This is a genomic window from Mangrovimonas sp. sgz306409 (assembly GCF_059735265.1).
This window is the reverse complement of sequence record NZ_JCAPEU010000005.1, coordinates 288,356-329,688: the sequence shown is the minus strand read 5'-3', so window position 1 is coordinate 329,688 and position 41,333 is coordinate 288,356. Positions and strand designations below refer to the sequence as shown.

The window sequence follows — 41,333 nt, the reverse complement described above, 5'->3', positions numbered from 1 at the left end:
AGGAATTTAGAGGACTGGAATTGAAGTGTTTGGATGTGGGAATATTTTATTCCCCGTGATGTGTTACTACCCCTACCCTTTTCTATATATTCTTAATATATAATATGTATCGTTTTCCATTACTATAAATAATACGGCATTCAACCAAACGCTACACTCCTCAATGAGGTCATTCCAAATAATACATATATATGTATTGTATGAAATTATTTATCCTCTTATCTTTGTCCTCTTAAATAGAAAACAATAAATGATTGATATTACATTACCAGATGGAACGGTAAAAAGCTTTGAACAAGGCGTTACACCGATGGATGTTGCTAAAAGCATCAGTGAGGGGTTTGCTAGAAACGTGATTTCGGCAAATTTTAATAACGAAACCATTGAAGTTTCTACCCCAATAACTACCAACGGTTCCTTAATATTATATACATGGAATGATAAAGATGGGAAAAAGGCCTTTTGGCACTCTAGTTCTCACGTATTGGCTCAAGCTTTGGAAGAATTGTATCCTGGTGTAAAACTGTCTATAGGTCCTGCCATTGAAAATGGATTTTATTATGATGTTGATTTTGGTGCCCAATCCATTTCTGATAAGGACTTCAAGGCTATTGAAACCAAAATGCTAGAGATTGCCAGAGGAAAGCACGATTTTAAAATGCGTTCTGTTTCTAAGGCAGATGCTTTGGCTATGTATCAATCTCAAGGTAATGAATATAAAGTAGAATTGATCGAAAATCTAGAAGATGGTACCATTACGTTTTGCGACCATTCTAGCTTCACCGATTTATGTCGCGGTGGGCACATTCCTAACACAGGAATCATTAAAGCGGTAAAATTGCTTTCGGTAGCCGGCGCTTATTGGAGAGGAAATGAGAATAACAAACAGCTGACTAGAGTTTACGGTATATCCTTCCCTAAACAAAAGGACCTGACTGAATACCTTCATTTATTGGAAGAGGCCAAAAAACGTGACCATAGAAAACTAGGGAAAGAATTGGAACTTTTTACCTTCTCCCAAAAAGTTGGTCAAGGGTTACCATTATGGCTCCCAAAAGGAGCTGCTTTAAGAGAGCGTTTGGAAAACTTCCTTAAAAAAGCTCAAAAGAAAGCAGGTTACGAAATGGTAGTGACACCTCATATTGGTCAAAAGGAATTATATGTAACTTCTGGTCACTATGCAAAATATGGAGAAGACAGTTTTCAACCAATCCACACACCTAACGAAGGAGAGGAGTTTTTGTTGAAACCAATGAACTGCCCTCACCACTGTGAAATTTACAATACCCGTCCTTTCTCATATAAAGAGTTACCAAAGCGCTATGCCGAATTTGGTACCGTATATAGGTATGAGCAAAGTGGAGAATTACACGGATTGACACGTGTTAGAGGATTTACTCAAGATGACGCCCACATTTTCTGTACACCGGACCAATTGGATACTGAATTTAAGGAAGTAATCGATTTGGTACTTTATGTATTTGGATCTTTAGGTTTCGAAAACTTCACTGCTCAAGTGTCTGTTCGTGATCCAGAGAATCCAGAGAAATATATAGGTAAAGTTGAAAATTGGGAGAAAGCCGAGCAAGCTATTATCAATGCAGCCAAGGACAAAGGTTTAAATTATGTGATTGAAGAAGGTGAAGCCGCCTTTTACGGTCCAAAATTAGACTTTATGGTTAAAGATGCCTTAGGAAGACAATGGCAATTGGGTACCATTCAGGTGGACTACAACTTACCTGAGCGTTTTGACCTTACATATAAAGGTAGTGACAACGAGCTTCACAGACCTGTTATGATTCACCGTGCCCCGTTTGGAAGTATGGAACGTTTCGTAGCAATTTTGTTGGAACACACTGGAGGAAACTTCCCTCTTTGGCTGGTTCCTGAGCAGGCTATTGTACTATGTATAAGTGAGAAATATGAAAAATACGCCGAAAAAGTTTTAAATTTGTTAGAAAATCACGAAATTCGCGCCCTCATAGATAATCGTAACGAAACCATAGGAAAGAAAATCCGTGAAGCGGAAATGAAAAAGATTCCATATATGGTGATTATCGGTGAAAATGAAGAAGCTGAGGGTAAAATTTCAGTTCGTCAACACGGTGGAGAAGATTTAGGTTCCATAACCATTGAAGAGTTTTCAAACATTGTTGACCAAGAGATCAAAAAGACCTTAAAAACCTTTAAATAAAAAATTAAGTTTAACTAAAATTTATAAGTCATAGCAATACGTAGACAAAGAAATAACTTTAAGAGAGAACAAAAGGAAGACCAGCACAGAATTAACTCTAAAATTAGAGCCGAAAAGGTACGCCTTGTTGGTGATAATGTAGAGGTAGGCATTTACGACATTAGGCCAGCATTGGCCCTTGCCGAAGAACAAGGTTTAGATCTTGTAGAAATATCACCAAAAGCTGATCCGCCTGTTTGTAAGGTTATGGATTATAAAAAGTTTCTTTACGAACAAAAGAAACGTGATAAAGCGTTAAAAGCAAAAGCGTCTAAAGTTGTTGTAAAAGAAATTCGTTTTGGTCCTCAGACTGATGACCACGATTACGAATTCAAAAAGAAACACGCTGAGAAATTCCTTAAGGAAGGTGCTAAACTAAAAGCATTTGTATTCTTTAAAGGGCGTTCGATTGTGTTTAAAGAGCAGGGACAAATTCTATTATTGAAATTGGCTCAGGATCTTGAAGAATTTGGTAAGGTAGAACAAATGCCAAAATTGGAAGGAAAACGTATGACCATGTTCATTGCTCCTAAAAAAACAAAATAAAACCTATTAAGGTAAACAATAATAAGCGAAACGTAAATTAAAAACTAGGAGAAAGATGCCTAAAATGAAAACTAAATCAAGTGCCAAGAAACGTTTTAAACTTACTGGCACTGGTAAGATTAAGAGAAAGCACGCTTTTAAAAGTCACATTTTGACTAAAAAATCTAAAAAGCGTAAACTTGCCTTGACTCATGATACTTTGGTACATAAGTCAGACGAGAACAATGTTAAAACCATGTTACGTTTAAAGTAATATCGGTCTTTAACCGGTTAACAAATTTATAAACCCTGGAGTTAGGCCAAAATTAACAAGTGTCAATTTTATTGACCGCCTACTACAAAAAAACAAATTAAGAAATGCCAAGATCAGTAAATTCAGTTGCTAAGAGAGCTAGAAGAAAAAAGGTTCTTAAGCAGGCCAAAGGTTACTTTGGAAGACGTAAAAACGTTTGGACAGTAGCCAAAAACGCGGTTGACAAAGCGATGCAATACTCGTACAGAGACCGTAGAAACAAAAAGAGAACTTTCCGTGCTTTATGGATTCAACGTATCAATGCAGGAGCTAGATTACACGGAATGTCATATTCTAAGTTTATGGGAGCCCTTAAAGCTAACAATATCGAATTGAACCGTAAGGTTCTTGCCGATTTAGCGATGAACAACCCAGAAGCTTTTGAAGCAATCGTAAACAAAGTAAAGTAAGGCGTTCGCCTAAATAATAACAACAATTCGCTTATAAAAAACCGATTCAATTTGAATCGGTTTTTTTTTGTTTAAAGCAACATAAACACTAAATTTAATTTTATTTAAGTGTGCTACTGCATGTTGAATGTGTTTAGAAATCGTGTCTTCTGGTTGCTGGATTTTATAAAAAAATGCCCTATTAATAGCCATTTACGAGACATTGAAAGCATCCAGAATGACCCTATTTCAAGGATTGGATTGGAGAAAAGAAATTTTCACCTTTTCAATCTTTTAAATCATGCCACGAAAACCACACCTTATTATCAGTCATATTTCAATTACAGCTCACTGCAAGATTTTCCTGTAATTCAAAAACCAATTATACAAAACAATTTTGACAGCTTTAAATCAAGAGCTTTTAAAGACAAACCTTCATTTAAAGTAGCCACAAGCGGTTCAACAGGAATCCCTTTTTTTCTATTTCAGGATAGAAATAAAAAAAATAGAAATACAGCAGATGTTATTTTCTTTTCGAAATTGAGTAATTATAACATTGGTAATAGACTTTACAATTTGGAAGTTTGGAGAAAACACAATAAAAAATCATCTTTTAAATCTTACTTACAGAATATCATACAAGTTGATATTACAAGGTTGGATGATGAAAAGTGTGATGCCTTTTTAAAGCAATTACAGCAGGACAAACAGACAAAAACCATTCTCGGGTTTGCTTCTGCCCTTGAAATCATTTGCCAGTACCTTATACGTTCAAAAAAAACATTCACCCCTCCTACAAAACTAACATCCATAATTGCCAATGCCGAACACCTGAATAGTTTTACAAAATCACAGCTTTTCACCTATTTTAATGTCCCAATATTATCTAGATATTCCAATGAAGAACTTGGAGTAATAGCTCAACAGACTATTGCATCTCCAAACCAATACATCATCAACCACGCTAGTTACTTTATTGAAATTTTGGAATTGAATACAGATGAAGCAGCAACACCGGGAACTGCTGGGCGCATAGTTATAACAGATCTATTTAATTACTGCATGCCAATGATTAGGTACGACACGGGAGATATAGGTAAATTAGTTTTAGATCATCATGGACTGGAAAAATTGGAATATATTGAAGGAAGAAAAATGGATTTAATACACGACACACGTGGGAAAATTATTTCATCGTTTATAGTTTACACCAAGTTCTATAAGTATTACTCCTATTTTAAACAGTTCCAGTTTATTCAAGAAAGCAAAAACAAATATACTGTAAAGCTGAACCTTCATGAGGACTTTCCTTTTGAACGGGAGCTTATTGCCGACATCAAAAAAGATTTTGGAGATGATGCTGATATTGATATAATTTATGTTGATGAAATCCCAACACTTTCTTCTGGAAAAAGAAAAAAAGTACTTAACAACCAACTAAACTGCTAACTTCTTTTTCAGTCTGTCCTTCCAAATATTTTTTGTTCTTTCTAAAAACTTTAAAAAAAATGGAACAGGGTCTTCAAGAGCATACTTTATAGGAGTATTTTTCAAAATAAATGGAAAATCCCTTAAAGTGTTTCTATTCTCTTTAATTAATTTTACCAGTCCTTTTAAATTAAAAAATTTAATATTTCGATATTCGGGAGTGTTAAAAGTTTTTCCCAAACTAGCCAAACAATAGAGATATGGGAAATTTACCCCTGCCATTTCTGATCCTTCTAAAGAAGACCAAAACCTAGTGTTAATCTCAATAATTTTAAAATCCCCATGATTCATATCATATCTCAGGTCTATGTGTGCAACACCAGACCAATTTAATTCGTTCATTAACATTGAGATTATTTTCAAAACCCTTTTTTCATGGATAAATTCCATACCAGTTAACGGGCCTAATGGATTCAAAGCCTTCTGGATTTCCTTCTGTACAGTATAACTCAAAATTTTGCCATCCTTACATAAAACACTGCACCCTACATCATGCCCCTCGACAACTTCCTGGATTAAAAACTCCTTTCCAAATGAACTTTTTTCTAAATATATTTTGAGTTGAGTCTCATTAATTAAAAGTTGTACTCCTTGTCCTCCCCCAAATCCTTCAACTGGTTTTATGATTATTGGATACTCCAAGTCCTTTGGATACCCATTCCCATTCACATGAAAACTTTTCGGCAAGGGCATGTCATGCTTTTTTAGAAGTTTTGCAAGCAAATTTTTATTGATAGCAGTATTAAAATCTTTCAATTTCGGTAACAACCCCAATGCTTTTGCTCTTAAAAGTCTGTTCCTATTAGTAATCAACGTTCTAATTCCATTTTCAAATATGGGCATAACAACATCTATATTGTGTTCCTGTACTTCCCTATTAATGTTGTTTATCCACTCTTCTCCATACTCCATTTTCGGGTAAAAAGAGTAATGGTAAATGTGCTTTGAAAAACGCATAGGCATCCACTTACGATCAGACATAATGTGTATTTTAACCTCCCTATATTGAGACAAGCAATTCACAACATAAATTAACATATGACTTTCACCATCGGGAATTAAAACTGAAATATTCATTTGAACTTCCTTTACTCAAATTTGTTCAATCTAAGATATAACTTTTTACTTCCATCCAATGTAAAACACATGCTAAACAAAACACAATCAACTAACAAACGGTCATTTAAACATTAATTACGTATATTTGCAGTGAACTAGATTAATAGCATATGGTACAAATATCAATTCTAAACATATGCAATCATGAAAATCAAAACTAACCCTCACCACCTTTACTCCATATTGTTTGGCGTAATTATGACATTAGGCATTTATAGCTGCCAAGTAGAACCTTTAAATTCAGGAGAGAATTCTGTAATTGAAACAGATTCTTCTGCAAAACCACCATCCCCAGCTACTTTTGACCTCTCTTGTATTACCGCTGAAACCCAAGTGGAATTATTAGCAGGACAAAATATACCTGTAGGAACTGTAACTGTAGCAATAGAAGGCAGCAATTACATCATAACCTATTTAATCACCAATTCCAAGTATTGTATTACAGCAACCCATCTGTCTGTGGTTAACAGTCCTCTAGATTTCCCTGTGAATACGCCAGGAAATCCACAGGTAGGACACTTTGAAGAAAATGACAAATGGGACTGTATTGATGAAGTATCCTACACTGTTCCCATTTCAAAAGGGCCTTACATTGCAGCTCATGCTGTAGTACACTGTATCACAGATGTAACCAATGACCTATATCCTAATACCTTACCTGCTCAAGTGTCTTTATGTGTAACTGAAAAAGGGCTTGATGCCATAGATAGCTATTTCAACATTGAAATCGATCCCGAAAATTCCCTAACTGGAGCGTTCGATGCTTGGTGCGCCGATCAAGACACTTCCCTTGAGAGTGGAGATTGCTTTACAGCAGATGTCTATTCATCATACGAAACTCTACCAGAAGGCAAATTTGAGCATCCAGAAAATTTTGGGGCCGTAAACTGGCTTATGAATCAAAGTTTTATTGGAACGGACTCAGGTGGATATGGATTATATACATTTGGAGATCTTCAAATAGCCATTTGGATGCTTATTGATGACAGCATATGCAGCGAATGCCTCTACACAGGGCCTTACTCTCCTACCAGAGTAGATGACCTTGTAAGTATGGCTTTAGAACATACAGATTGTGTTCCTGTGTGCGGAGAAGATGTTGTTATAATTCTCATTCCTGAGGATGAAGGTGTTCAATCTATATTCATTACAATTCCTGTACCTTGTGATTGTGAAGAAACTGCTTGGGGAGATGGTTGTGAATTCCCAGGAAACCAATGGGCGACATATTTCCAATATCCAATTCCAGACTAATTATAATTTTTAAAATAAATTAAAAAAATCCAGTTCTATTTGAGCTGGATTTTTTTAATAACTCCCCTACCAACACCCTTATCTCGAACAAAAGAACCCTAAAATTTCAGCAATTATGAGTATATTTCGGGCCAAAATAATTCAAAATGAAAATGCTACGAACAAGCTCTTTAATTCTACTACTTCTATCATGTCATTTTTTACTCTTTAGTCAGGATAAAGACAAAACCCCAACTTGGGATGTCATCAATCCACAAGGAGATTTTGACTATCAAACCCATCATTTTTCTACTGATGAAGGGACTTGGATGAATCTAGATATAAGCCCCGACGGTCAATTTATTGTTTTTGATATGTTGGGCGATATCTACAAAATAAAAAGTACTGGAGGAAAAGCCTCTTGTTTGAGAGAAGGTATTGCCTTTGAGGTGCAACCTCGTTTTAGTCCTGATGGAAAACATATTTCTTTCACCAGTGACGCCGGCGGTGGTGACAACATTTGGATGATGGATGCCGATGGTAAAAATGCCAAGGCCATCACCAAAGAGGATTTTAGACTTTTAAACAATGCTATTTGGACTCCAGACGGACAATACATTATTGCAAGGAAACATTTTACTTCAGAGCGATCGGCTGGTGCGGGTGAAATGTGGATGTACCACAAAACCGGAGGTAGTGGTATCCAACTTACCAAACGCAAAAACGACCAACAGGATGTCAACGAACCAAGTATCTCTCCTGACGGTAAATACCTTTATTATAGTGAGGATATGTACCCTGGAGGGTATTTTCAATACAACAAAGATCCGAACAGCCAAATTTATGTGATCAACAGATACGATATGGCTACGGGGGAAATCACTAGAATCAGCGGAGGCCCTGGAGGTGCTGCCCGTCCTCAAATTTCCAGAGATGGAAAAAAACTCGCTTTTGTTAAGCGTATAAGAGAAAAATCGGTGCTGTATATCCATGATTTGGAAACTAGTCAAGAGTGGCCACTTTATGACAAGTTGAATAAAGATCAACAGGAAGCTTGGGCCATTTTTGGAGTATACCCAAACTTCAACTGGATGCCAAACAATGAAGAGATTGTGTTTTGGGCTGGTGGTAAGATCAATAAAATCAACATCAACTCTTTAGAGGTTACGAATATTCCATTTCAAGTAGATGCCAACATTAAAATTGCCAAAGCTGTTGAATTTGACAATCCTGTGGCTCCCGACACCTTTGATGCTAAAGTTATTAGACATGCAGTAACGTCTCCTGACGGAAAAACACTTGTGTTTAGTGCCGTTGGTCATTTATGGTCGCAAAAACTTCCAAATGGTACTCCAAAACGTCTTACCTCTAACACCGATTTTGAATTTGAACCAAGCTTTTCTCCTGACGGGAAAAATATTGTTTACGTCACTTGGAACGATGAAAACTTGGGTGCTATCTATAAAATCCCTGCTTCTGGAGGGACTCCAGTAAAATTGACTTCTGAAAAAGGCATCTACAGAAATCCTTCTTATTCTCATAACAGCAACCAAATTGTTTATTTAAAAGAAGCCGGTAACAGTGATCAAGGTCATGCTTATGACAACAACCATGGAATTTATGTAATGAATGCGGATGGTAGTAATTCCAAATTTGTAACCAAAGAAGGTGATTTTCCAATCTTCAATAATGAGGACACAAAAATCATTTACCAAACGGGAGGCAAATTCTTTGGAGAACTTACCAAGGAATTGAAAATTGCCAATCTTAATGGTAATGACGATCAAGTATTAGTAAAATCTAAGCACGGCAACAGATTAGTTCCTAGCCCTGATGGTAATTGGATTGCTTTTATTCATCTGCATAAAGTATATATGGCACCAATGCCTCATGCCGGTCAGACTTTGGATATCACAGATACGACTAAATTCGTGCCTGTAACCCAACTTTCCAAAGATGCCGGACTCAACCTTCACTGGTCTTCTGACAGCAAAAAATTACACTGGACTTTAGGGAACACCTATTACACGGCAAACATTTCAGAAGACACCAAATTGGTTGAAGATGGCATTACCATCAATTTAAAAGTGAAAACTGATAAGCCTGAAGGACGCATTGCTTTAAAAGGAGCAAGAATTATTACCATGGAAGGTGATGAAGTGATTGAAAACGGAACCATCATTATCAATGAAAACAGAATTGAATCTTTGGGCAGCGCTTCCGATGTTAAAATCCCATCCAATGCGAAAGTATATGATGTCACTGGAAAAACCATTATGCCCGGGATTGTAGATGTACATGCTCACGTCGGTGGGTTTAGAGATGGTTTGCCTACTCAAAAACACTGGCAATTCTACGCTAATCTAGCTTTTGGTGTCACTACTGCTCATGATCCATCGGCTAATTCTGAAACGATTTTCACCCTATCCGAGTTACAAAAAAGTGGCGATATGGTTGGACCAAGGTTGTTTTCTACAGGGTTCATTCTTTATGGTGCCGATGGCGACTTTAAAGCTGTTATCAACGGACTTGAAGATGCCCGTTCTTCCATTAGACGTACCAAAGCATTTGGAGCACTTTCTGTAAAAAGTTACAACCAACCTAGACGTGACCAACGTCAACAAGTATTACAAGCCGCTCGCGAAGAAGGTATTTTTGTAGTACCTGAAGGAGGTTCCAATTTCTTCCACAATATGTCTATGATTATGGACGGTCATACAGGAATTGAGCACAACATTCCTGTGGCTCCTGTTTATAAGGATATTGTTGAATTATGGAGCAATAGTAATGTTGGCTACACCCCTACTCTTATTGTGAATTATGGCGGTTTGAATGGCGAATACTTTTGGTACCAAAAAACCAATGTTTGGGAAAATGAAAAACTATTGAAATATACTCCAAGAGGTATTATCGATGCTCGTTCAAGGCACAGAACGATGGTTCCAGATGGCGAATATGAAAATGGTCACATTTTGGTATCGCAAACCTGTAAAAAGCTATCTGATGCTGGTGTAAAAGTGAATTTGGGTGCTCATGGTCAGTTACAAGGCCTGGGAGCACACTGGGAATTGTGGATGTTGCAACAAGGAGGCATGACTAACCACGAAGCCCTAAAAGCAGCTACCATCAATGGTGCGGATTATATTGGGATGGCCAAGGACATTGGTTCTTTAAAGGAAGGTAAACTGGCCGACCTTATTGTAATGGATAAAAACCCATTGGAAGACATTCAAAATTCTGAAAGCATCATTTACACTATGGTGAATGGAAGACTTTATGATACCGAAACCATGAACGAAATTGGCAACAATCCTAAAGAACGCACAAAGTTCTATTGGGAAAACAGCAAATACAACCAAGCGTTCCCGTGGCATGAAGAAACCCAGAGTTTTACAACACCATCCTGTAGTTGCCATATTGGAGTTGCCCACTAAATGATATATTAACATTAATTTCAGAGCCTTTTGACTTGAGAGTCTTAGCTTTGGAAAAAATTTGCCTATGAATTTATCTCAAATCAAATTGGTGGTCACCGATATGGATGGTACACTGCTCAATTCCAAAGGGGAAGTGAGCAGTAATTTTTATAAATTATTCAACGAACTTAAAACCAATAATGTCCATTTTATAGCGGCTAGTGGACGTCAATATTTCAGTATCCTTGACAAACTGGGTTCTATAAAAGACGAGATTACCATTATTGCTGAAAATGGCGGTCTTACCAAACAAGGCGACAAGCAATTGCACGCCAATTATTTCCCAATGGAAGATATCAATCGCCTGATTCCTATTTTGAGAGACATTGAAGATTCCTATATAGTATTATGTGGAGAACGTTCGGCGTACATTGAAAGTACAGATGATGGTTTCATCAATATGTTTAAGGAATATTACACCGAATTTAAACAGGTTGAGGACTTGACCCAAGTTAGCGATGACAATTTCTTAAAGATCGCCGTTTACAGCTTCGGAGGTTCTGAGCAAAATATCTATCCTCACGTAAAGCATTACGAAGACCATATACAAGTGAAAGTCTCTGGATCTAATTGGTTGGATCTTTCGCATATGAATACCAATAAAGGCTATGCTTTACAACAAGTTCAGGATTTATTGGGAGTTTCAAAGGAAGAAACTATGGTTTTTGGTGACTACAACAACGATTTGGAAATGATGGCACAAGCAGCCTATAGTTATGCCATGAGCAATGCCCACCCAAATGTGAAAGAAGTAGCACGCTACCAAACCAAAAGCAATGACGAAGAAGGTGTAGAAGTTATTTTGGAACAACTTATCAAAGACAAGCAATCAATTGCCAAAGGCCGTTAATACCAGACGTCTTCCAGAAGCATGATTGCGATGTTCACATAAATAAATACCTTGCCAAATTCCTAAATTCAATTGTCCTTGAGTAATCGGAATTTGAACAGAGGTCCCCATTAAAGAGGCCTTGATGTGTGCAGGCATATCATCAGGGCCTTCATAAGTGTGGCGGTAATATGGTTGATTTTCGGGCACCATTTTATTGATATGACTTTCAAAATCGTCCCGTACTGTTGGATCAGCATTTTCATTAATGGTCAAACTCGCCGAAGTGTGTTTGATAAACACATGAAACAACCCCACATTTATATTTTGAATTTCTGAAAACTGACTGAGTATCTCTTGGGTCACCAAATGAAAACCTCTTGACTTGGCCGAAAGCCGAATTTCTTTCTGAAAACTTTTCATGGTTATTTTAGGTCTTCTGCTTTTTCTTCTTGGCTGCAGGGAACAACACGTTGTTCAATATTAATCGGTAACCAGGAGAGGTAGGATGCAAATCCAATTCCGTTTTGGGGTCTCCTACCCTATGTGTGTAATCTTCCGGATCGTGCCCTCCATAAAAAGTAAAGAACCCTTTTCCTTTTATTCCGTGAATATACTTCGCCTCACCATTGGTTTTGTTTTCTCCCATGATGAGCACATTCGACTTTATTTCATCGCGAGTAAAGGCTGTAGTTTGCCCCATAAAGCCTTTCACCAAAGCGGTATGATTTTGACAAAGCATGGTTGGCACAGGATCCCATTTAGCTGAAAAATCCATTAGGGTAAAATAATCGGTTGTTTTTGGAATGCGACGCTTTTGGGTCATGTCTATCGATGAGAATTCATAAACATTAGGATTACGCTCCAATAAAAAGTCCTTAAAAGCAAATGTTTTGCTGAAATCAATTTTATTCTGATAAGCAGGATCACTACCATCGCCATCAAACATTGGCTCACAAATATCCACACCTTCGGCACTTAATGCAATATCAAAACTATCGGTAGCACTGCACATGGCAAACATAAAACCACCTCCAACTACATAATCCCGAATCTTAAGCGCCACAGCCAATTTGGCTTCAGATACTTTATCATACCCCAATTTTGCAGCCAATTCTTCCGCTGCTTTTTTCTCTTCAATATACCATGCCGCCGATTTGAATGATCGATAGAATTTACCAAATTGCCCCGTAAAATCTTCATGGTGCAAATGCAACCAATCGTATAACAACAAGGCATCATTGAGCACTTCTTCATCATAAATAGTATCATAGGGAATTTCTGCATAAGTCAACACCATAGTTACGGCATCGTCCCAAGGTTGCTTTCCGTAGGGTGTATATACGGCAATTTTAGGCGCCTTTTCCAAGACCACTGCCTCCATATTTTGAGAAGGACTGCTAATAAATTCTAAGATTTCTTCGGCTTTGGAATTGGATAAAACTTCAAAACTCACCCCTCTAATCTGGCACTCTCGTTGGATTTCCTCTGCATCAGGCAACAAAAAAGAGCCTCCACGGTAGTTCAGCAACCACTTTACCTTAAGCTGCTTTTCCAATGTCCAATAGGTAATGCCATAAGCCTTCAGATGGTTTTGCTGCCCTTCGGCATCCATAGGAACCAAAATGTAAGAGGCAAAACCAGCATTTGCACATAAAACCAAAAATACCACTAAGGCGATTATCTTCTTCATAGTGGAAAGATACTTAAAAATTAGCCTTTCATAAAAAGCTTTAAGGAAATATTAAGCCAACAAACTGTGTCCTGTCGCCTAGGTTGTCCCCGAAAGTAGATTGGCAATACGCTTGGTATTTGGGAACTGTTCCAAGATAATTTTCATGAAAACAGTTATAGGAATGGCCATAATCAAGCCTGGAATTCCCCAGATGTACCCCCAAAGCATTAGCATTACCAATACCGTAATAATATTGATGGAAAAGGATTTCCCCATAAAAATAGGCTCCATAATGGCACCGAACAATACCTGAACTCCAGTTATGGATAATACAAAAAAGAACAAAGTGCTGCTTGGCTCCAATTCAACAAAGGCGAAAATTGCCAATGAAATCACGGCAATAAAGGACCCAACCATTTGCACGAAGTTAATAGCAAAGGCAAATAAACCCCAGAATATAGGGAAACTTACATCAAAAACTACACAGGCCAAGCCAGTTCCAATTCCTGTAAGCAAGCTTACCAAAAACTTCACCTTGATAAATTTTATCAAGTCCTTTTCAATTTTGATAAATGTCTTTACCGATGTGTGGCGCTGTTTTAGAATGGTGGTATTCAACAGTTGGTGCATATTGATGGATTCTGCCAACCACAATACCACAAAAAAAGCGGTCATCAATATAGAAGTAGCTAATTTTCTAATAAAATCGAAGGTAGTTCCCAAATTCTCTTTTTGCAGAAATTGGGCTAGGACGTTTTCATTTTCTTTGAATTCTACACCAAAAGTTGTGGTGAGATAGCTTTTTAGGTTGAGAAGTTTTACTTCAGCCTTATCAAAAAACTCACTTTTGGTGGCCATAATTTGCTGACTGGACAATTTTACCAACTCTACACCTACCCATAATCCTAAAACAATCAACAAAATCACAATGACAATACTTGCCATTTTAGGAATGTTTCGTTTTCCCAACCAACGCATTAATGGCAAAAACAAAAGGGCTATAAACATTGAAAACACCAATGGAATAAAGATAAACGACAAGGTTTTCAATAAATAAAACACTAATGGAATTACTATAATTAGCAATAACATGTTGGTGGTACGGGTTTGATTGATCATGCTGGCAATTTTTCTTTTTAATGAGCGCAAAGTTACATCAAATTGTTTGGATTGCCTTTAAAATAGTAGCTCCAACAAAGGTTAAAATTGTACTACTCACAAGACTTTGATGAAATTAATCTCCTAAATTTTTCCCATAAAAAAACAGGAACCTTAGCTCCTGTTTCTTCACATCTTCAAAATGAGTAAAAACTCTATCAATTAATTAAAAAGGCACATCGTTGTCGTCCGGTAGTTCCGGCGCTCCAAAGGCATCATGTGCCGATGGTGTAAAGTTACTTGGGCTAAAGTTATCATCTCCCCCATCATTCATTTTACTATGGAATTCCCCAAATGGTGTATCAAATTCATCCAGGTTGTCAAATTTACCTAAGTGTCCAAGGAACTTCAGACGGATATTTTCCAAACCACCATTCCTGTGTTTTGCTATGATAAACTCCCCTTGTCCTTCGGTTGGTGAACGCTCTTCATCATCCCACTCTTCAATTTTATAGTATTCCGGTCTATAGATAAATGCTACGATATCCGCATCCTGCTCGATCGCTCCAGATTCACGAAGATCCGATAGTAACGGACGCTTACTTCCTCCACGGGTCTCAACCGCACGCGACAGCTGCGACAGTGCGATTACAGGAACGTTCAATTCCTTTGCCAAGGCCTTAAGGTTACGCGAAATCATCGAGATTTCCTGCTCACGGTTTCCACCTCCCTTTTGGCTTCCTCCAGCTGTCATCAACTGAAGGTAATCGATCATGATCATTTTAATGCCGTATTGGGATGCCAAACGTCTGGCTTTTGCTCGCAAATCGAAAATGGAAAGCGATGGTGTATCATCTATGTATAGTGGCGCTTGTTCCAAAGACTTCACTTTTACGTTCAATTGTTCCCATTCGTGCTTCTCCAATTTACCCGTTCTCAATTTCTCCGAAGACAATCCAGTTTCACTCGAAATCAAACGCGTAATCAACTGCACGGAGGACATCTCCAAAGAGAAGAAGGCAACGGGCATATTCCCATCTACAGCAATGTTTCTTGCCATTGTCAAGGTTAAGGCCGTTTTACCCATACCAGGACGTGCTGCCACAATAATCAAATCGGAAGGCTGCCATCCAGAGGTCAGTTTATCCAACTTTGTAAATCCTGTTGGAATACCACTCAACCCTTCCCTGTTGGAAATCTCTTCAATTTTTTTCTTCGCCTGGATTACCAAACTTTGGGCAGACTCAGTGGACTTTTTAACGTTCCCTTGAGTTACCTCATAAAGTTTTGCTTCGGCATGGTCCAAGAGGTCGAATACATCCTTTGTTTCATCGTAGGCTTCTTCAATAATTTCGTTTGAAATTTTAATCAAACTACGTTGAATGAATTTCTGAAGGATGATACGCGCATGGAATTCGATATGCGCCGAAGACGACACCCTTTGGGTCAAGGAAATTAAATAAAAGTCACCACCTATCAACTCAAGCTTCCCGTCTTTCTTTAACTGTGTTGACACCGTTAAAAGGTCAATTGGCTCACTGTTTTCAAATAGTTTGAAAATAGATTCAAAAATATGCTTGTGAGCTTCCTTGTAAAAAGCATCGGGGCTAAGGATGTCGATAACTTCGTCGACACCTTTCTTATCTATCATCATGGCTCCGAGTACGACCTCTTCCAAATCTGTGGCTTGAGGTGGGATTTTTCCCTTTTCTAGGCTAATTAATGTACTCTTATCGACTCTGTATCCTTGTATTGGGCTTGGTTGTTTCATATATCACGAATGTAAATAAAATGATATGAAAGATTAAAAAAAATGGCGATATCAATCTTAACAATCCATTAACAATCTAACTGTTAATAAGTTAAAAAAATTGTTAATAGTGCCAAAAAAAACTGAAGTTATCCACTTCAGTTTTTAATTAAAGCTTTAAAAATGAGTTATTTACCCTTTAAACACACCCATATTGATGTATTTGTCCATACGCTCATTTACCAAATCTTTTGGTGATAAGTTTTTGAGCTCGTCGTAATTTTTCTCAATGGCATTTTTAACCGCCAAAAAGGCTCCTTCACGATCGGTATGGGCACCTCCAAGAGGCTCTTTTATAATATCGTCTACCAATTTTTGTTTCTTCATATCTGGAGCGGTAAGCTTTAATGCTTCAGCCGCCTGCTCCTTGTATTCCCAGCTTCTCCATAAGATAGAAGAACAAGATTCTGGAGAGATTACCGAATACCATGTGTTTTCCAACATCAATACACGGTCTCCTACACCAATACCCAACGCTCCTCCCGAAGCACCTTCACCAATAATAACGGTGATGATTGGCACTTGAAGTCTGGTCATTTCAAAAATATTTCTTGCAATGGCTTCACCTTGTCCACGCTCTTCGGCTTCCAATCCTGGATAAGCACCTGGCGTATCTACAAAGGTGACTACAGGAATACCAAATTTCTCAGCAGACTTCATTAAACGCAAAGCCTTACGGTATCCTTCTGGATTGGACATTCCAAAATTACGGTACTGTCTTGTTTTGGTATTGTACCCTTTTTGCTGTCCTACGAACATATAAGTTTGATCGCCAATTTTACCCAATCCACCAATCATGGCCTTATCGTCCTTTACATTTCTATCACCGTGAAGCTCTAAAAACGTGTCCCCGCAAAGGGCTTTGATATAATCTAGGGTATAAGGTCTGTCTGGGTGACGGGACAACTGTACACGTTGCCAAGGCGTCAAGTGTTTATAGATATCTTTTTTAGTCTCTTCTAATTTCTTTTCAATCTTCTTACAGGTCTCACTAACATCCACTTCGCTCTCCTCGCCTATAAGTTGACATTTTTGCAGTTGGTCTTGAAGTTCTTTAATTGGAAGTTCAAATTCTAAATATTCCATTGAAACTTAAGTTTAATTTTAGTTAGCGTACAAACCTACATAATTTTTCGTTTTTAACTCATGAAAAAATGCGAAATGTAGCTTCGTGTCTTATGACGGCGCAAAATTAAATATATTGAAGAAGAATAGAAAAACTTTAACGGGTTTTACCAATTAATTAGCGTTTTATTTTGTTTGCTTTGCGCTGTTTTAAAATGGCTTCCAAGATTAAGGTCCCCAACACTAAAAATACGCCGTAATAAAAATTGGCTCCCATGATTTCTGTTTCAGGAAATAAAAGAATCGCCAAAACAATACCGTAAACAGGCTCTAGATTATAGGATAGAATTACGGTATAAGGACTAATATACTTCATCACTTTTACCGCTTCAATAAAAGCGTAAGCAGAACAAATTGATCCGAGAATAAATAGGTAAAGAAAGTCCATCCATGAAATTTGAAAGAATTGGGCATTAAAGCCTCCCTTAAACAACATGAAGACACTTAAAAACAATACACCACTTATAAACTCATAAAATGAAATGATGGTTGCATCGTATTGCTTGATATAAACCCCGTTCAACACTGAAAAAAGTGATGATAATAAAGCCGAAATAACTCCCAATATCATTCCGTTGATATAATGAAGTTCACCTCTCGAGATTAAAAACACGCCTAAAACAACTATTAATCCAAAGATAATTTCATACCAAACAATGCGTCTTTTATAAATAATTGGCTCAATAAAAGAGGCAAAAAAAGCGCCGGTAGAAAACATGGCCAAGGTAATGGACACATTGGATTGGTTGATGGCTTCAAAAAAGGTAATCCAATGCAGGGCGATAATAATTCCGGCCAGTACAAATTGGAGTAGGACTTTTGGCCTAAGTCGCATCCCCAGCTTTTTGTACTTCATATATCCAAATATCAAAATACTGGCAATGACCATACGGTACCATACCAAGTCCATGGCACCTACCGAAATTAATTCTCCAAGAATAGCGGTAAATCCTGCAATAAAAACCAAAAAGTGTAACTGCAGATAGTGTTTTAGCTTAGCGTTTGGCATTGTACAGAAGGTATAGCGCTAACATACCAAAGATTACATTTGGAAACCATACGGCCACCAATGGCGGAAAGTCCGATTGCTCTGCCATGACCCCAAATACCTTATCGAAAAACACATAAACCATGGCAATGGAAATTCCAAAGGCCAAATTGACTCCCATTCCTCCCCTACGCTTGATAGAAGACACCGACACTGCAATAATGGTAAGAATGAATACAGAAACTGGCAAACTCCACTTTTTGTACTGCACCACTTCGTAACGCCCAATATTGGAAGACCCTCTTTTTTTCTCCTTTTCGATAAATCGGGTCAACTCTCCATATAATAAGGTCTCGGCCATATAATTGGCGGGGGTAAGATCATCCAAATCGAACTTAAAAAGGGTATCATATCTTCGGATGCTTTCCAAGACTTCGTCATTTTCATCAAAAGTCCGTTTCACAAAATTGGTCAGCTTATAAGTAGTGTCTTGCTCTACATAAGTGATGTTGTCAGCAAATATTTTATACTCCAACTTATTGCCATCGTAATGTTCCAAAGTGAATTTGTTCCCTCGTTTCATTTTAGGGTCAAAACGGCTTACATAAATAATATCATGGTCATTGATCTGACGATAGATATCCTGCGTTTCGATAACATTACTGTTCTTTTTTAAATATTTATAACGGAACTCATTGTATCCCTTACTAGCCAAAGGCGCTAAGTAAAGCCCTAGCAGCAATGCAAAAGCAGCAACAATACTTGCTCCAATCATATAAGGCCTCAGGAATCTAGAAAAAGACACTCCGGAACTCAAAAAAGCGACAATCTCCGTATTGTTTGCCAATTTGGAGGTAAACCAAATCACCGACAAGAACAAAAACAAGGGAAAAAGCAGGTTAGCGAAATAAACAGTAAAATCCAGATAGTACTGTGCCACGGCAGGAAACGGTACTTCGTTCTCTAAAATCTTTCCGATTTTCTCTGCTAAGTTTACTGTAATTCCAATAGGGATAAACAGTAATAACATCATTAAAAATGTAAACAAATACCGTTTAAGTATGTACCAATCCAGTATTTTCATAGGCTTATAAGCGCTTGTCCATTTGTTTAACCATCATATCTTTCCAGGTTCTAAAATCTCCCGCTAATATATGTTTTCTTGCTTCTCTAACCAACCATAAATAGAACCCTAGATTATGGATTGTTGCAATTTGTTTTCCTAAGAGCTCATTTACAGTGAACAAGTGACGCAAATAAGCCTTACTATATTCGGTATCTACAAAAGTGATGCCCATTTCATCAATTGGCGAAAAGTCATCTTCCCACTTTTTGTTTTTAATGTTGATGGTTCCGTGGGCGGTAAACAACATTCCGTTACGGGCATTTCTAGTAGGCATTACACAGTCAAACATATCAATACCTAACGCAATATTTTCCAAAATATTGATAGGTGTCCCAACTCCCATTAAATAACGAGGTTTATCCTCAGGTAAAATGGCTGTTACCACATCGGTCATGGCATACATTTCCTCTGCCGGCTCACCTACAGACAATCCTCCAATGGCATTTCCAACAGCGCCTGCATTGGCAATATATTCAGCAGATTGCTTTCTTAGATCTTTATAGGTACTCCCCTGAACAATTGGGAAAAACGCCTGACTATAATCGTATTTAAACGGTACTTTTTCCAAATGATTGATACATCTATCCAACCACCGGTGGGTCATGTGCATGGAACGCTTAGCGTAGTTATAATCGCATGGGTACGGCGTACATTCATCAAAAGCCATGATGATATCTGCCCCAATACTTCTTTGGATTTCCATTACATTTTCCGGAGTAAACGTATGGTAACTACCATCGATATGCGACTTGAACTTCACCCCTTCTTCCTTGATTTTTCTATTCCCAGAAAGCGAATACACTTGATACCCCCCAGAATCGGTCAAAATATTTCTGTCCCAATTCATGAACTTGTGCAATCCTCCTGCCTTTTCCAAAATGGAAGTTTGTGGTCGCAAATACAGGTGATAGGTATTTCCTAATATGATATCAGGGTTGATTTCATCTTTCAATTCGCGTTGGTGTACTCCTTTTACCGAGGCCACTGTTCCAACGGGCATAAAAATGGGAGTTTCAATAGTACCGTGATCGGTGGTAATTACCCCTGCTCTAGCACTACTTTGTGGGTCTTTCGCTTTTAAGTCAAATTTCATCTTTCTGCGTATAATTTTAACCAGCCCAAAACCGTATCCAAATCCCAAATAGAATCCGTAACTATCAAGTTTTCAAGACTAAAAAAATGTATCAATCCGCAAAGATAATTAACTAAACACGATCTCTCCTGATATTTAAAAATAAACTTTAAAAACTATGTTGAAAATGAGGCTAAAATACCTCTGAAATCGTTTTGTTTACGCCCTATAAAGCCTTATTTTAGCGCCTTTAAAAAATACGTTTTAAAGATGCCAAACACACAGCAATTAGAAGACTTAGTAATTCAAGTGCGTAGAGATATTCTACGTATGGTACACAAGGTAAACTCAGGTCACCCTGGGGGGTCTTTGGGATGTACCGAATTTATGGTAGCATTATACAATGAGATCATGGATAGAAAGGAAGGTTTTGATATGGACGGAATAGGTGAAGACCTTTTCTTCTTGTCAAACGGACACATTTCACCTGTATTTTACAGTGTACTTGCCAGGGCAGGATACTTCCCTGTAGAGGAGTTAAGCACATTCCGATTAATTGATTCCCGCTTACAGGGACACCCAACTACACACGAAGGGTTACCAGGTGTAAGAATTGCTTCTGGATCGTTGGGTCAAGGTATGTCTGTAGCACTTGGTGCTGCACAAGCCAAAAAAATGAATAACGACGCTCACTTAGTGTACAGTTTGCATGGAGACGGAGAGCTTCAAGAAGGTCAAAACTGGGAAGCTATCATGTATGCCTCTGCTAAAAAAGTAGACAACATTATTGCTACAGTAGACTTGAACGGTCAACAAATTGACGGTGCAACAGACGAGGTATTGCCAATGGGTAACATCCGTGAAAAGTTTGAAGCATTTGGTTGGACTGTTGTTGAAATTGAAGAAGGAAATAACGTAGAAGCCATCATCAAAGGAATGGCTGAAGCCAAATCAAAAACAGGTCAAGGAAAACCAGTTTGTGTTTTGTTAAAAACCATTATGGGTAACGGTGTTGACTTTATGATGTACACTCACGAATGGCATGGTAAAGCTCCAAATGACGCACAATTGGAGAGTGGATTAAGCCAAAACCCTGAAACCTTAGGAGATTACTAATAACAACGCAACACAAAATGAAAACATATACATATACAGAAAAGAAAGATACTAGAAGTGGATTTGGGGATGGTTTAACCGAACTTGGACGTACCAATCCTGATGTTGTAGCGCTTTGTGCCGATTTGACTCCATCTTTGAAAATGGGTGATTTCATCAAGGAAAATCCAGAGCGTTTTTTCCAAATTGGAATTGCTGAAGCCAACATGATGGGTATTGCTGCAGGTTTGACAATTGGAGGAAAAATTCCTTTCACAGGAACTTTCGCCAATTTCTCAACAGGTCGTGTTTATGACCAAATCCGTCAGTCTATTGCCTATTCAGGTAAAAACGTAAAAATCTGTGCTTCTCACGCCGGTTTAACTTTAGGTGAAGATGGTGCAACCCACCAAATACTTGAAGATATCGGGTTAATGAAAATGCTTCCTGGAATGACGGTGATCAATCCTTGTGATTACAACCAAACCAAAGCTGCTACAATCGCTATCGCAGAACATGAAGGTCCAGTTTACTTACGTTTCGGACGTCCATCTGTGCCAATCTTTACGCCTGCCGATCAAAAATTTGAAATCGGGAAAGCGATTCAGTTAACCGAAGGAACAGATGTTACCATCGTAGCAACTGGTCACTTGGTATGGGAAGCTTTGGAAGCATCGAAAGCATTGTACGAGCAAGGTATTTCTGCAGAGGTTATCAACATCCACACCATCAAACCATTGGATGAGAAAGCTATTTTGGATTCTGTTGCTAAGACAGGTTGTATTGTAACTGCTGAAGAGCACAATTACCTTGGTGGTCTTGGAGAAAGTGTTGCTAGAGTTTTGGCAACAAACAATCCAACGCCTCAAGAATTTGTAGCGACTCAAGATACTTTTGGTGAATCTGGAACTCCAGCTCAATTGATGGACAAGTACGGATTGAACGCTGAAGCTATCGTGAAGGCTGCCCAAACTGTAATGAAAAGAAAATAATAACTGTTTCCTGACGTTTTAGACGGTATAACCCAAATCTAAAACAAAGTATTTATGAAAACGTTACAGGATCTTTTCAAACCCAGAAATAAGAATTACGGCAAAGCCTTTGGCCTACTGTGTGTCATCATACTCACAACAGCCCTTAACCATAAAGCTCAAGCACAGGATTTAATTGGTTATGGACTAAAAGGAGGATTGAATTACAGTACCAATGGTGAATATTTTGAAGCTGCGTCGGTGAGTTATAAATCTCCCGATAGAAATATCGGGTTCCATTTTGGGCTCTTCGGAAAAATAGGTGGTCGTTTGTATTTTAGACCGGAATTGGTGTATACCAATACCAAAAGTGAATACGACAACGACGACCTTAAAGTTCAAAAACTGGATGCCCCAATGCTTTTAGGGTTTAGAGTTGTTGGTCCATTGCATGTTTTTGCAGGACCGTCTTTTCAATATATTTTAAAGACTGAATTTGGTGATAACACAATTGACCAAATTGAAAACGACTTTACAACCGGACTAAATTTTGGTGTGGGTGTCACTATTGATAAGTTGAGTATTGATTTAAGGTACGAAAGAGGTTTCAATTCCAACGAAGCCAAATTTCTGAACAATGACCTTAGCATTTTACAAGACCGTATCGATACACGTCCTGACCAATTCATCTTAAGTTTGGCATTGTTTCTATAATACGCCGTAACCAACATTATAAAAAAAGCCCCGAGTAATCTCGGGGCTTTTTTAATTTATAAAGGTTTTGTTATTTAAGTCTTCCCACCAATTCTTCTAGGAATATGGTTTGCTGTTCTCCAGTAGCCATGTTTTTTAAGGTAAAGGTGTTTGAATTCAATTCAGACTCCCCTACCATCACAACAAACGGCACTTCCCGTTTATTGGCAAAGTTCATTTGTTTTTTCATTTTAGCGGCATCCGGATACATTTCTGCGGCTATTCCTTGCTTACGAAGTTCCTTAATAGCCTTTAAACAACCTAAGGCTTCTGCTTCACCAAAATTGATAAACAAAACTTTTATGTTTTCGGTAATGGTTGGAGGGAACAAATCCAATTCTTCCAAAACCAAATAGATTCTGTCCAATCCAAAACTAATTCCAACACCACTTACATCTTTCAACCCAAAAATTCCGGTTAGGTCATCATAGCGACCTCCACCACCAATAGAGCCCATAGCAACGCCTTTTGGCGCAGACACTTCAAAAATAGCCCCGGTATAGTAATTTAAACCTCTAGCCAAAGTCACATCCAATTGCAACTTGGCGGTTTGCAATCCTAATTCGGTAATGGCATTGTCAATGAACTGTAATTCTTCGATGCCTTTTTTACCATCTTCCGAAGTATTTAAGATCTCACCTAGGACAGCCACCTGCTCTTCAAAAGTTCCAGAAAGTGAAAACAAGGGTTGCAATTTGTCAATCCCCTCTTGCGGAATCCCTTTACCCAACATTTCTTCCTTAACTTTCTCCTCACCTATTTTATCAAGCTTGTCCAAGGCCACTGTAAAATCGATCAATTTATCATGTGCCCCGATCACTTCGGCAATACCCGATAATATTTTTCGGTTGTTGATTTTTATGGTCACATCTTTCAACTTCAAAGCTGTAAATACAGCATCGTACAACTGTACAAACTCCACTTCCTGCCATAGGGATTTAGATCCCACTACATCCGCATCACATTGATAAAATTCTCTAAAACGTCCCTTCTGCGGTCTATCTGCTCTCCAAACCGGTTGGATCTGGTAACGCTTAAACGGAAATTCAATTTCGTTTTGGTGCTGTACCACATATCTGGCAAATGGCACCGTTAAGTCATAACGGAGGGCCTTTTCAGAAATTTTGGAGGTCATTTTTTGGGAATCCTTTTCAGCATATAATGCATCGTCTACCTTTCCTAAAAAATCCCCAGAATTCAAAATCTTAAAAATAAGGCGGTCACCTTCATCACCATATTTCCCCATTAAGGTTTCCGAATTCTCAAAACTTGGCGTTTCTATAGGTTGAAACCCGAAGGCTTCAAATTTCGCTTTAATCGTATTGAAAATATAATTTCGCTTTGCCACCTCCATGGGGCCAAAATCTCTCGTACCTTTTGGTATTCCTGGTTTTTTTGCCATATCTAACGTTATTGAACCACAAAAATATTATAATTTTTACTGGCAGTCATAAGTTATTTCGATTTTATAGTAACTTTATTGGGTATTTAAAGTCTTATAGAAAAAGACACCAATTATAGAATTCCTTTTGAATGTTTTCACTGGCTAAAGAAAATTTTAAAATCGCCCTAGACTCCGTAAAAAGTCAAGTATTACGAACTGTTTTAACTGTTTTGATCATTGCCATTGGCATTACGGCCTTGGTGGGTATTTTGAGCGCTGTTTCCAATTTGGAACACACCATTTCAAGCGACTTTTCTTCTATGGGAGCCAATACTTTCAACATCCAACGCTATAAGTTTACTGTGGAACGCCACGGGAGAAGGGAACGTCCCAAAAACAACCCAATCATTACCTATCGAAATGCCAAGGATTTTGAAGACCAATACAATTATCCCTATACCCAAACTTCTATTTCGTTTTACGGGACTGCTTCCGCGGAAGTAAAGTATGAAAACAAAAAAACCGATCCCGAAGTTGCCGTAATTGGGGCCAATGAGCAGTTTATCCAAAATTCGGGACTTGAAATTGAAGACGGTAGAGACTTCAACTTTTTTGACATTGAAAACAATAATGGTGTCTGCGTAATAGGAAGCGACCTTAAAAAAGCACTGTTGGACAACATTAATCCCATCAATCAAGTGTTAAGTGTCCGCGGGGCAAAGTTTAAGGTAATTGGGGTGTTGAAATCTAAGGGGTCCACCTTTGGAAACAACCAGGATCTTAGGATGATCATTCCGCTGCAAAAAGCCAGAAGTATGTTTACCAATGCTGACATCAATTATAGCATAAGTGTAAAAACCGATAAAAATGACATGCTTGAAGGCGCACAGGACCATGCCGTAAGTACCTTTAGAAATATTAGAAAACTTAACCCTGTTGAAGAAGACAACTTTGCTATTGAACGTAGCGACGACCTTTTGAACCGAATTGGTTCCATGACCACTTACCTCTACATTGCTGCTTGGGTGATTAGCATCATTACCATCATTGGCTCATCCATAGCTTTAATGAACATCTTGTTTGTTTCGGTTACGGAACGCACCCGTGAAATAGGGGTTAGAAAAGCCTTGGGAGCAAAGCGAAAAACCATTGCTTTTCAGTTTTTTATGGAAGCCATTCTTATTGGGCAAATGGGTGGAATTGTAGGTATTATACTAGGGAGTATTATCGGGTTTGCCTTTGCAAAGATAGCCGACTTCGATTTTGTCATTCCATGGCTGGCCATGTTCTCGGCTTTTACCATTGCCTTTGTTGTGGCTATTGTGGCAGGATTGCTTCCCGCCATCAAAGCCGCCAAATTAGATCCTATTGAATCCTTAAGATACGAGTAGCCTATTAATTGATAAGCTTATCAAAATAGGTATAAAGTTCACCTTTGGTGATTACCCCTCCTTGCTGGATGAGCTTAAACTTATCTAAAGCCTTATCTTCAGTATACTCTTTTTTTGCATTTAAGAACTCTACGTCCTCATCCATCAGGTTTTCACGCAACCAATTAAAGCCATCCCTTGATGTTAAATCAATGGCATTTTTAAGATGAATGGCAATAAGCTGCATGTGTTCTTCGGTGAAATAGAACAAGTGTATTTGTTGGGGCGAAATATGTTCTAAATAATCTACCTTTCCCAAAACACCTTCCCAAACCAAATCACTGAACACATCAAGCTCCTGTTCCGCTACTTCGGGTTTGTTGGCTTTGATATCTGCCCATTCATCTGCCGTAATGGATTGCGTTGCCAAAAAATTGATAAACTCTTTGTGCAATTCTTCAAATTGCTCTTTGGTAAGCCTAGAATATTTCATGTGTAAATTTTATATAATTAAAAAGCCTCAATCCAAAGGGTTGAGGCTCTTTTGTAATATGATGTTGCGAATTATGCTTCAGCAATAACTTCAAATGGTAAAGCAACAGTCACTTCACGGTGCAATCTTACAACTGCCTCGTATTTTCCTAATCTCTTAACAGAACCACCAATTACATTGATGAATTTCTTCTCGATAGTGTGACCTTCCTTTTGTAAAGCATCAGCCAAATCAATGCTGGTTACAGAACCAAACAATTTATCTCCAGCACCAGCCTTAGAAGCGATCTTGATTTCCAAAGCTTTCAAAGCCTCAGCAATTTTAGTAGCCTCGTCAACAATTTTCTTTTCTTTAAAAGCTCTTTGCTTTAAAGTCTCTGCCAATACTTTTTTAGCAGAAGCTGTAGCCATTACAGCAAATCCTTGAGGAATCAAAAAGTTTCTACCATAACCGTTCTTAACTGTTACAATATCGTCTTTAAATCCTAAATTTTCAACGTCTTGTCTTAATATAAGTTCCATAGTTATTGGTATTTTATTTTAATAAATCTGCTACATATGGCATCAACGCAAGGTGACGCGCTCTCTTTACAGCTACAGATACTTTTCTTTGGTATTTCAAAGAAGTTCCTGTTAAACGTCTTGGTAACAATTTACCTTGCTCGTTTACAAACTTCAATAAGAAATCTGGATCTTTGTAATCAACATACTTGATTCCAGACTTTTTAAAACGACAATATTTCTTCGTTTTGCTAGTATCGATGTTTAATGGAGTAAGATATCTGATCTCTCCATCTTTCTTTCCTTTTGCTTGTTGTTCGATTGAAGACATAATTTACGCTTTTTGTTTGTTTCTAGTTCTTCTCTTTTCAGCCCAAGCAATTGCATGCTTGTCCAATTTCACGGTCAAGTAACGCATAAAACGCTCGTCACGTCTGAACTCCAATTCTAGCGGAGAAATAACCTCACCATCTACAGTGTACTCAAATAAGTGATAAAAACCACTTTTTTTGTTTTGGATTGGATACGCCAATTTTTTAAGCCCCCAATCTTCTTTGGCTATCATCTTTGCCCCTCTAGAAACAAGAAAATCTTCGTATTTCTCTACTGTTTCCTTTACCTGAGTCTCAGATAAAACGGGATTTAAGATGAAAACAGTTTCATAATGATTCATATAAAAATGTATTTATAATTAAAAATGGGTGCAAAAATAACCATTATTTCCAACACTAACAACATTTTTCCAATTAAAAAACGAGACTTTACGCCTCAATAAATTTTTGTTAAAAATAACGTTTTACCGATGTTTTTTGGTTTTTATCCGAATTTTTTGTACTATTGTCGATATCTTAACCTAAAACACAACAATGTTATGACTTTAAACTGTGTAGTAGTTGATGATTCAGCAATCCAGCGCTTATCCATCGTAAAGTTAATAGAGAACCACCCTTCTCTTAATTTAATTGCTGAATACAGCAGTGCTTTGGAAACCAAAAATGGTTTAAACACGCACAAAGTCGATTTAATCTTTTTAGACATCGAAATGCCCGTTTTGAATGGGTTTGAGTTATTGGACGTATTAAATAATAAGCCCCAAATTATTTTTGTGACCGGTAAAACCGAGTATGCCTTTAAAGCATTTAATTACGACGCTACCGACTACCTTCAAAAACCAATCACAAGAGAACGCTTTAATATTTCAGTAGACAAGGCCATTGAACAGCACAAGCTTAAAATGGACTTTAACGAAACTGATGGCGAGCACATCTTTGTAAAGAGCAACCTTAAAAAACGTAAAGTATATATTAAGGACATAAAATGGATTGAAGCTCTTGGTGACTACGTAAAATTGGTAACCGAGGAAAACAGCCTTGTAGTACTTTCTACAATGAAAGCTTTTGAAAAAGAACTTCCAGAAGGCAAGTTTTTAAGAATCCACAAATCATATATCGTTAACCTTGACAAGGTAGACAGATTTAATAGTAAAAATGTAGAAGTTGGTGCTTACGAGATTCCGTTAAGTAGAAACAAAAAGACCCAACTAGTAGACGCCTTAAATAATATTTAATAGGACACTCCCCTAAAGTTTAGGTAAGGATAAAGTCATTATTAATAATTGTCAACATTAAGAACTACTCTTACAGCCCTAAAATCTTTAACACTATTGAAGCTATTGTTTATTCTAACGATAGCTTCTTTTGTTTTTGCCAATGACTGCTTCTGCGGAATTTTCACCAAGATGTTTTTATGGTAGTTGTTTCTAATTCTAGCCACAGGTGGAAACTCAGGCCCCAGCACATATTCTCCAAAAAACTGTCTTAAAGACTTCGCATACCAATCGGCAGCAACATTTACCCGATTATAATCCTTATGCTTTAGGGTAATTTTAATTAATCTATAAATAGGCGGATATTTAAAGTTGTAGCGCTCGTCCAATTGTTCCTTGTACATATCCAGATAACTATTGGTAGAAACCTGCTGTAGAATACGATGATGTGGATCGTAAGTTTGAATCAATACTTTCCCTCTAATATCGGTACGTCCTGCCCTACCTGACACTTGCACCATAAGCTGATAACTACGTTCATGGGCCCTAAAGTCTGGGAAGTTCAATAGGTTGTCGGCATTCATTACCCCTACCAACTTCACATTTCTAAAATCAAGCCCTTTGGTAAGCATTTGGGTTCCCACCAAAATATCGATTTCCTGCTGCTCAAAGGCCGTAATGATTTTTTCGTAACCAAACTTTCCTCTTGTGGTATCCAAATCCATCCGTCCCACCTTGTGATTTGGAAATAAGGCCTTCGCCTCCTCTTCCACTTGTTCGGTCCCAAATCCTTTGCTATCCAGTTCCGAGCTTCCACAAGCTTGACAACTTTGTTGCATGGCCATATGATAGCTGCAATAGTGGCAACGCAACTCTCTTTTATATTGATGATAGGTTAAACTCACATCACAATTCGGACATTGTGGAGAATGTCCACAGGTATTACATTCCACTATGGGAGAAAACCCTCGACGATTTTGAAACAAGATTACTTGATGCCCTTCAGATAAGGTTTCTGTAATTTCTTCAATCAAGCGATCACTGAAGTGACCGTTCATCCGTTTTCTTTTGTGCTTGTCTTTGATATCGACCAACTCAATATCTGGCATCAGCACATTATTAAAACGATGCGTCAATTCAACAAAACCGTATTTTCCCTGCTGTGCATTAAAATAGCTTTCCAAACTTGGGGTTGCCGAACCTAACAATGTTTTCGCCTTAAACAGACTTGCCAACACCACAGCAGTATCCCTAGCATGGTAGCGTGGTGAAGGATCAAATTGTTTAAAGGACGATTCATGTTCTTCATCCACAATGATCAATCCTAAATTTTGAAAGGGCAACATCACCGAGGAACGAGCTCCCAATATAATTTGGGCTTTTGGAGCATTGTTCAACACATTGTTCCAAACCTCAACCCGTTCATGAGAAGAATATTTGGAATGAAACACCGACACCTTCTCTCCAAAATAATCCTGAAGCCTGTTGACCAGCTGCGTCGTTAAAGCAATTTCAGGTAAGAGATACAGCACCTGTTTCCCTTGGTCCACCATTTCCTCAATGAGCTTCACATAAACCTCCGTTTTCCCAGAAGAAGTTACCCCATGGAGCAAGGTGATATTTTGGGTTTCAAAAGCATCCTTTATTTCCTGTAAAGCCGTTTCCTGATAAGAATTAAGATTTTTGGAGGCCATATTTTCGTCACCGTCATACTGCACTCGATCTGTTTGAATATGGTATTCCTCAAAGATTCCTTTGTCAATCAATGCCTTTACAATTGCAGACGAAGCGCCACTCTCTTCAGACAAGTCTGATACTTTTACAGGCTTTTGGGTTTTGGCAGAAAGCATAAACAAGCTCATCACCACCTCCCTTTGTTTAGGTGCTCTAGACAATTGTTCCAAAAGCTCCTTAAGTTTATCTTCGGAAGTATATGAAGCTCCTAGTTTTACATAGCGCACCAGTTTAGGCTTATATTTTTCGTAAACTTCCTCTTCAACAGAAATGATATTCTTTTCCAGCAAGCGTTTAAGGATGGGTAATACATTTTGCCGATCCAGAATACTTTCCAAATCCTGTATTTTCAAGGACGATTGATATTGAAGCGCCTCATACACCAGGAATTCATCATCCCGCAAATCTCCTTCATCTTCAATAACAACCTCTCCTTTTGTAATTACCGTTTCACTCTCCAAAATAAATGCACCAGGAAGTGCCGAACGCATCACTTCGCCTAGAGTAGACAAGTAATATTTGGCAATCCATTTCCAGTGTAAAATTTGGGTTTCCGTCACGATTGGTACCTCATCCAAAATCTGATGGATGTCCTTTGCTTCATAGGCCAAAGGTTTTTCGGTATGCACACTCAACACAATAGCCGTATAAATTTTACTCTTTCCAAAAGGCACGGATACACGCATTCCTGGTGTTAAAAATTCAGCTTCGGCCTCCGTGATATGGTAGGTGAACTGCTTTTCCAAAGGAATCGGTAATATAACATCTATAAAATGTGGCATACTAAACTCCTTTCTTTAAACGATTGATAGTCGCATTGAGTTCATAGCCCAACAACAGAATATTGGAATTCAACCACAGATAAAAAAGAAGGATCAATAAAGCCCCAATGGAACCATAGAGCTCATTGTACTGTGAAAAGTTTTCTATATAAATACCAAAAAAATAGGAGTTTAAAATGATCAATAAGGTTGTAAACAAAGCCCCAACCGAAAAAAACTTTGAAGATTTCCCTTCTTTGGTCCCAAAATAGTACAATACGGCTGTAGCAATATAAACCATCAACACAAAAAAGACATATTTGGCAACGATAAGCCAAGTTACATTGCTTTCTTTTGGAGCTAGCCCTTGCTGATGCAGACTATCCAAAAGCGGTTGAATGATGTAAATCTCGAAATATCCAAAAATGGCCACGGTAATAATGAGCAAAAGCGCCAAAATCAAAGCCACTCCTACTGCCAACAAATATTGCCTAAACACACTTCTGGTAAGCTGCTCATGATAGGAACTTTCAAACCCCGAAAACACGGCACTCACCCCATTGGCCATAAGCATAATGGAAAGCAAAAACACGGAAGACAGCAAACCACCTCGTTCATTATTCTCAATATTTCCGAAAATATTCGCAAAGAAAAAATCGGAGGTTTTTGGAGGTAGAAAAGATTCCAAAAACATCAAAAATTCCTCTCTAAACCCATCAATGGGAATATGTGGAATCAAGATTAAAATGAACAGAAGAAAAGGAAAAATGGCCGTAAAAAAGCTAAAGGCAATGGCACTGGCTCTAGAGGTTACTGCTCCCTTTACGATTCCGGTGATGTATAGTTTTAGCAAATCGTACAATGTCAATCCCTCTAAGGCTGGAAGCTGGATTTTTTTCAACAACCGCATAAAGGTGCTTATAACGGGAATTGACTCTAGCTTTTCTTCTAAGGATTTGGTCATAGATTATGTTATTTGCTTAACTTTTTAAAACAATGATTATTCTAAAGCTTTTAAACTTAAATCCATATTGTTGACAGAATGCGTCAAGGCTCCTGAGGAAATATAATCCACGCCACATAGAGCATACTCTCGAATACTGGCTTCAGTGATACCTCCAGAGGACTCTGTCAAACATTTATCTCCAATCATTGCAACGGCCTTTTTGGTATCCTCGAAATTAAAATTATCAATCAAGATTCTATACACACCTTCATTTTCAAGAATCTCTTTTATTTCATTAAAGTCCCTAGCCTCCACAATTATTTTCAGGTCCCTATTGGTCTCTTGCAAATACTGCTTTGTTTTGGTAATGGCCTTAGTAACGCCTCCCGCAAAATCAATATGATTGTCCTTGAGCATGATCATATCATAAAGGGCAAAACGGTGATTTTCTCCCCCACCAATTTTTACCGCCCATTTTTCCAAAGCGCGAATTCCCGGCGTAGTTTTTCTGGTATCCAACAACTTGGTTTTGGTGCCCTCCAATAAATCTACATATTTTTTGGTTTTAGTGGCAATGGCACTCATACGCTGCATGGCATTCAACACCAAACGTTCAGCCTTAAGTATGGATTGGGAAGGCCCTTCCACATAAAATACCACATCTCCTTTTTGAACCGTGCGACCATCTTTAATAAAGGTTTTCATCGATAGATTTTTATCGACAGATTTAAAGACCATTCTGGCGAAATCTACCCCTGCTATAATTCCATTATCCTTTACCAAAAGTTTCGCCTTCCCTACTGCTGTTGCAGGAATGCAGGCCAATGAGCTATGATCTCCATCACCCACATCCTCTCGGATGGCATTGGCAATGATTAATTCTAATTCGTTATTAAATTGAGCTTCGGAAATCATGATAACTATATTTTATGCTAAAATAAGAATAGATTTCCGATAATGGAATTCCATATCCAGATTTCAATTCACAATCTTTAGTTGTAATTTTGCCGCATGACCATAAAACTTTTAGCCATAGGGAAAACCGATTCTAAGGACTTACAATCCCTAATCAACGATTACGAAAAGCGCCTTGGATTTTACATTAAGTTCGACTTGGACATCATCCCTGACCTTAAAAAGGTAAAACACCTCAGCGAAACACAACAGAAGCAAAAAGAAGGCGAATTGATTTTAAACAAACTCCAACCCACAGATGTTTTAATTTTATTGGATGAAAATGGTAAACAAATGGACTCCGTCAACTTTTCGGAATACCTACAAAAACATATGAATTCTGCCATTAAGCAATTGGTGTTTGTCATTGGCGGGCCTTATGGTTTTTCACCTGAAGTATATCAAAAAGCCCAAGGGAAAGTTTCCTTGTCCAAAATGACGTTTTCACACCAAATGGTCCGTTTGTTTATGATTGAACAACTCTATAGAGCCTTCACCATCTTGAAAAACGAACCCTACCATCACCGTTAAGCTTAATCGGTGTCCCAACCAAAAGTGGCCTGAAATACATAGTCATTGGTAGAAGCTCCTTCAACAGGTTTGTTATCGTAGTTATAGGTAAGCCCTAGTTTGATAAACAAATTGAAAGGCAAATCGTATTTGGCAGTCACATTAAGATCGGTACGAAAACGTCCGCTCTCCGTTAAACTGGGATAGCCAGTTACGTGGGAATACAAATCGAAATCATCAAAGTCGAACAAATTGGCCTCTACCGACACAAAGGCTTCCAAACTGTTTCGGTTATTGATATCGGCATCTGTATAGCGTTCGTTGTTCCATGCCAATCCCCCTCCAGAAGCCAAATACATTTTGTTGGAATGAATGATATACTTTCCAATACCACCTTGAATAGCGGTACGCAATTTTAATTTCTGTTCGTCATTGGAAAGGAAATTTGCCGAAGCCAAGGCAAACCAGTCTTTTTTAAGAAAATAACGGGATCCTAAAGTAGCATCGGTACGGATAGTCGATTCCACATTATCCTGACTACTGCTCACCCGATTGTATCCCCCGTTAAAAAACCATTTGCTTCCGGTGTAGGAAATCTTGCTGTTAATGGTCAACTGGGCCAAGTTATTCAACTTCGTAAAATTGAAACCCACCGAGACCTCAGCATCTACCCTAGAAATAAAATCGGATTCGACTTCCTTGAAATAGACAATCTCATCCACTTTTACCGTGAGTGTTTCATCCTCATTCACCAAAAGCACCTCATTGGACTGTTCTTCCGACATTTTAATGGAGCCATTAAAACGTCTTCCGTTGGATAGATTGATTAAAAAAAGCTGCATGCTTTTTACTTTTTTCACATGCAGCCATTTTATTCTAAAATCGTCTTTACTATAATCGGTCTCTATGGTCAATACCCCATTGTTCATTTCTTTCATCGTCCCAACAATGGTATTGTTGTTCTTTAAAACAATGGTGTCATTTTGCGCATTGCCTTGCAATACTGTGACCAAAACCACCACTAAAGCGTAGAGTAAGTTTTGTTTCATATTTGGAGAGGGATTTTAACAAATTAAAACGATGTTCTAATATAGAAAAAATCACTTACTCCACGAAATCAATACGTTGCAAACAATTGTTTTCTCTTTTTCAACTGTTTTTCCAAATCGCCAATGGTTTCTTTAACCGCCATTTCAAAATTACGTTCTGTGGAAGAAGCAAAAATTCTTGGACCAGGCAAACTCAATTCCATATTACAAATTTTCCAATTTTTTTGATAATTGTTATCTTCTTTAAAAGAAACGCTGCAATTGATTACCCAATCATATTTTTTTGCTAATCCTTCAAGTTTTTGAATTGTGTAAGTAGATAAAGAATTACTGTTATCTAGATTTACGTATTGAATTTTGATTTTCATGATTGTGGCTTTTAAAGGTTAAACATACTGCAATTTACAGCCCTTAACCCAAACAAAATATGACCACCATCATAGTTGGCAAATTACTCCAATCCCAAACTTTTAATATACGCTTCGTTGTTTGAAGGTCTTCCCAAAAACTCTTCCACAGCACTTACCACATCGCGTTGACTACCATTGGATAAGATCAACTTTCTGTAGCGAACGCCGGTTTCTTGATCTGTCAAACCATTTTTCTCAAAAAGGGTAAACATATCTTGAGCGTATACTTCAGACCATAAATATCCGTAATAGTAAGTTGGGTGGGTGTTCACGTGGATCCAACTTCCTTGAGGATGTGTTCCTTCAACATACCAATCCATTACCCCCATTTGTTTGTCGATGTTCTTCCAAATCTCATCTGTATTTACTGGGTTGGCAGGATCGTATTTGTCGTAAAGGTTCATATCGTAGATACACTTTCTCAACATAGACTGTGCATTCAAACCAGACGACACATTTTGAGAGGCTTTCATGTTATCAAACAACTCCTTAGGAAATACTTCTCCTGTTTTGTAATGCTTCGCAAAAGAACTCAACATCTCATAATTTCCAATCCAGTTTTCAAAGATTTGCGACATTGCTTCCACAAAATCGGAATTAGCCTGAGCCTGAACATTGAATTCTCCATCGTAAGACATGCTGTTTACAATATGACCAAACTCATGGAAAAGCGTGCTCAATTCTTTATAGGTCAATAATGAAGGCATATCTTCAGTTGGCTTGGTAAAGTTCCCCAACAACATAGCCACAGGTACCTCATATCCTTCCGCTGTTTGTCTACCATAAGTTAATGGCACCCCATAAAACCAAGTCTCTTTAAATGGTCTTGGATATAAATCCAAATAGAAACGTCCTTTCAATTTGTTGTTCTCGAACACTTCGTAAGCTTCCACTTCATCAGACCAAACTGATGCATTTTCAGCCTTACGGAACTCAAGTCCTAACAACTGCTGATAAATGGTAAACAAACCTTCTAAACAAGCATCCATTGGAAGATATTCCCTGATTTTTTCGTGGTCTACATTGTATTCATTCTTTAAGATTTGATCCTTATAATATCCCAAATCCCAAGCGTTAACTGTTTGCCCTTTCTTGGCTGCCACAGCTTCCAACACTTTTAAATCTTCAACAGCCTTTCCTTTAGATTCTGCTACCAAACCATCAATAAAGTTCCAAACGGTTTCTGGAGTCTTGGCCATTTTCAATTTCAAATTATACTCTGCATAAGATTTGGCTCCGAACAACTGGGCCAATTGGTAACGCTTGCTCACCAAAGAATCTAAAATCTCTAAGTTCTTATCCGCTCCACGATTGTCATACTTAATAGTGTAGGCTTTTCTAACCTCAGAGCTATTTGGGTTGTTCAACATGGTCACTCTAGTAGCATTGATTACAGGAATATCATATGAACCATCTTCTTGTTTGTACTGAGCTTTGAAAGATTCTGGTAAACCATCGGTTTCGGCTTCTGTTAAGGTTAACACTTCATTAGCTGTATTCATATTTGTTGAATACTGTGAAGACAAATCGCTAATTTCTGCTGTAAGCGTTTTAAACTTCTCAAGGTTTTCAGCACTTAAATTAACCCCAGACTGCTTGAATCCTGCAATCACGTCATCCACCATTTTCTTTCTATTCCCTTGCAGCGTATTGTAAGCTTCTGAAGCTGCAAAGGTTTCAAACTTTTCAAACAATAATTTATCAGAGCCAATTACAGTTCCCAAAGAATCCACTTTTTGATTGCCTTTCAAACCTTCAGCACGAACAATGGAATCTGTAGAAACCCAATACAACATAAAGGCATTATTACTGGCTTTGCTCAATTGGTTATTAATTCTGTCGTACGCCACAAAGGTATTTTCAAACGTAGGAGTTTCCTGCCCTTTGATAGCTTCTACCTCCGTCACCACGTTATCGATAGTAGTGGCTACATATTCCTCTATAGCAGCACCGTCCACAGATGCATAATCTATTGGGACATTTAGTTTAACATTGAAAGGATTATTTTCTGACAGCGTTTTTAGTTGCACCTGTTCAGATTCAGTTTTGTCGGCACATCCCATTAGCAATAAGAGTGTAAAAAGTGAATAAAAAGTAGTTTTCATTAAAGTATTTTTAAAAATCCGAACAAATATACTATTCCATAACTACTTTGTCTGCCAATAATACCTTAACTTTTTGAATTCCTTGTTCTACCAACTTTCTTTTAGGTCCTCGCTCCAAAGCAAGCTCATATTGTTGTAAGGCTTCCTCATAACGTTTTTGCTCTACCAACCATTCCGCGTACAACTCATGTGTTGGTTTTTGAATGGATGGTGGCCCATAGCTATAGGTCATAGCCTCTTGGGCAGCTACTGAAGTCTTTAACAATCTTTCCGTTTTTTCAACATCCTCATTCAACCAAGCCTGTAGCGCTTTGAGTTGGGTCAATATCACAGTTGAACCATCTATACTCCGTTGTGTTGGTGTTTCCCTTGTCACCGAGGCACAAAACGCAGCGCCTTGAGATAGATTATCAACCAGTAAACTTTCCTTTTGTATTTTTTCTTCTAAATCTACAATGAGACTGTCCAATTGTTGAGGCTGCTTATCATAAAATGCTTTGTAGCCATCCAAAAACTGATTCATGGCTTTAATTGAAATTCGCAACCCAGATACGTCTATGGGAATCTCGACAATGGCATTATCCCAATCATCCGTTTCACACAGATAAGTTCCTTTTAAAAATACCATATGCGTTCTGGCACGTTTGGAAGGCAATTCATTGGTGTATTTCTGCATGTCCCAAACCATGTCCCTAGCCTTGTTGATACTATCCATTTGCAAATAGCCATATTCCAACCAATGATAAGAATGATACCCTCTCGCATCATTATCCAATTCTTTCGCATTCTTTCTGGTGATACTGGCTCCATAAGACGCCACGTTAGAACTGACCACCTCATCCCACATGCCCAAAGCCACATAAATATGGGATGGCATATGCAAGGCATGGCTGGCATCTGGAGCTACTTTCGAATAACTATTGGCGGCATCCAAAGCCAAATGCGCATGATAAGGATCGTCATAGGAATGTATCAAATAATGTAAAGCTCCAGGGTGCTTAGGATTATCTTCCAACACTTGTTTTGCTATGATAGCCCCCTGTCCAAAAATAGAATCGTTTCTAGCCCCTACAACCGAGCCTAATTGGGAAAGCGCATAAAAAGAGGCCACTTCATTATTACCCGGATACTTTTCATACAAACTCCCCATAAAATCTCGATACTTTACATCGCGTTCATTCTTGGACGTCTTGGGGGTATATAATATTTCTACAGCTTTTATAAAGTCCTGCTCTACTTCGGATAATTCATCTAAACGCTCTAATTGTTTCAATTCAGCAATAACTGTATTAGCTTCTTCAAAGTCTTGCTCAGACCACAAACTATGATTGTAAGTCATCGCCTCTCCCCAATAGGCCATGGCCAAGTTTGGATCTAATTCCTGAGCCTTTTTAAAAGCTTCCCTAGCATCAACATATTCAAAACTATGCAATAGCAGCAATCCTTTTTCAAAATATGGCTTTGCCTGTTCATCCCCTTGAACAGTAAACTCTACACTTCCCAAGGCTGTTTTTTCGGTGACAGTTTCTTTACAATTAAAAACGATAAGGGCTAACAAAAGAAAACAAAAAAGTCTCATAATAAGTCTATTTACAACAACGCTTTAAAGCACTATTTATAAGGTTTATACTCAAATATAATCAATTATTAGTAGACCTAGATTCATTGAGAAATTCTACATGGGTTTTAATTTGAAATACTAAGTTGTACTTTTGAACTCTAAATTTAGAGCTATGAAACTGGTTTTTGCCACTAACAATCTAAACAAACTTCAAGAAGTTCAAAAGTTAATTCCCTCAAACATCCAATTGCTGAGTCTCAAGGATATTGATTGTTTGGAGGACATTCCAGAAACCCAAGACACCATTGAAGGCAATGCCATTCAAAAAGCCAATTACATCAAGGACAATTATGGCTACGATTGTTTTGCAGACGATACCGGTTTAGAGGTTGAAGCTTTAGATGGTGCCCCTGGCGTTTATTCAGCACGGTATGCAGGACCACAAAGAGATGCCAATGACAATATGGACAAGCTGTTGGAAGCATTGGAAAACCATTCCAACCGAAAGGCTCAATTTAAAACGGTTATTGCCCTTTCTCTTGACGGAAAACAACATACTTTCACTGGGATTTGCAAAGGAGACATCACCCAAGAAAAAGCTGGATCGGCCGGTTTTGGATACGATCCTATTTTTAAACCGGAAGGATACGAGCTTACATTTGCCGAAATTTCCATGGAAGAAAAAAACAGCATAGGTCATCGGGGAAAGGCTGTTGTGCAGCTTGTGGACTATTTAAATCAACTCTAGAACTCTTAATAAAATCATAATTATCAGGGAATTCCTGTACTCTGAAATAAAAAGCGTATATTTGCCGGCTGAAACTCAAAAGGTTGAGTTAAATTCCTCAGAGTGAGGATGTGTTACAGGAAGATTTAGGTTAAGTATGTCGATTCGCTTCTTATGTAACACTACAAAAACATAATCGAATACTTACAATCGAATGAACACATTCCAAGATTTAGGTCTTAATGACGACCTATTGCATGCTATTAATGATTTAGGATTTGAAACTCCTAGTGACGTACAAGCACAAGCCATCCCAATTTTATTAGAAGAAGACACCGATTTGGTGGCCTTGGCACAAACCGGAACAGGAAAAACAGCTGCTTTCGGATTTCCAATGTTACAAAAAATAGATGTGGGAAGCAGAACCACACAAGGACTTATCTTATCGCCAACACGTGAACTTTGTTTACAAATCACCAATGAGCTAAAACTTTATGGAAAGTATTGCAAAGGACTAAATGTTGTAGCCATCTATGGAGGAGCCAGCATTACCGATCAAGCAAGAGCTATCAAAAAAGGGGCGCAAATTATTGTTGCCACTCCTGGAAGGATGAAAGACATGATCAGCCGTAACATGGTGGATATTTCTAAAATTGAATATTCTGTTTTGGATGAGGCCGATGAAATGTTGAACATGGGATTCTATGAAGACATTACTGATATTTTATCTCATACACCTACAGACAAAAGCACCTGGTTGTTTTCGGCTACCATGCCAAGAGAAGTAGCATCTATTGCCAAAGAATTTATGTATGATCCAAAAGAAATTACTGTTGGATCCAAAAACGTGGGTAGTGATCAAGTTTCGCATGAATACTATTTAGTGAACTCAAGAGACCGCTACCAAGCCTTAAAACGTTTGGCCGATGCCAATCCTGATATCTTTTCAGTAGTATTCTGTCGTACTAAACGCGATACCCAAAAAGTAGCAGAAAACCTTATTGAAGATGGTTACAACGCTGGCGCACTTCACGGAGATTTAAGCCAGAACCAAAGAGATTTGGTGATGAAATCTTTCAGAAACAAACAAATCCAAATGCTTGTGGCTACAGATGTAGCTGCCCGTGGTATTGATGTGGACGATGTGACCCACGTTATCAACTACCAACTTCCTGATGAAGTAGAAACTTACACACACCGTTCTGGCCGTACTGGTCGCGCAGGAAAAACCGGGGTTTCTATGGTGATTGTTTCCAAAAGTGAACTTAGAAAAATTAAAAGCATAGAGCGTATTATCAAAAAGAACTTCGAGAAAAAGAACATTCCAAGCGGAATGGAAATTTGCGAAGTGCAATTGTTTTCGTTGGCCAATAAGGTACATAACACCGAAGTTAACCACGAAATTGACAAATACCTAAGTAATATCAACGAACTATTCAAGGATACCGACAAAGATGAATTGATCAAAAAATTCTTCTCGGTTGAATTCAGTCGCTTTTACAACTACTACAAAAAATCACAATCCTTAAATGTTGAAGAATCTCGCGGAGATAGAGAAAGCAGTAGATCTTCATCTTCCGATGACGTGAGATACTTTATCAACATTGGTAAAAAAGATGGATACGACTGGATGAACCTAAAAGATTTCTTAAGAGATCTTTTAGAATTAGGCAAGGACGATGTCTTTAAAGTAGACGTTATGGACAGCTTCTCTTTCTTTAATACAGAACCAGAGTTGCAAGAGAAAATCCTAGCCTTCTTTACCGACTTTAAACATGAAGGTCGCTATGTAAATGTTGAAATAAGCTCAGACAAAGGAAAGTATGGAGGTAAAAAACGTAAAGGCGGTAGACGCGACGGCGGAGGAAGAAGAAGAGGTAACGACGACTTTAAAGGCGGAAGCTCCAGAAGCAAAGGAGAAGGTAAACGTTTTGAAGGAGGTTCTAAACCACCTCGACGTAGCGG

Annotated in this window: 37 protein-coding genes (1 of these 37 cut by a window edge); 16 read left to right on the top strand and 21 right to left on the bottom strand. The window is 38.1% G+C overall.

Annotated features, from left to right (window positions below; translation table 11 throughout):
- The first annotated feature begins 250 nt into the window (after positions 1-250).
- From thrS to AC6I5C_RS11080, 5 genes are all read left to right on the top strand, one after another.
- Positions 251-2,194: a threonine--tRNA ligase gene (gene thrS / locus AC6I5C_RS11100; protein ID WP_497905203.1), complete on the top strand. Its 1,944-nt coding sequence runs from the start codon at positions 251-253 to the stop codon at positions 2,192-2,194.
- 30 nt (positions 2,195-2,224) lie between these two features.
- Positions 2,225-2,779 (top strand): translation initiation factor IF-3, encoded by a 555-nt coding sequence (gene infC, locus AC6I5C_RS11095; RefSeq protein WP_205625697.1) that lies wholly within the window; start codon positions 2,225-2,227, stop codon positions 2,777-2,779.
- A 55-nt stretch (positions 2,780-2,834) separates the two neighbouring features.
- Positions 2,835-3,032 carry a 50S ribosomal protein L35 gene (gene rpmI / locus AC6I5C_RS11090; protein ID WP_053975390.1) on the top strand — a complete coding sequence of 66 codons (198 nt, stop codon included), beginning with the start codon at positions 2,835-2,837 and terminating at the stop codon, positions 3,030-3,032.
- Positions 3,033-3,136: 104 nt separating this feature from the next.
- Entirely contained in the window at positions 3,137-3,481 is a 345-nt protein-coding gene (rplT, locus tag AC6I5C_RS11085) for a 50S ribosomal protein L20 (protein ID WP_053992364.1), read from the top strand.
- 120 nt (positions 3,482-3,601) lie between these two features.
- Complete coding sequence (locus AC6I5C_RS11080; protein ID WP_497905202.1) at positions 3,602-4,909, top strand: phenylacetate--CoA ligase family protein; 1,308 nt, start codon at positions 3,602-3,604, stop codon at positions 4,907-4,909.
- On the opposite strand, the gene AC6I5C_RS11075 is transcribed toward AC6I5C_RS11080, so the two are convergent.
- Positions 4,898-5,929, bottom strand: coding sequence for an ATP-grasp domain-containing protein (locus tag AC6I5C_RS11075; RefSeq protein WP_497905201.1), 1,032 nt, complete (start codon positions 5,927-5,929; stop codon positions 4,898-4,900). The two genes, AC6I5C_RS11080 and AC6I5C_RS11075, sit on opposite strands and share 12 nt — an antisense overlap.
- Before the next feature lie 282 nt (positions 5,930-6,211).
- Here AC6I5C_RS11075 and AC6I5C_RS11070 point away from each other — a divergent pair, with 282 nt between their 5' ends.
- From AC6I5C_RS11070 to AC6I5C_RS11060, 3 genes are all read left to right on the top strand, one after another.
- Positions 6,212-7,321 (top strand): hypothetical protein, encoded by a 1,110-nt coding sequence (locus AC6I5C_RS11070; RefSeq protein WP_497905200.1) that lies wholly within the window; start codon positions 6,212-6,214, stop codon positions 7,319-7,321.
- 152 nt (positions 7,322-7,473) lie between these two features.
- Positions 7,474-10,734, top strand: a complete 3,261-nt coding sequence (locus AC6I5C_RS11065) for an amidohydrolase family protein (protein ID WP_497905209.1) — start codon at positions 7,474-7,476, stop codon at positions 10,732-10,734.
- A 67-nt stretch (positions 10,735-10,801) separates the two neighbouring features.
- Positions 10,802-11,626 carry an HAD family hydrolase gene (locus tag AC6I5C_RS11060; protein ID WP_497905199.1) on the top strand — a complete coding sequence of 275 codons (825 nt, stop codon included), beginning with the start codon at positions 10,802-10,804 and terminating at the stop codon, positions 11,624-11,626.
- Here the strand turns inward: AC6I5C_RS11060 and AC6I5C_RS11055 are convergent.
- From AC6I5C_RS11055 to tgt, 8 genes are all read right to left on the bottom strand, one after another.
- On the bottom strand, positions 11,606-12,028 hold the full coding sequence (locus AC6I5C_RS11055) for a secondary thiamine-phosphate synthase enzyme YjbQ (protein ID WP_497905198.1): 423 nt from the start codon (positions 12,026-12,028) through the stop codon (positions 11,606-11,608). The genes AC6I5C_RS11060 and AC6I5C_RS11055 overlap by 21 nt on opposite strands.
- 7 nt (positions 12,029-12,035) lie before the next feature.
- A complete protein-coding gene (locus AC6I5C_RS11050) occupies positions 12,036-13,298 on the bottom strand; it encodes an asparagine synthetase B (protein WP_497905197.1) in 1,263 nt (420 codons plus the stop codon).
- Between the two features lie 78 nt (positions 13,299-13,376).
- On the bottom strand, positions 13,377-14,399 hold the full coding sequence (locus AC6I5C_RS11045) for an AI-2E family transporter (protein ID WP_497905196.1): 1,023 nt from the start codon (positions 14,397-14,399) through the stop codon (positions 13,377-13,379).
- Positions 14,400-14,604: 205 nt separating this feature from the next.
- Entirely contained in the window at positions 14,605-16,149 is a 1,545-nt protein-coding gene (gene dnaB / locus AC6I5C_RS11040) for a replicative DNA helicase (protein ID WP_053975394.1), read from the bottom strand.
- Between the two features lie 171 nt (positions 16,150-16,320).
- Complete coding sequence (locus AC6I5C_RS11035; RefSeq protein ID WP_053975395.1) at positions 16,321-17,274, bottom strand: acetyl-CoA carboxylase carboxyltransferase subunit alpha; 954 nt, start codon at positions 17,272-17,274, stop codon at positions 16,321-16,323.
- Between the two features lie 157 nt (positions 17,275-17,431).
- Positions 17,432-18,322 carry a DMT family transporter gene (locus tag AC6I5C_RS11030; RefSeq protein ID WP_053975396.1) on the bottom strand — a complete coding sequence of 297 codons (891 nt, stop codon included), beginning with the start codon at positions 18,320-18,322 and terminating at the stop codon, positions 17,432-17,434.
- Positions 18,309-19,385, bottom strand: coding sequence for an LptF/LptG family permease (locus tag AC6I5C_RS11025; RefSeq protein ID WP_497905195.1), 1,077 nt, complete (start codon positions 19,383-19,385; stop codon positions 18,309-18,311). The genes AC6I5C_RS11030 and AC6I5C_RS11025 overlap by 14 nt, the downstream gene beginning before the upstream one ends.
- Before the next feature lie 4 nt (positions 19,386-19,389).
- Positions 19,390-20,520: a tRNA guanosine(34) transglycosylase Tgt gene (gene tgt, locus AC6I5C_RS11020; protein WP_076661911.1), complete on the bottom strand. Its 1,131-nt coding sequence runs from the start codon at positions 20,518-20,520 to the stop codon at positions 19,390-19,392.
- Positions 20,521-20,769: 249 nt separating this feature from the next.
- Between tgt and AC6I5C_RS11015 the strand changes: the two genes are divergently transcribed.
- From AC6I5C_RS11015 to AC6I5C_RS11005, 3 genes are read left to right on the top strand one after another with little or no spacing between them, the layout of a single operon-like run.
- On the top strand, positions 20,770-21,615 hold the full coding sequence (locus tag AC6I5C_RS11015; RefSeq protein WP_053975399.1) for a transketolase: 846 nt from the start codon (positions 20,770-20,772) through the stop codon (positions 21,613-21,615).
- A 17-nt stretch (positions 21,616-21,632) separates the two neighbouring features.
- Positions 21,633-22,586 (top strand): transketolase family protein, encoded by a 954-nt coding sequence (locus tag AC6I5C_RS11010; RefSeq protein WP_076661913.1) that lies wholly within the window; start codon positions 21,633-21,635, stop codon positions 22,584-22,586.
- 54 nt (positions 22,587-22,640) lie between these two features.
- Positions 22,641-23,279, top strand: a complete 639-nt coding sequence (locus tag AC6I5C_RS11005; RefSeq protein ID WP_082331881.1) for an outer membrane beta-barrel protein — start codon at positions 22,641-22,643, stop codon at positions 23,277-23,279.
- A gap of 70 nt (positions 23,280-23,349) precedes the next feature.
- On the opposite strand, the gene hisS is transcribed toward AC6I5C_RS11005, so the two are convergent.
- Positions 23,350-24,720 (bottom strand): histidine--tRNA ligase, encoded by a 1,371-nt coding sequence (gene hisS / locus AC6I5C_RS11000; protein ID WP_497905194.1) that lies wholly within the window; start codon positions 24,718-24,720, stop codon positions 23,350-23,352.
- A 131-nt stretch (positions 24,721-24,851) separates the two neighbouring features.
- Between hisS and AC6I5C_RS10995 the strand changes: the two genes are divergently transcribed.
- The gene (locus AC6I5C_RS10995; protein ID WP_497905193.1) at positions 24,852-26,093 is read left to right on the top strand and encodes an ABC transporter permease; all 1,242 of its coding nucleotides are present in this window, start codon (positions 24,852-24,854) and stop codon (positions 26,091-26,093) included.
- A 4-nt stretch (positions 26,094-26,097) separates the two neighbouring features.
- On the opposite strand, the gene AC6I5C_RS10990 is transcribed toward AC6I5C_RS10995, so the two are convergent.
- The 4 genes from AC6I5C_RS10990 to rpsF all read right to left on the bottom strand — a co-directional run bounded on the left by AC6I5C_RS10990 (position 26,098) and on the right by rpsF (position 27,738).
- Positions 26,098-26,565 (bottom strand): DUF6495 family protein, encoded by a 468-nt coding sequence (locus AC6I5C_RS10990; protein WP_053975403.1) that lies wholly within the window; start codon positions 26,563-26,565, stop codon positions 26,098-26,100.
- A 71-nt stretch (positions 26,566-26,636) separates the two neighbouring features.
- Positions 26,637-27,086 (bottom strand): 50S ribosomal protein L9, encoded by a 450-nt coding sequence (rplI, locus tag AC6I5C_RS10985; protein WP_053975404.1) that lies wholly within the window; start codon positions 27,084-27,086, stop codon positions 26,637-26,639.
- Positions 27,087-27,099: 13 nt separating this feature from the next.
- Complete coding sequence (gene rpsR / locus AC6I5C_RS10980; RefSeq protein WP_053975405.1) at positions 27,100-27,396, bottom strand: 30S ribosomal protein S18; 297 nt, start codon at positions 27,394-27,396, stop codon at positions 27,100-27,102.
- A gap of 3 nt (positions 27,397-27,399) precedes the next feature.
- On the bottom strand, positions 27,400-27,738 hold the full coding sequence (gene rpsF / locus AC6I5C_RS10975) for a 30S ribosomal protein S6 (RefSeq protein WP_053975406.1): 339 nt from the start codon (positions 27,736-27,738) through the stop codon (positions 27,400-27,402).
- A gap of 198 nt (positions 27,739-27,936) precedes the next feature.
- Here rpsF and AC6I5C_RS10970 point away from each other — a divergent pair, with 198 nt between their 5' ends.
- Positions 27,937-28,632: a LytR/AlgR family response regulator transcription factor gene (locus AC6I5C_RS10970; protein WP_053976999.1), complete on the top strand. Its 696-nt coding sequence runs from the start codon at positions 27,937-27,939 to the stop codon at positions 28,630-28,632.
- Between the two features lie 41 nt (positions 28,633-28,673).
- On the opposite strand, the gene priA is transcribed toward AC6I5C_RS10970, so the two are convergent.
- From priA to nadC, 3 genes are read right to left on the bottom strand one after another with little or no spacing between them, the layout of a single operon-like run.
- A complete protein-coding gene (priA, locus tag AC6I5C_RS10965; RefSeq protein ID WP_497905192.1) occupies positions 28,674-31,127 on the bottom strand; it encodes a replication restart helicase PriA in 2,454 nt (817 codons plus the stop codon).
- A gap of 1 nt (position 31,128) precedes the next feature.
- A complete protein-coding gene (locus tag AC6I5C_RS10960) occupies positions 31,129-32,070 on the bottom strand; it encodes a YihY/virulence factor BrkB family protein (protein ID WP_497905191.1) in 942 nt (313 codons plus the stop codon).
- A gap of 36 nt (positions 32,071-32,106) precedes the next feature.
- On the bottom strand, positions 32,107-32,967 hold the full coding sequence (gene nadC / locus AC6I5C_RS10955; RefSeq protein ID WP_497905190.1) for a carboxylating nicotinate-nucleotide diphosphorylase: 861 nt from the start codon (positions 32,965-32,967) through the stop codon (positions 32,107-32,109).
- Between the two features lie 96 nt (positions 32,968-33,063).
- On the opposite strand from nadC, the gene rlmH reads away from it, so the two are divergent.
- The gene (gene rlmH, locus AC6I5C_RS10950) at positions 33,064-33,537 is read left to right on the top strand and encodes a 23S rRNA (pseudouridine(1915)-N(3))-methyltransferase RlmH (protein WP_497905189.1); all 474 of its coding nucleotides are present in this window, start codon (positions 33,064-33,066) and stop codon (positions 33,535-33,537) included.
- A 2-nt stretch (positions 33,538-33,539) separates the two neighbouring features.
- On the opposite strand, the gene AC6I5C_RS10945 is transcribed toward rlmH, so the two are convergent.
- From AC6I5C_RS10945 to AC6I5C_RS10930, 4 genes are all read right to left on the bottom strand, one after another.
- On the bottom strand, positions 33,540-34,565 hold the full coding sequence (locus AC6I5C_RS10945) for a DUF481 domain-containing protein (protein ID WP_497905188.1): 1,026 nt from the start codon (positions 34,563-34,565) through the stop codon (positions 33,540-33,542).
- A 68-nt stretch (positions 34,566-34,633) separates the two neighbouring features.
- Entirely contained in the window at positions 34,634-34,933 is a 300-nt protein-coding gene (locus AC6I5C_RS10940) for an HPF/RaiA family ribosome-associated protein (protein WP_053975412.1), read from the bottom strand.
- An 83-nt stretch (positions 34,934-35,016) separates the two neighbouring features.
- Positions 35,017-37,080 carry a M3 family metallopeptidase gene (locus AC6I5C_RS10935; protein WP_497905187.1) on the bottom strand — a complete coding sequence of 688 codons (2,064 nt, stop codon included), beginning with the start codon at positions 37,078-37,080 and terminating at the stop codon, positions 35,017-35,019.
- Positions 37,081-37,111: 31 nt separating this feature from the next.
- Positions 37,112-38,659, bottom strand: coding sequence for a tetratricopeptide repeat protein (locus tag AC6I5C_RS10930; protein WP_497905186.1), 1,548 nt, complete (start codon positions 38,657-38,659; stop codon positions 37,112-37,114).
- Between the two features lie 154 nt (positions 38,660-38,813).
- Between AC6I5C_RS10930 and AC6I5C_RS10925 the strand changes: the two genes are divergently transcribed.
- On the top strand, positions 38,814-39,389 hold the full coding sequence (locus AC6I5C_RS10925; RefSeq protein ID WP_497905185.1) for a non-canonical purine NTP diphosphatase: 576 nt from the start codon (positions 38,814-38,816) through the stop codon (positions 39,387-39,389).
- Between the two features lie 193 nt (positions 39,390-39,582).
- On the top strand, positions 39,583-41,333 hold the 5' portion of the coding sequence (locus AC6I5C_RS10920) for a DEAD/DEAH box helicase (protein ID WP_497905184.1). Its footprint extends 55 nt past the window's final position; 1,751 of the gene's 1,806 nt are visible here — the first part of the coding sequence; the start codon lies at positions 39,583-39,585; its stop codon lies off the right edge, out of view.

What these genes read in the sequence shown, in the direction of transcription:
- thrS (WP_497905203.1), top strand. Translation starts at nt 251, where the DNA reads ATGATTGATATTACATTACCAGATGGAACGGTAAAAAGCTTTGAACAA.
- rpmI (WP_053975390.1), top strand. Translation starts at nt 2,835, where the DNA reads ATGCCTAAAATGAAAACTAAATCAAGTGCCAAGAAACGTTTTAAACTT.
- rplT (WP_053992364.1), top strand. Translation starts at nt 3,137, where the DNA reads ATGCCAAGATCAGTAAATTCAGTTGCTAAGAGAGCTAGAAGAAAAAAG.
- AC6I5C_RS11080 (WP_497905202.1), top strand. Translation starts at nt 3,602, where the DNA reads ATGTTGAATGTGTTTAGAAATCGTGTCTTCTGGTTGCTGGATTTTATA.
- AC6I5C_RS11075 (WP_497905201.1), bottom strand. Translation starts at nt 5,929, where the DNA reads ATGTCTGATCGTAAGTGGATGCCTATGCGTTTTTCAAAGCACATTTAC.
- AC6I5C_RS11070 (WP_497905200.1), top strand. Translation starts at nt 6,212, where the DNA reads ATGAAAATCAAAACTAACCCTCACCACCTTTACTCCATATTGTTTGGC.
- AC6I5C_RS11065 (WP_497905209.1), top strand. Translation starts at nt 7,474, where the DNA reads ATGCTACGAACAAGCTCTTTAATTCTACTACTTCTATCATGTCATTTT.
- AC6I5C_RS11060 (WP_497905199.1), top strand. Translation starts at nt 10,802, where the DNA reads ATGAATTTATCTCAAATCAAATTGGTGGTCACCGATATGGATGGTACA.
- AC6I5C_RS11055 (WP_497905198.1), bottom strand. Translation starts at nt 12,028, where the DNA reads ATGAAAAGTTTTCAGAAAGAAATTCGGCTTTCGGCCAAGTCAAGAGGT.
- AC6I5C_RS11050 (WP_497905197.1), bottom strand. Translation starts at nt 13,298, where the DNA reads ATGAAGAAGATAATCGCCTTAGTGGTATTTTTGGTTTTATGTGCAAAT.
- AC6I5C_RS11045 (WP_497905196.1), bottom strand. Translation starts at nt 14,399, where the DNA reads ATGATCAATCAAACCCGTACCACCAACATGTTATTGCTAATTATAGTA.
- dnaB (WP_053975394.1), bottom strand. Translation starts at nt 16,149, where the DNA reads ATGAAACAACCAAGCCCAATACAAGGATACAGAGTCGATAAGAGTACA.
- AC6I5C_RS11035 (WP_053975395.1), bottom strand. Translation starts at nt 17,274, where the DNA reads ATGGAATATTTAGAATTTGAACTTCCAATTAAAGAACTTCAAGACCAA.
- AC6I5C_RS11030 (WP_053975396.1), bottom strand. Translation starts at nt 18,322, where the DNA reads ATGCCAAACGCTAAGCTAAAACACTATCTGCAGTTACACTTTTTGGTT.
- AC6I5C_RS11025 (WP_497905195.1), bottom strand. Translation starts at nt 19,385, where the DNA reads ATGAAAATACTGGATTGGTACATACTTAAACGGTATTTGTTTACATTT.
- tgt (WP_076661911.1), bottom strand. Translation starts at nt 20,520, where the DNA reads ATGAAATTTGACTTAAAAGCGAAAGACCCACAAAGTAGTGCTAGAGCA.
- AC6I5C_RS11015 (WP_053975399.1), top strand. Translation starts at nt 20,770, where the DNA reads ATGCCAAACACACAGCAATTAGAAGACTTAGTAATTCAAGTGCGTAGA.
- AC6I5C_RS11010 (WP_076661913.1), top strand. Translation starts at nt 21,633, where the DNA reads ATGAAAACATATACATATACAGAAAAGAAAGATACTAGAAGTGGATTT.
- AC6I5C_RS11005 (WP_082331881.1), top strand. Translation starts at nt 22,641, where the DNA reads ATGAAAACGTTACAGGATCTTTTCAAACCCAGAAATAAGAATTACGGC.
- hisS (WP_497905194.1), bottom strand. Translation starts at nt 24,720, where the DNA reads ATGGCAAAAAAACCAGGAATACCAAAAGGTACGAGAGATTTTGGCCCC.
- AC6I5C_RS10995 (WP_497905193.1), top strand. Translation starts at nt 24,852, where the DNA reads ATGTTTTCACTGGCTAAAGAAAATTTTAAAATCGCCCTAGACTCCGTA.
- AC6I5C_RS10990 (WP_053975403.1), bottom strand. Translation starts at nt 26,565, where the DNA reads ATGAAATATTCTAGGCTTACCAAAGAGCAATTTGAAGAATTGCACAAA.
- rplI (WP_053975404.1), bottom strand. Translation starts at nt 27,086, where the DNA reads ATGGAACTTATATTAAGACAAGACGTTGAAAATTTAGGATTTAAAGAC.
- rpsR (WP_053975405.1), bottom strand. Translation starts at nt 27,396, where the DNA reads ATGTCTTCAATCGAACAACAAGCAAAAGGAAAGAAAGATGGAGAGATC.
- rpsF (WP_053975406.1), bottom strand. Translation starts at nt 27,738, where the DNA reads ATGAATCATTATGAAACTGTTTTCATCTTAAATCCCGTTTTATCTGAG.
- AC6I5C_RS10970 (WP_053976999.1), top strand. Translation starts at nt 27,937, where the DNA reads ATGACTTTAAACTGTGTAGTAGTTGATGATTCAGCAATCCAGCGCTTA.
- priA (WP_497905192.1), bottom strand. Translation starts at nt 31,127, where the DNA reads ATGCCACATTTTATAGATGTTATATTACCGATTCCTTTGGAAAAGCAG.
- AC6I5C_RS10960 (WP_497905191.1), bottom strand. Translation starts at nt 32,070, where the DNA reads ATGACCAAATCCTTAGAAGAAAAGCTAGAGTCAATTCCCGTTATAAGC.
- nadC (WP_497905190.1), bottom strand. Translation starts at nt 32,967, where the DNA reads ATGATTTCCGAAGCTCAATTTAATAACGAATTAGAATTAATCATTGCC.
- rlmH (WP_497905189.1), top strand. Translation starts at nt 33,064, where the DNA reads ATGACCATAAAACTTTTAGCCATAGGGAAAACCGATTCTAAGGACTTA.
- AC6I5C_RS10945 (WP_497905188.1), bottom strand. Translation starts at nt 34,565, where the DNA reads ATGAAACAAAACTTACTCTACGCTTTAGTGGTGGTTTTGGTCACAGTA.
- AC6I5C_RS10940 (WP_053975412.1), bottom strand. Translation starts at nt 34,933, where the DNA reads ATGAAAATCAAAATTCAATACGTAAATCTAGATAACAGTAATTCTTTA.
- AC6I5C_RS10935 (WP_497905187.1), bottom strand. Translation starts at nt 37,080, where the DNA reads ATGAAAACTACTTTTTATTCACTTTTTACACTCTTATTGCTAATGGGA.
- AC6I5C_RS10930 (WP_497905186.1), bottom strand. Translation starts at nt 38,659, where the DNA reads ATGAGACTTTTTTGTTTTCTTTTGTTAGCCCTTATCGTTTTTAATTGT.
- AC6I5C_RS10925 (WP_497905185.1), top strand. Translation starts at nt 38,814, where the DNA reads ATGAAACTGGTTTTTGCCACTAACAATCTAAACAAACTTCAAGAAGTT.